At 71.2% G+C, this 55136-nt stretch carries 53 protein-coding genes and 1 tRNA gene (1 of these 54 running past the window's edge); 26 read left to right on the forward strand and 28 right to left on the reverse strand.

Annotation, left to right across the window (positions count from 1 at the left end; translation table 11 throughout):
• Positions 1-4: 4 nt before the first annotated feature.
• Positions 5-1201 carry an exo-alpha-sialidase gene (locus ACZ6CL_RS00300; protein ID WP_468929220.1) on the forward strand — a complete coding sequence of 399 codons (1197 nt, stop codon included), beginning with the start codon at positions 5-7 and terminating at the stop codon, positions 1199-1201.
• Positions 1202-1254: 53 nt separating this feature from the next.
• Here the strand turns inward: ACZ6CL_RS00300 and ACZ6CL_RS00305 are convergent, their stop codons facing one another.
• The 11 genes from ACZ6CL_RS00305 to ACZ6CL_RS00355 all read right to left on the reverse strand — a co-directional run bounded on the left by ACZ6CL_RS00305 (position 1255) and on the right by ACZ6CL_RS00355 (position 11793).
• Complete coding sequence (locus ACZ6CL_RS00305) at positions 1255-3045, reverse strand: IucA/IucC family protein (RefSeq protein WP_468929223.1); 1791 nt, start codon at positions 3043-3045, stop codon at positions 1255-1257.
• A complete protein-coding gene (locus ACZ6CL_RS00310) occupies positions 3042-3638 on the reverse strand; it encodes a GNAT family N-acetyltransferase (RefSeq protein ID WP_468929224.1) in 597 nt (198 codons plus the stop codon). The genes ACZ6CL_RS00305 and ACZ6CL_RS00310 overlap by 4 nt, the downstream gene beginning before the upstream one ends.
• Positions 3635-4939 (reverse strand): lysine N(6)-hydroxylase/L-ornithine N(5)-oxygenase family protein, encoded by a 1305-nt coding sequence (locus tag ACZ6CL_RS00315; RefSeq protein ID WP_468929227.1) that lies wholly within the window; start codon positions 4937-4939, stop codon positions 3635-3637. The genes ACZ6CL_RS00310 and ACZ6CL_RS00315 overlap by 4 nt, the downstream gene beginning before the upstream one ends.
• A 42-nt stretch (positions 4940-4981) precedes the next feature.
• Complete coding sequence (locus tag ACZ6CL_RS00320; protein ID WP_468929230.1) at positions 4982-6556, reverse strand: pyridoxal phosphate-dependent decarboxylase family protein; 1575 nt, start codon at positions 6554-6556, stop codon at positions 4982-4984.
• A gap of 237 nt (positions 6557-6793) precedes the next feature.
• On the reverse strand, positions 6794-7681 hold the full coding sequence (locus ACZ6CL_RS00325; RefSeq protein ID WP_468929232.1) for a siderophore-interacting protein: 888 nt from the start codon (positions 7679-7681) through the stop codon (positions 6794-6796).
• Between the two features lie 58 nt (positions 7682-7739).
• Entirely contained in the window at positions 7740-8765 is a 1026-nt protein-coding gene (locus ACZ6CL_RS00330) for an ABC transporter substrate-binding protein (RefSeq protein WP_468929234.1), read from the reverse strand.
• 173 nt (positions 8766-8938) lie between these two features.
• Positions 8939-9973 carry a PDR/VanB family oxidoreductase gene (locus tag ACZ6CL_RS00335; RefSeq protein ID WP_468929237.1) on the reverse strand — a complete coding sequence of 345 codons (1035 nt, stop codon included), beginning with the start codon at positions 9971-9973 and terminating at the stop codon, positions 8939-8941.
• Positions 9970-10155, reverse strand: coding sequence for a hypothetical protein (locus ACZ6CL_RS00340; RefSeq protein ID WP_468929240.1), 186 nt, complete (start codon positions 10153-10155; stop codon positions 9970-9972). The genes ACZ6CL_RS00335 and ACZ6CL_RS00340 overlap by 4 nt, the downstream gene beginning before the upstream one ends.
• Positions 10152-11264, reverse strand: a complete 1113-nt coding sequence (locus ACZ6CL_RS00345; RefSeq protein ID WP_468929242.1) for a Rieske 2Fe-2S domain-containing protein — start codon at positions 11262-11264, stop codon at positions 10152-10154. Before ACZ6CL_RS00345 ends, ACZ6CL_RS00340 begins: the two co-directional genes overlap by 4 nt.
• A gap of 91 nt (positions 11265-11355) precedes the next feature.
• Positions 11356-11634 carry a DUF4190 domain-containing protein gene (locus tag ACZ6CL_RS00350; protein ID WP_468929244.1) on the reverse strand — a complete coding sequence of 93 codons (279 nt, stop codon included), beginning with the start codon at positions 11632-11634 and terminating at the stop codon, positions 11356-11358.
• 3 nt (positions 11635-11637) lie between these two features.
• Positions 11638-11793: a hypothetical protein gene (locus ACZ6CL_RS00355; protein WP_199830898.1), complete on the reverse strand. Its 156-nt coding sequence runs from the start codon at positions 11791-11793 to the stop codon at positions 11638-11640.
• Positions 11794-11933: 140 nt separating this feature from the next.
• On the opposite strand from ACZ6CL_RS00355, the gene ACZ6CL_RS00360 reads away from it, so the two are divergent.
• A complete protein-coding gene (locus ACZ6CL_RS00360) occupies positions 11934-12560 on the forward strand; it encodes a TetR family transcriptional regulator (protein WP_468929246.1) in 627 nt (208 codons plus the stop codon).
• On the opposite strand, the gene ACZ6CL_RS00365 is transcribed toward ACZ6CL_RS00360, so the two are convergent.
• Complete coding sequence (locus ACZ6CL_RS00365; RefSeq protein ID WP_468929247.1) at positions 12526-13851, reverse strand: M6 family metalloprotease domain-containing protein; 1326 nt, start codon at positions 13849-13851, stop codon at positions 12526-12528. The two genes, ACZ6CL_RS00360 and ACZ6CL_RS00365, sit on opposite strands and share 35 nt — an antisense overlap.
• A 240-nt stretch (positions 13852-14091) precedes the next feature.
• Between ACZ6CL_RS00365 and ACZ6CL_RS00370 the strand changes: the two genes are divergently transcribed.
• Positions 14092-14757 (forward strand): TetR/AcrR family transcriptional regulator, encoded by a 666-nt coding sequence (locus ACZ6CL_RS00370; protein ID WP_468929249.1) that lies wholly within the window; start codon positions 14092-14094, stop codon positions 14755-14757.
• 179 nt (positions 14758-14936) lie between these two features.
• On the forward strand, positions 14937-16457 hold the full coding sequence (locus ACZ6CL_RS00375; RefSeq protein ID WP_468929250.1) for an MFS transporter: 1521 nt from the start codon (positions 14937-14939) through the stop codon (positions 16455-16457).
• 129 nt (positions 16458-16586) lie between these two features.
• Here ACZ6CL_RS00375 and ACZ6CL_RS00380 read toward each other — a convergent pair whose 3' ends face one another.
• Positions 16587-17123, reverse strand: a complete 537-nt coding sequence (locus tag ACZ6CL_RS00380; protein ID WP_468929253.1) for a MarR family winged helix-turn-helix transcriptional regulator — start codon at positions 17121-17123, stop codon at positions 16587-16589.
• 127 nt (positions 17124-17250) lie between these two features.
• On the opposite strand from ACZ6CL_RS00380, the gene ACZ6CL_RS00385 reads away from it, so the two are divergent.
• Positions 17251-18012: a dioxygenase family protein gene (locus ACZ6CL_RS00385; RefSeq protein ID WP_468931188.1), complete on the forward strand. Its 762-nt coding sequence runs from the start codon at positions 17251-17253 to the stop codon at positions 18010-18012.
• Positions 18013-18093: 81 nt separating this feature from the next.
• Here ACZ6CL_RS00385 and ACZ6CL_RS00390 read toward each other — a convergent pair whose 3' ends face one another.
• Positions 18094-18504, reverse strand: a complete 411-nt coding sequence (locus tag ACZ6CL_RS00390; RefSeq protein ID WP_468929256.1) for a hypothetical protein — start codon at positions 18502-18504, stop codon at positions 18094-18096.
• 348 nt (positions 18505-18852) lie between these two features.
• Here ACZ6CL_RS00390 and ACZ6CL_RS00395 point away from each other — a divergent pair, with 348 nt between their 5' ends.
• Positions 18853-19854 carry a sigma-70 family RNA polymerase sigma factor gene (locus ACZ6CL_RS00395; RefSeq protein WP_468929258.1) on the forward strand — a complete coding sequence of 334 codons (1002 nt, stop codon included), beginning with the start codon at positions 18853-18855 and terminating at the stop codon, positions 19852-19854.
• A gap of 140 nt (positions 19855-19994) precedes the next feature.
• Here the strand turns inward: ACZ6CL_RS00395 and ACZ6CL_RS00400 are convergent, their stop codons facing one another.
• Positions 19995-20732, reverse strand: a complete 738-nt coding sequence (locus ACZ6CL_RS00400; RefSeq protein WP_468929261.1) for a 3-oxoacyl-ACP reductase family protein — start codon at positions 20730-20732, stop codon at positions 19995-19997.
• Between the two features lie 322 nt (positions 20733-21054).
• Here ACZ6CL_RS00400 and ACZ6CL_RS00405 point away from each other — a divergent pair, with 322 nt between their 5' ends.
• From ACZ6CL_RS00405 to ACZ6CL_RS00415, 3 genes are all read left to right on the forward strand, one after another.
• On the forward strand, positions 21055-21816 hold the full coding sequence (locus ACZ6CL_RS00405) for a DeoR/GlpR family DNA-binding transcription regulator (protein WP_468929263.1): 762 nt from the start codon (positions 21055-21057) through the stop codon (positions 21814-21816).
• Entirely contained in the window at positions 21813-22757 is a 945-nt protein-coding gene (gene pfkB / locus ACZ6CL_RS00410) for a 1-phosphofructokinase (protein ID WP_468929265.1), read from the forward strand. The genes ACZ6CL_RS00405 and pfkB overlap by 4 nt, the downstream gene beginning before the upstream one ends.
• An 85-nt stretch (positions 22758-22842) precedes the next feature.
• Positions 22843-24969, forward strand: coding sequence for a PTS fructose transporter subunit IIABC (locus ACZ6CL_RS00415; RefSeq protein ID WP_468929268.1), 2127 nt, complete (start codon positions 22843-22845; stop codon positions 24967-24969).
• Positions 24970-24976: 7 nt separating this feature from the next.
• On the opposite strand, the gene ACZ6CL_RS00420 is transcribed toward ACZ6CL_RS00415, so the two are convergent.
• Both ACZ6CL_RS00420 and ACZ6CL_RS00425 read right to left on the reverse strand, forming a co-directional pair.
• A complete protein-coding gene (locus tag ACZ6CL_RS00420) occupies positions 24977-25906 on the reverse strand; it encodes an FAD-dependent oxidoreductase (RefSeq protein ID WP_468929271.1) in 930 nt (309 codons plus the stop codon).
• A 59-nt stretch (positions 25907-25965) separates the two neighbouring features.
• Entirely contained in the window at positions 25966-27114 is a 1149-nt protein-coding gene (locus ACZ6CL_RS00425) for a P1 family peptidase (protein ID WP_468929274.1), read from the reverse strand.
• Positions 27115-27316: 202 nt separating this feature from the next.
• Between ACZ6CL_RS00425 and ACZ6CL_RS00430 the strand changes: the two genes are divergently transcribed.
• Together ACZ6CL_RS00430 and ACZ6CL_RS00435 are read left to right on the forward strand one after the other, a co-directional pair.
• Positions 27317-27859: an AMP-binding protein gene (locus tag ACZ6CL_RS00430; protein ID WP_468929277.1), complete on the forward strand. Its 543-nt coding sequence runs from the start codon at positions 27317-27319 to the stop codon at positions 27857-27859.
• A gap of 3 nt (positions 27860-27862) precedes the next feature.
• Positions 27863-28051 (forward strand): hypothetical protein, encoded by a 189-nt coding sequence (locus ACZ6CL_RS00435; protein ID WP_385444387.1) that lies wholly within the window; start codon positions 27863-27865, stop codon positions 28049-28051.
• A gap of 59 nt (positions 28052-28110) precedes the next feature.
• On the opposite strand, the gene mscL is transcribed toward ACZ6CL_RS00435, so the two are convergent.
• The 5 genes from mscL to ACZ6CL_RS00460 form a co-directional block, all read right to left on the reverse strand.
• Positions 28111-28602, reverse strand: coding sequence for a large conductance mechanosensitive channel protein MscL (mscL, locus tag ACZ6CL_RS00440; RefSeq protein WP_468929280.1), 492 nt, complete (start codon positions 28600-28602; stop codon positions 28111-28113).
• Between the two features lie 93 nt (positions 28603-28695).
• Positions 28696-29409, reverse strand: a complete 714-nt coding sequence (locus tag ACZ6CL_RS00445) for an RcpC/CpaB family pilus assembly protein (protein ID WP_468929282.1) — start codon at positions 29407-29409, stop codon at positions 28696-28698.
• 194 nt (positions 29410-29603) lie between these two features.
• Positions 29604-30452 (reverse strand): S-methyl-5'-thioadenosine phosphorylase, encoded by an 849-nt coding sequence (locus ACZ6CL_RS00450; protein ID WP_468929285.1) that lies wholly within the window; start codon positions 30450-30452, stop codon positions 29604-29606.
• A gap of 97 nt (positions 30453-30549) precedes the next feature.
• Positions 30550-30927, reverse strand: coding sequence for an FmdB family zinc ribbon protein (locus tag ACZ6CL_RS00455; protein ID WP_468929288.1), 378 nt, complete (start codon positions 30925-30927; stop codon positions 30550-30552).
• Between the two features lie 110 nt (positions 30928-31037).
• Positions 31038-32546, reverse strand: coding sequence for a potassium/proton antiporter (locus ACZ6CL_RS00460; RefSeq protein WP_468929291.1), 1509 nt, complete (start codon positions 32544-32546; stop codon positions 31038-31040).
• 336 nt (positions 32547-32882) lie between these two features.
• Here ACZ6CL_RS00460 and ACZ6CL_RS00465 point away from each other — a divergent pair, with 336 nt between their 5' ends.
• Positions 32883-35651, forward strand: coding sequence for a penicillin acylase family protein (locus tag ACZ6CL_RS00465; RefSeq protein WP_468929293.1), 2769 nt, complete (start codon positions 32883-32885; stop codon positions 35649-35651).
• Positions 35652-35823: 172 nt separating this feature from the next.
• Here the strand turns inward: ACZ6CL_RS00465 and ACZ6CL_RS00470 are convergent, their stop codons facing one another.
• Positions 35824-36426, reverse strand: coding sequence for a 5-formyltetrahydrofolate cyclo-ligase (locus tag ACZ6CL_RS00470; RefSeq protein WP_468929296.1), 603 nt, complete (start codon positions 36424-36426; stop codon positions 35824-35826).
• Positions 36427-36499: 73 nt separating this feature from the next.
• Between ACZ6CL_RS00470 and galU the strand changes: the two genes are divergently transcribed.
• From galU to ACZ6CL_RS00505, 7 genes are all read left to right on the forward strand, one after another.
• Positions 36500-37402 (forward strand): UTP--glucose-1-phosphate uridylyltransferase GalU, encoded by a 903-nt coding sequence (gene galU / locus ACZ6CL_RS00475; RefSeq protein WP_468929298.1) that lies wholly within the window; start codon positions 36500-36502, stop codon positions 37400-37402.
• Positions 37403-37406: 4 nt separating this feature from the next.
• Positions 37407-38741: a molybdotransferase-like divisome protein Glp gene (gene glp / locus ACZ6CL_RS00480; protein ID WP_468929300.1), complete on the forward strand. Its 1335-nt coding sequence runs from the start codon at positions 37407-37409 to the stop codon at positions 38739-38741.
• Positions 38742-38803: 62 nt separating this feature from the next.
• Positions 38804-39286, forward strand: coding sequence for a cyclic pyranopterin monophosphate synthase MoaC (gene moaC / locus ACZ6CL_RS00485; RefSeq protein ID WP_468929303.1), 483 nt, complete (start codon positions 38804-38806; stop codon positions 39284-39286).
• The gene (locus ACZ6CL_RS00490; protein WP_468929306.1) at positions 39283-39873 is read left to right on the forward strand and encodes a MogA/MoaB family molybdenum cofactor biosynthesis protein; all 591 of its coding nucleotides are present in this window, start codon (positions 39283-39285) and stop codon (positions 39871-39873) included. Before moaC ends, ACZ6CL_RS00490 begins: the two co-directional genes overlap by 4 nt.
• Positions 39870-40493 (forward strand): GNAT family N-acetyltransferase, encoded by a 624-nt coding sequence (locus tag ACZ6CL_RS00495; protein ID WP_468931189.1) that lies wholly within the window; start codon positions 39870-39872, stop codon positions 40491-40493. Before ACZ6CL_RS00490 ends, ACZ6CL_RS00495 begins: the two co-directional genes overlap by 4 nt.
• Before the next feature lie 142 nt (positions 40494-40635).
• Positions 40636-41817, forward strand: coding sequence for a divisome protein SepX/GlpR (sepX, locus tag ACZ6CL_RS00500; protein ID WP_468929310.1), 1182 nt, complete (start codon positions 40636-40638; stop codon positions 41815-41817).
• Positions 41818-41892: 75 nt separating this feature from the next.
• Positions 41893-41966, forward strand: a tRNA-Ala gene (locus tag ACZ6CL_RS00505).
• Between the two features lie 83 nt (positions 41967-42049).
• Here the strand turns inward: ACZ6CL_RS00505 and ACZ6CL_RS00510 are convergent.
• Positions 42050-42457 carry a tyrosine-type recombinase/integrase gene (locus ACZ6CL_RS00510; protein ID WP_468929313.1) on the reverse strand — a complete coding sequence of 136 codons (408 nt, stop codon included), beginning with the start codon at positions 42455-42457 and terminating at the stop codon, positions 42050-42052.
• A 32-nt stretch (positions 42458-42489) separates the two neighbouring features.
• Positions 42490-43947, reverse strand: a complete 1458-nt coding sequence (locus ACZ6CL_RS00515) for an ice-binding family protein (RefSeq protein WP_468929315.1) — start codon at positions 43945-43947, stop codon at positions 42490-42492.
• Positions 43948-44271: 324 nt separating this feature from the next.
• Between ACZ6CL_RS00515 and ACZ6CL_RS00520 the strand changes: the two genes are divergently transcribed.
• Both ACZ6CL_RS00520 and ACZ6CL_RS00525 read left to right on the forward strand, forming a co-directional pair.
• The gene (locus ACZ6CL_RS00520) at positions 44272-44934 is read left to right on the forward strand and encodes a LysE family translocator (protein ID WP_468929318.1); all 663 of its coding nucleotides are present in this window, start codon (positions 44272-44274) and stop codon (positions 44932-44934) included.
• Between the two features lie 210 nt (positions 44935-45144).
• On the forward strand, positions 45145-46308 hold the full coding sequence (locus ACZ6CL_RS00525; RefSeq protein ID WP_468929319.1) for a trypsin-like serine peptidase: 1164 nt from the start codon (positions 45145-45147) through the stop codon (positions 46306-46308).
• Between the two features lie 59 nt (positions 46309-46367).
• Here the strand turns inward: ACZ6CL_RS00525 and ACZ6CL_RS00530 are convergent, their stop codons facing one another.
• Positions 46368-46916: a GNAT family N-acetyltransferase gene (locus ACZ6CL_RS00530; protein ID WP_468929322.1), complete on the reverse strand. Its 549-nt coding sequence runs from the start codon at positions 46914-46916 to the stop codon at positions 46368-46370.
• A 64-nt stretch (positions 46917-46980) separates the two neighbouring features.
• On the opposite strand from ACZ6CL_RS00530, the gene ACZ6CL_RS00535 reads away from it, so the two are divergent.
• Positions 46981-47784: an exodeoxyribonuclease III gene (locus ACZ6CL_RS00535; RefSeq protein WP_385444414.1), complete on the forward strand. Its 804-nt coding sequence runs from the start codon at positions 46981-46983 to the stop codon at positions 47782-47784.
• On the opposite strand, the gene ACZ6CL_RS00540 is transcribed toward ACZ6CL_RS00535, so the two are convergent.
• Complete coding sequence (locus ACZ6CL_RS00540; protein ID WP_468931192.1) at positions 47778-48530, reverse strand: MerR family transcriptional regulator; 753 nt, start codon at positions 48528-48530, stop codon at positions 47778-47780. The two genes, ACZ6CL_RS00535 and ACZ6CL_RS00540, sit on opposite strands and share 7 nt — an antisense overlap.
• Positions 48531-48698: 168 nt before the next feature.
• On the opposite strand from ACZ6CL_RS00540, the gene ACZ6CL_RS00545 reads away from it, so the two are divergent.
• From ACZ6CL_RS00545 to ACZ6CL_RS00560, 4 genes are all read left to right on the forward strand, one after another.
• A complete protein-coding gene (locus ACZ6CL_RS00545) occupies positions 48699-50225 on the forward strand; it encodes a flavin-containing monooxygenase (protein ID WP_468929325.1) in 1527 nt (508 codons plus the stop codon).
• On the forward strand, positions 50222-51193 hold the full coding sequence (locus tag ACZ6CL_RS00550; RefSeq protein WP_468929327.1) for an alpha/beta fold hydrolase: 972 nt from the start codon (positions 50222-50224) through the stop codon (positions 51191-51193). The genes ACZ6CL_RS00545 and ACZ6CL_RS00550 overlap by 4 nt, the downstream gene beginning before the upstream one ends.
• Positions 51190-52095: an SDR family oxidoreductase gene (locus ACZ6CL_RS00555; protein WP_468929330.1), complete on the forward strand. Its 906-nt coding sequence runs from the start codon at positions 51190-51192 to the stop codon at positions 52093-52095. Before ACZ6CL_RS00550 ends, ACZ6CL_RS00555 begins: the two co-directional genes overlap by 4 nt.
• Before the next feature lie 122 nt (positions 52096-52217).
• Positions 52218-52502 (forward strand): hypothetical protein, encoded by a 285-nt coding sequence (locus ACZ6CL_RS00560; protein WP_468929333.1) that lies wholly within the window; start codon positions 52218-52220, stop codon positions 52500-52502.
• A 233-nt stretch (positions 52503-52735) separates the two neighbouring features.
• Here the strand turns inward: ACZ6CL_RS00560 and ACZ6CL_RS00565 are convergent, their stop codons facing one another.
• Positions 52736-55136 carry the 3' portion of a S41 family peptidase gene (locus ACZ6CL_RS00565; protein WP_468929336.1) on the reverse strand. The gene runs 998 nt beyond the window's last position, so only the last 2401 of its 3399 coding nucleotides appear in the window; the start codon falls outside the window, past its right edge — the gene reads right to left on this strand; its stop codon occupies positions 52736-52738.

Raw genomic sequence — 55136 nt, forward strand, 5'->3', positions numbered from 1 at the left:
GCTCATGGCGGCCTTCTCCGCTGTTTTCCTCACGTCGTGCAGCGGCGACCCGCAGCAGGAGAGTGAGTCCGGGAAGGGCGCGGTGAGCAACAACGCTGCGCCCGGGCAGGCGCCCGGGAAGATGGCGGGGCGCGCCGCGCTGGGGGAGGGCGGGGCGCTCTATCCGCGGGCGATCCGGCTGCAGCACAGCGGGAGCGCGAACGGGCGGGTGCTGGCGTCGTCCGTCGTCCACAAGGGTGGAGACGGCGTCGGGGACATCCACGAGAGCACCGACGGCGGCAAGAGCTTCCGCCAGGTGGGCACCGTCGCCGATCCGAAGGCCGCGGACGGCAAGGGGCTGTGCTGCGCGACCCTCTACGAGCTGCCGAAGCAGGTCGGGGACATGCCCGCCGGGACGCTGCTGTGGGCGGCCTCGTTCGGGCAGGACGAGAAGCCCGACCGGCGGATGTCGATCCGGGTGTTCAAGAGCACCGACCACGGGCGGAACTGGAGCTATCTGTCCACGGTCGCCACCCCGCCGGACGCCAAGGGGCTGTGGGAGCCGGAGTTCTCCATCGACGCGCAGGGGAACCTGGTCTGCCACTACTCCGACGAGACCGACCCGCGCCACAGCCAGAAGCTCGTCGCCGTACGGTCGAAGGACGGCGTCTCGTGGAGCGGGCCCCGCGACACCGTCACCAGCAAGCTGGAGTCCGACCGGCCCGGGATGCCGGTCGTGCGGAAGCTGCCGAACGGGATGTACGTCATGTCGTACGAGATCTGCGCGGCCGGAGGCAAGTACGCGTGCGTGGCGCATCTGCGGACGTCTCGCGACGGGTGGGACTGGGGCGACCCGGCTGACCTGGGCACCCGGGCGGAGACGGCGGACGGCAAGTACTTCCTGCACGCGCCGAACCTGGCCTGGGCGCCGGAGGAGGGCAATCCGCAGGGCAAGCTGCTGCTGATCGGTCAGGCGATGTACAACAAGGACGGCAGCCGGGCCGAGGGCAGCGGGCGCACGATCTGGACCAACAGCAAGGGCGGGGAAGGAACGTGGCGCGAGATTCCGGCCCCCGTCGCCGTGAAGTCCGACAAGCTCGACTCCTGCCCCAACTACAGCTCCAGCCTGCTGCCGTCGGAGGACGGCCGCGAGGTGCTGGAGATCGCCACCGACTATGACGGCGGGGTCTGCCGTCCGTACGTCGCCACCGCGGGGTCGTAGAACACGTCGGGCACCGCCGCATGGCGCGGCGGTGCCCGGACCATGTGCGCCGCTCAGGCCTCCGCAGGGCGGAACCGCGCGATCGGGTTCCGCAGGGTGCCGATCAGCTGGAGCGCGCCCGCCGGGTCCTGCAGGTCGACCATCTCGCGGTTGTTGCGCAGCTGGAGCCGGTTGAGGCAGGACAGCGCGAAGTCCTCGGCGAACATGTCGTACTGCTTGAACTTGTCCGCCAGGTGCGGCATCGCGTCCTGGTAGCCCCGCACGCTGTCGGCGACCGTCTGCCAGAAGGTGTCCTCCTCGACGATCCCGTCGGCAACGAGGATGCCATTGAGGAACCGCAGGAAGCAGTCGAAGACGTCGGTGAAGATGGACAGCAGTTTCATGTCCTCGGGGACGTCCGCGCGGATGCGCTCGACGGCCGGGGGCAGGACCGCGTCCGGGTCCATGACGGCGATCTCCTCGGCGATGTCCTTGAAGATCACCCGCTGGACGGCGCCGCCCTCGATGACCAGGATGACGTTCTCGCCGTGCGGCATGAACACCAGGTCGTACGCGTAGAAGCTGTGCAGCACCGGGGTGAGGTAGGCGTCCAGGTAGCCGCGGAGCCAGGCCGCCGGGGTGAGGCCGGACTCCTCGATGAGGGCGCCGGCGAGGGAGCCGCCGTCGGCGTCGGTGTGGAGGAGGGAGGCCATGGTGGCGAGGCGCTGGCCGGGTTCCAGCGACGCGACCGGGCTCTCGCGCCACAGGGCGGCGAGCATCTTCCGGTACGGGGAGTACCGGTTGGTGGCGGCCTCGTACTGGCGGTGGTGGTAGCCGATGGCGGCCCGCTCGCGGATGATCGAGAAGCGGGCGGCCTGGAAGACGTCGTCGGAGGCGATGACGCCCGCCAGCCAGTCGTTGATGGCCGGGGTGGCCTCCATGTAGGCGGCCGAGAGGCCCCGCATGAAGCCCATGTTGAGGACCGACAGGGCGGTCTTCACATAGTGCTTGGACGGGTGGCTGGTGTTGAAGAAGGTACGGATCGACTGCTGCGCGAGGTACTCGTCCTCGCCGGTGCCGAGCCAGACCAGCCGCTGCTGGGCGACCTCGGCGGCGAAGCTGACGGACAGCTTGTTCCACCACTGCCAGGGGTGCACCGGCAGCAGGTGGTAGTCGGCGATGTCGAGGCCCTGGCCGCTGAGGATCTCAGCGAAGCGGGCCCGGGTCTCCTCGCTCAGCTCGTCGCGCACCAGCGCGTCGTAGTCGAGGTCGGAGGAGGCGGTGAAGGTGGAGTGGTCGCGGTGCGCGGCCAGCCAGACCAGCTGGACGGGGCTCGCGGTCTCCGGCGCGTACGAGAGGTACTCGTGGATGCCGAAGCCGAGCCGCCCGTTGTTGGCGACGAAGCACGGGTGACCCTCGGTCATCCCCGTCTCGATCTCCTGGAAGCCGGACTTGGCGAGCTGCGCCGCGCCCACCGGCTCGGCGGCCAGTTTGTAGGCCGTGCCGGAGAGGGTGGAGCTGATCTCCTCCAGGTAGACGGGGAGGATGTCGTCGCTGAGGCCGAGGGCGCCGCGCAGCTCGATGAAGAAGTCGAGGGCGTCCAGCGGGCGCTCGGCGCCGTCCCCGTCGTGGCGGGTGATGCTGTCCGCGTCGACCACCCAGTGGTCCAGGGTGAGGACGCGGGCGGCGAAGCGGTACGTCACCGAGCCGTCGTCGCTGGTGACGGCGTAGCGGCCGTCGCCGTCCAGTTCGGGCTTCAGCAGCCGCTCGTGGGTGAACTCGGCGAGGGCCTTGCGTATGAGGAGGCGGCCCGCCCGCTCCCACAGGTCGGGGGTCAGGTGGGCGACGGCATCGCGGGGGCTCATCGGGATACTCCTTGGGCGGCGCGCGCGGCGACGAAGCGCTCGCGCGTGCAGGTACTGAGGTAGGCGTCCTTCTCCGGTTTGACGATCTTCTCGACGACGTCGAAGCCGACCGCCGCGTTCAGCGCGTGCACCGCGTCGTTGCGGACGTCGGGCTCGACGACGACGCGCCGGGTGGCGGGGTCGTCGAAGCAGAACTCCATGACGGTGGTGATCACGGCGAGGGTGAAGCCGTGCACCGGGGTGTCGGTCGGCGCGCACAGGAAGTGCATGCCGACGTCGCCCTCGCGGGGCTCGTACAGCCCCACCAGCTCGACGTGGGCCGGGTCGTAGCGCTCGGCGAGGAAGGCGGGTTCGCCGTCGTGCAGGCCGATGTAGGCCTCGTGGTGCGGGTGGTCGGCGATCCTGCGGTACTCGGCCTCGGTGTCGGCGGGGCTCGCGTCCTGCATCATCCAGTAGGACGCCTTGGGGTGGGTCACCCAGCCGTGCAGCAGCGCGGCGTCGGCCTCCGGGTCGAGGGTGCGCAGGGCGAAGCTGCCGAGGCGGGCGTCGTCCCGCTGGAACAGGGTCGTGTGAGCGGTCGGGTGAGCGGTCATGTGAGCGGTCCCTCCGGCGCGCCGAACTCCTGGAAGGCGATGGACTTCTCGACCGGGTACAGCTCGCGGCCCAGCAGCTCGCGGATGATCCAGGAGTTGCGGTACGGCCCCATGCCCAGGTCGGGCGAGGTGAGACTGTGCGCCTGGGTGGCACCGTTCTGGAGGAAGATGGAGCGGCCGGTGGTGTCGATGCTGTAGTTGCGGGCGACGTCGAAACGGCCGTGGCCGTCCCAGCGGATGCGGTCGCGCACCGGCTCCAGGAAGGCGGGCACCTGGTAGCGGTAGCCGGTGGCCAGGACGAGGCCCTGGGTGGTGAGGGAGAAGTCGCGCCCCTGCTCCTCGTGGCGCAGCCCGAGGGTGTACGTACCGGTGGACTCGTCGTACGAGGCGCCCGTGAGCGCGGTGTTGGTGAGCAGCCGGGTGGGCACCGGGCCCTCCAGGCTCTGCTGGTAGAGCAGATCGTAGATCGAGTTGATCAGGTCCGCGTCGATGCCCTTGAACAGGCCCTTCTGCTCGGACTCCAGCCGGTAGCGGGTGTCCTCGGGGAGGGCGTGGAAGTAGTCCACGTACTCCGGCGAGGTCATCTCCAGCGTCAGCTTGGTGTATTCGAGCGGGAAGAAGCGCGGGGAGCGGGTCACCCAGTTGAGGCGGTAGCCGTGGCTGCCGATGTCGGCCAGCAGGTCCTGGTAGATCTCGGCGGCGCTCTGCCCGCTGCCGACGATCGTGATGGACTCCTTGGCCTGCAGCGCCTCCTTGTGCTCCAGGTAGCGCCCGTTGTGCAGCAGGTCGCCGCCCAGCCCCTGGCAGGTCTCGGGGATGAAGGGCGGGGTGCCGGTGCCGAGGACCAGATGGCGGGCGCGGTGCTCGGTGGTCTCGCCGGTGGGGCGCTGGGAGCGCACGGTGTAGAGGCCGTCGGTGTCGTCGTACGTGACGCTGGTGACGTCGTGGCCGAAGCGGACGCACTCAAGCTTCCCGGCCGCCCAGCGGCAGTACTTGTTGTACTCGGCGCGCAGCGGATAGAAGATCTCGCGGATGTAGAACGAGTACAGCCGCCCGGATTCCTTCAGGTAGTTGAGGAAGGAGTACGGGGAGGTCGGGTCGGCCAGGGTGACGAGGTCGGCCATGAACGGGGTCTGGAGGGTGACGCCGTCCAGCAGCATGCCCGGGTGCCAGTCGAAGTCGGGCTTGCTCTCCAGGAAGAGGCCGTCGAGTTCGTCGATCGGTTCGGTGAGGCAGGCCAGGCCCAGGTTATAGGGGCCGAGGCCGACGCCGATGAAGTCGTATACGTGCGGGGATGACACGGTGGTTCTCCGGGGTGTTGCGGCGGTCAGTGGCTCAGCGACTCAGCTGGCGCGGGAGTGGCTGAGTTCGGGCTCGATGTGCAGGGCCAGGTACTGACCGGCGTGCTCGGCGAGGAGGTCGAGGACGAACGCGATGTCGCGCACCGACGTCTCCGGGTTGAGCAGGGTGAACTTCAGGTAGTGGCGGCCGTCGACGACCGTACCGGCCACCACCGCCTCGCCCGAGGCGGCCAGGGCCTCGCGGGCGTGCAGATTGGCGCGGTCGACCAGGTCCGGGTCGGAGTCGTCGCCGGGTACGTAGCGGAAGACGAGCGTGGACAGCTGCGGCTCGGTGACGACCTCGAACCGCGGGTCGGCGTCCAGCAGGCTCCAGCCCTCGGCGGCCCGGTCCACGACCTCGTCGAAGAGCGCCCCGAGCGCGTCCGCGCCCATGACGCGCAGGGTCAGCCACAGCTTGAGGGCGTCGAAGCGGCGGGTGGTCTGGATGGACTTGTCGACCTGGTTGGGGATCAGGTTCTCGGCGCTGCGCTCGGGGTTGAGGTAGTCCGCGTGGTACGTGGCGTGGCTGAGCGTGGCGCGGTCGCGGACCAGGACGGCGCTGGAGCTGACCGGCTGGAAGAACGACTTGTGGTAGTCCACGGTGACCGAGTCGGCGCGCTCGATGCCGTCGAGCAGATGGCGGCGGGTGGGGGAGGCCAGCAGCCCGCAGCCGTACGCGGCGTCCACGTGCATCCAGGAGCCGTGCCGCGAGCACAGCTCGGCGATCTCGGGTAGCGGGTCGATGGAGCCGAAGTCGGTGGTCCCGGCGGTCGCGACGACGGCCATGACCACCTGGTTCTCCTGGCGGCAGCGGTCGAGTTCGCGGGCCAGGGCGACGGTGCGCATGCGCCGGTCCTGGTCGCAGGGGACCGAGATGACGGCCTCGTAGCCGAGCCCCAGGATGGCGGCGGACTTCTTCACGGAGAAGTGGCTGGCCTGGGAGGTGAGGATGCGCAGCCGCGGCAGGATCTCGGATTTCGGGGGGACGGGCTCCCCGGCCGTGGCGGCTTCCTTCTCGACCAGCTTGCAGGCCTCGTCGCGGGCCAGCAGCAGCGCGTGGAGGTTGGACTGGCTGCCGCCGCTGGTGAAGACGCCGTCGGCGGCCTCGCCGAGACCGATGCGCTCGGCGGTCCAGTCGATCAGCCGCCGCTCGATGAGGGTGCCGCCCGCGCTCTGGTCCCAGGTGTCGAGGGAGGAGTTGACGGCGGACAGGACCGCCTCGCCCAGCAGCGCCGGGATGACCACCGGGCAGTTGAGGTGGGCGAGGTAGCGCGGGTGGTGGAAGTAGACGGCGTCCTTGAGGTAGACGCGCTCGAGTTCCTTCAGCGCGGCGCTCGGGTCGCCCAGCGGTTGTTCCAGGTCGATGCCGGAGATCTCGGGAGCCAGCTCACCCGGGGTCACGCCGGTGAACGGGCGCTTGGTGCGGGCGACGGTGGAGGCCACCAGGCCGACGCCGTCCATCACGGAGCGCCGGTAGCTCTCCGCCGTACGGCCGTTGAAGAGGTGGGCCCTGCCATCCGCCGCCCCGGGTATCGACTCCGGCGACGGGTCCTCAGCGGTCTGCGCGAGGAAACTCACGGTCTGTCCTTCCTGGAGCGTGCGGGCGCACGGGTGTGTGCGCGCCCGCGGGCGTGCCTGTGGGGTGGGGGTGCCTGTGGGGCTGTGGGGTGATCGCGGGCATGCGGGTGTCCCGGCCGGGGCGCCGGGGCGCGCGGTGGCGCGCCGCGGCGATCGGGATCCGTCGGCCAGTCGCTGGACTATAAGTGGGGGACGAGTGGGGGAAAGTTCAGTCAGCCGTGATCAGCGTCAGCCGGGTCAGTCGTCGGACTTCGGGCCGCTGCCGCTCACGGCCTCCTCGACGAGCTGTTCCTCACAGGCGCCGAGCCGCCAGTAGCCGGTGAAGGTCACCGCCTTGCGCTCGAAGCCGCGTTCGCGCACCAGGTGGCGGCGCATCTCCTTGACGGTTCCGGCCTCGCCCGCGATCCAGGCGTACGGGGTGCCGGAGGGCAGCGCGGTGGCGCGTACGTCGTCCAGCAGCAGGGCGGAGCGCGGGGAGCCGGGGGTGGCGCCGTCCCGGACCAGCCAGGTGATCTCGGCGTCGGCCTCGGTGTGCAGCGTCTGGATGTCCTCGGCGTGCTGGACCTCGATCCACACCTTCGCCGGGGTGCCCGCGGGCAGCCAGTCGAGGATCCCGGCGACGGCGGGCAGCGCGGTCTCGTCGCCGGAGATCAGCACCCAGTCGGTGCCGGACGGCGGCCGGAAGTCGACCCCGCCGTTGTCCTCGACGACCGGGCCCAGCAGGGTGACGCGGTCGCCGCGCTCGGCGCGCGCGGCCCAGCTGGCGGCGGGGCCGCCGTCGTGGTGGAGCGCGAAGTCGACGTCGATCTCGTCGGGTTCGCGGCGCTGTTCGCGCACGGTGTACGAGCGCATGATGCCGCGTACGGCCGGGTCCATCGTCCGCCAAGTGGCGAACCAGCCCTCGCCGTCCTCCACCGGCACGACGGGGGCGGGCTGGCCGGGGTGCGGCAGGAACAGTTTGAAGCGCTGGTCGCGGCCGCCGGTGGTGAAGTCCCCGAGACCGGTGCCGCTGAAGGTGATCCGGGACATGGACGGTCCGAGGGCCCGGGTCCGCACGACGTGCGCGTCGAAGAAGCGGAACGGTACGGCGGTGGCGGGGCGGGTGGTGGTGGCTGCGGTCGTCATGGGAGCGACGTCTTCCCTTCGCTTGCCGGGGGTCGGCGCTGGTGCCGGTCAGCCCGCGTCAGCTGACCTTCTTCGCGTCCTGGATGGCCTTGGTGAGGGACTCGATGAGCGGGGCGGCACCGGCGTAGGAGAAGCGCGGCTCGCTGCTCCAGGGCGTGATCTGACCGGCCTTGACGGCGGGCATCTTCGACCAGGTCGGCTTGGACTTCAGGGCGCTGGGCTGGAGGGTCGCGGTGCGGTTGTCCAGGAACAGCACGTCCGCGTCGTACTTGTCGGCGTTCTCCCAGCTCAGGCTCTCGAAGTAGCCGCCCTTGTCGGGCTTTCGCGGCTGCACGATGTCGACGCCCAGCTCCTGGAAGTACAGCAGGTCGGCGTTGATCTCCGGGTTGGAGACATAGAAGAGATCGGCGCTGGCGGAGCAGGCCATGACCCGGATCTTGTGCGACTTGGCGGTCTTGCGCAGCTCTTCGGACGCCTTCTCGAAGCGGGCCTTGGCGTCGGTGACCTTCTTGGCCTTGAGATCGGCGCCGAGGGCCTCGGCCAGCGCGGCGTAGCGCTTGATGGGCTCCAGCATGGAGACCCGGCCGGTGGTGATGGCGCAGCTGGGGGCCAGCTGGAGGATCTTCTTCTTGCTGTCGTCCGGGATGTAGAAGAGCGCGCCCGGGTCGAACATGTTGGTGATCAGCAGATCGGGGCTGAGCGAGGCGTACTTCTCGACGTTGAACTGGCCCCAGGTCTGGCCGAGGCTGGTCAGCCGGTCGACGTCGATGTCCCCGGCCTGCGGGTCCGGCTTGCCGTTCTTGAGCTTGGTCGGGCCGAAGACGCCGGTGATCTGCTTGTCGATGCCGAAGTCGTACAGCGCGGCCGCCGCGGCGACGTAGGCGACGATGTGCTGGGGAGGGCCATCGTTGGTGATCTTCTTCTTGCGGTCGTCGGTGAACGACCAGGAGCCGCCGCCCTTTCCGTCGCCGGAGTCCGAACCGCCCTTGCCACCGCAGGCGGTGACCAGGGCTCCGAGTCCGGTGGCCCCGCCCGCGGCGAGGAGGCCGCGACGGGAGAGCGGAAGTTCTCTGGCGTGGCGCATGGACCGCATGGAGCTTGCCTTCTCATCAGACGTACGGGGACAGTGCCCAGGGACGGCATCCCGAAGGCGTACTTAGGTTAGCCTAACCAACCCGTTTGTCCAGTGGGCGGGGTCACCCCGGCCCCATCCTTTGAGAGGCTGCAGCGCTCGTTCAGCGTCGTTTCACAGGTCGTTCACAGGTCCAGTACCAGCTTGGGGCCCCGGCAGCGTGAGACGCAGATCATCATCGTCTCGCCCGACGCCCGTTCCTCGTCGGTGAGTACGGAGTCGCGGTGGTCCACCTCGCCCTCGATGACATCCGTCTCGCACGTACCACACGTGCCCTCTTCGCAGGAGTACAAAACTGGCACCCCGGCCTCTTCGAGGGTACGCAGCACGCTATGTCCGGGTTCGACGGTGAGGGAGCGTCCGGATCGGTCGAGAATCACTTCGAAACCGCCGGAGTCCGCGTGCTCCGCCCCGCCGTTCGCGCCGTTCTCGTCGATCTCGCTCGGCGGACGCGGCTGGAATCGCTCGGTGCGCAGCGCGCCCGTCGGCCAGGCCTGGCACCGCTCCTCCGCGACCCGCAGCAGCGGCTCCGGGCCGCAGCAGTAGACCAGGGTGCCGGGGCCGGGCTCGGCGAGATACGTCACAAGGTCCAGCAGCCCCGCCTCGTCCTGCGGCACCAGCCGCACCTTCTCGCCGTAGCGGTGGGTGAGTTGGTCCGCGAAGGCCATGGAGGCGCGGGTGCGCCCGCCGTACAGCAGCGTCCAGTCGGCGCCCGCGGCCTCGGCGGCGGCCGTCATCGGGAGGATCGGAGTGATGCCGATGCCGCCCGCGATGAAGAGGTAACGGGCGGCCGGGCGCAGCGCGAAGTGGTTGCGCGGCCCGCGCACCCGCACCGCCGCGCCCTCGGTGAGCGCGTCGTGGACCCGGGCGGAACCGCCGCGTCCATCGGGCGCGCGCAGCACCGCGATCCGCCAGGCCGTACGGTCCGCCGGGTCCCCGCACAGCGAGTACTGGCGGATCAGCCCGTCCCCGAGGACGAGGTCGACATGGGCGCCGGGCTCCCAGCCGGGCAGCTCGCGCCCCGCCGGATGACGGAGCGTGAGCGTCACCACGTCGGTGGCCGCGTCGGCCCGGGCGGCCACCAGCAGCGTGTCGTCGTACTCCTGGTTGCCGGCGCGCTCGTGGCCTTCGGTGTCGGGACCTTCGGTGGCGCTGCTCACGCGGCGGTGCCTTTCTGCTCGGGGTCGAGGGTGTGTCCGTCGGGGTGCGCGAGCATCCACTGCCACAGCTCGACCGGGTCCTCGGCGGAGCGCTCGGCGCCGCAGTGGCAGACGCCGTGGAGCACATCGGTGCCGGGCAGCCAGTCGACGCGGTAGACCTCGGCGGTGGGCGCGCCGCTCATGGCGTAGTCACCGCGGGGGGCGTGGCGGTTCGCTCGCCCTCGGCGGCGAGGCGGGCGAGGATGCGGCGCGCGGCCAGGCCGCCGGTGTCGATGTTGATGCTCAGCTCCTGATAGCCCTCGCGCTCGGTGTCCAGCGCCTTCTGGAGCAGGTTCAGCGCGTCCACGTCCTGCATCACCACGGTGCGGTTGAAGTCGTGGAGGAAGGTGGTGACTTCGTCGTCGTCCTGGGCGAAGTCCCGGGATACGGCCCAGAAGTCATAGACGTGCCGGTCCGTGGAGGGCGTGATGGCGTACGTGATCTCCACATGGAAGGCGTTCGGATCGGAACCGTCCGCTTCCGGCAGCACCCCGGCCGGGGCGATGCGGCTGTGCAGCAGATACAGACAGGGCGCGTGGTACTCGATGTCCTGCCAGCGGGTGATGCGGCCCTCGATGCCGGTGGAGCGTGCGTAGAAGGGAGGACAGGCGGCGTCGTCCATGTGGCGGCTGACCCGCACGATGCCCGCGCCCTCGTCGACCTCGGTGGTGATGGGGGTCTCGGCGACCTCGGGGGTGCCGATGTAGCCGCCGTGCAGATACGTCTCGTGGGAGAGGTCCATCAGGTTGTCCACGAGCAGCCCGTAGCCCGCGTCGATCGGCTCCATGCCGCCGACCGTCGTCCAGCGCGGATCGGCGAGCCAGGGGGCGCGCGGGATCGCGGCCGGATCGGCGAGCGCCGGATCGCCGATCCACACCCAGACCAGCGAGTCCTGCTCGACGACGGGGTACGAGGCGACCCGGGCGGTGCGCGGGACGCGCTTCTGGCCGGGCACGAACACACAGGTGCCGGAGGTGTCGTAGGTGAAGCCGTGGTAGCCGCAGACGACCTTGTCGCCGTCGAGGCGGCTGGCCGAGAGCGGGTAGCGGCGGTGCACACAGCGGTCGGCGAGCGCGACGACGGTGCCCTTCGACGCTGTGCCGTTCGACGCTGTGCCGTCGGACCCGGTGCCGTCCGGCTCGGTGCGGTAGAAGGCGATGGGCTCGTTCAGGATGGTGCGTCCCAGCAGCTCGCGGCCGATTTCCCGGCCGTAGGCGGCGACGTACCACTGGTTCCGTGCGAATGCGGTCATGCACAGCAGCGTGGTGACGGGGGTCACGCACGGGCAACGGCCCTTCCACTGAGTGGAAGGGCCGCCGGGGTCGCTGGGAGGGGGCGGGTGATCAGCCGCCGAACTGCCAGAAGACCGAGTGGTCCAGCGTCATCAGGACGACCAGCAGGATCACGTCCGCGACGCCGAGCGCGATGCCGAGCAGCGCCCGGCCCCGCCGCTTCGTCTCGCGGGCGATCGCGAGCGTTCCGAGGGCGATGGCGCAGGGCCCGAAGACCGCGTTGAAGAGGAGGGTGCCGATGAGACCGAGCACGAAGGAGGCGACGGCCATGCCGTCGGCGTCCTGGCGCGCGCGGATCGGCGAGGTGCGGGTGGGCGCGGTGAGTGCCATGGGTCAGCTCCCCTTGTGTCCGGTGCGTTCACGGATGAAGAAGATGAGCAGCCATGCGCCGATGACGCCGGAAGCGGCGAGGAAGACCGGGAGCGGGGTATGTGCCGCCGCGCCCAGCAGAACCCCCATCAGGGCGAGAGCCGCGACGATGAAGAGCATGTGAGCCTCTCTCATGGTGGTGGATCCGGGATGCGGATGCTCATTTAGTGAACAATTGGATTCACAACTGTTCACTGACATCTAGGCTACCCCCGCGTACGGCTGGCCAAGGTCGGCGAACACCTGTTTACTGGAATGATATGAGTCACACATGCGGGATCCGCGAGGCACGGAAGCAGAAATCGCGCCGCGCGCTGCTCGACGCGGCACTGGGGCTGCTGGAGGACCAGAGCCTCAGCAGCCTGGGTCTGCGGGAGCTGACCCGGGTGGTGGGCATGGCCCCGGCCGCCTTCTACCGGCACTTCCGGGACATGGCCGATCTGGGTGTGGCGCTGGTCGAGGAGTCCCTGGGCAGCCTGCAGGGCATGATCCGCGCGATCCTCAGCGAGCGGGACGGGGACGAGGAGCGGATCGACGCCGTGGTGGAGGCGGTCGCCGAGCATGTGCGCCGCCACCCCACCCACATCCGCTTCATCGCGCGCGAACGGCACGGCGGGGTGCGGCCGGTGCGGGAGGCGATCGCCGCCGAACTGGGCCGGTTGACCGATGAGGTCGCCGCGGCCTTCGCGCCCCGGCTCACCCCGGCGGGCTGGCCGCCGGAGGACGTCCGGATGCTGGCCGAGCTGTACGTCGACCGGATGGTGACGACGGCGACCGCGTTCATGGAGGCGCAAGGAGACGAGGGGGAGTGCGAGCGGATCGCCGACACCGCCCGTAAGCAGCTGCTGCTGGTCAGCCTCGGGCGCCGGTACTGGCGCGGCGCGTGACCTCGACGCGGTAGGAGCCGTCCGCGTCCCGGCCGGTGACGCGGACGCGGACGCGCACGCCGTCCGCGTCCCCTTCGTACGTCTCGCCGGGGCCGAAGGCCGCGTCGCTGAGCCCGGGGTGGACGTTGCGTTCCTGGGTGCAGCCGTGGCCGCCGGGGGAGCTGTCCATGACGGTGACCGGGCCGCCGCCCGAGTCGATACGGGTGTCCACCCAGGTCACCAGGACGCCGGGCTTGCACACCGCCTCGTCGTTGCCACCACCGGCGCGCGCCTCCAGGGCGTATCCGCTGGAGTCCGAGACCGGGACGAAGACGAGCTTGGTGCCCTCCGGCCGGTGCAGCGGGGACAGCGCGTGCACCGTGGTGCCGGGGCGGGCGGCGCAGTCGACCTGGCGGACGCCGAGCCAGCCGAGCTTCCACTTGTGCCAGGCCAGCAGGTCGTTCCCGGCGCCCCAGTCCTCGGACATCACGTCCCAGTGGCCGACGTTGTCGCCGCCGCCGCGGGTGTAGAGGTCGGGCAGGCCGAAGACATGGCCGTTCTCGTGCGGAAGGACCCGGAAGCCGGTCTTCCGGAGCGAACCGGAACCGTCGTCCTGGCGGCTGTAGACAAAGGAGACATTGGCCAGCGGAACGCCGTCCGCGGTCGGGGCGCGCTGGTTGTCGGCGTACGTCACGGAGAGCACCGCGTGCGCGGCGGGCGGTCCGGCGTTGGGTGTGACCAGGACGTTCACCAGGTCGTAGCGGCGGAAGTCCACCTTGGGGTCGGCCGTTCTCGCTATGTCCGCGACCAGCTTGCGGTAGCCGGGCTCGAAGGGGCTGCCGCGCTTTATGCCGTACGAGCGGAACGAGTGCGGCATGCGCAGCCAGTGGCCGACCGGCATCGCGGGCCGGTAGTCGAGCCGTCCGTAGGAACTGCGGGCGAACCACCGCGAGGTCTGCGGGAAGAACTCCTCGAAGCGCTCGCGGGCCGTGCCCTTGCCGCGCACATCCGGGAAGTCGATCATCAGGTTGAGGGCGTTGACCGTCCCCGTACTGCGGCTGTAGCCGTGGCTGGTGGGGATGCCCTCGGACATCTGCAGCCCGGGCCCGGGGGCGAGGGCGCACGGTTCCAGCGACCCGGCCCGCGCCGTGGTCACGGGAGCCGGGGCCCGCTTGGCGGCGGCCGGTTTCCCCGCGCCTGGCATCGCCGCCGGGGCGACCACCGCGACCGTGAGCACGGCGACGGTGGCGAACGCGCTGCCTCGGCGGAGCCTGCGTATTCGAGGGCGGGGGGCCTCGGGGGTCTGCTTCATTGCCGTTCACGGTGTGCCGGTGCGCGCGGGGGCGCCCGTGGGGTGCGTCCGTTCCGGCGAAACGGTTGCGCCGGGCGGGCGAAAGGGGCGCGGATCGAGTGTGAGGCAGGTCACTCGTGGACCGGGAAATTCCGGGGAGTGGTTCCCCGTTTAAACCATTGATCGCACAAACGGGGACTGACTCCCCGGAAGCGTTGAACCTCGGACCAGGACGATCGGACCCAGAAGGGGGAAGCTGTCATGGCCGGAGCCACCGCCGCACGCGCCGCGGATCGCGCACGGCACGCACCACCCCGGCTGCGCGCCGACGCCCTGCGCAATCGGGAACGGATCGTCGGGGCCGCGCGCGAAGTGCTCGTCGAGTACGGGGCCGAGGTCCCGCTCGACGAAGTCGCCCGGCGGGCGGGGGTCGGCAACGCCACCCTCTACCGCCACTTCGCGGACCGCCGTGAACTGATCCACCACGTGACCCTGTCGGTGATGTCCCGCGTCGCCGAACAAGCCGAATCGGCCCTGGCCGAGGAGCCCGACGCCTTCCTGGCGCTGCGGCGCTTCGTCCACGCGGCGGCGGATGAGCGGATCGGCGCGCTGTGCCCGCTGTTCTCCGACGGCATCGACAAGGAACACCCTGACCACATCGCCGCCCACGACCGTCTGGACGCCGGTATCGACGCCCTGATGGTGGCCGCCCGGGCGTCCGGCCAGCTGCGCGCCGACATCGACGTCGGCGATCTGATGGTCGCCCTCACCCAGCTCACCCGGCCGCTGCCCGGCAGCGGCTGCGTGGACTTCGACGCCTTCGTGCACCGGCACCTACAGCTCTTCCTGGACGGGCTGTCGGCTCCGGCGCGCTCCGAACTTCCCGGCTCCGCCGTCACCTTGGAGGATCTGCAGCACCGGCCGTGACGTAGCTCCCACCCGGCCGCTCACCGCACACCGCTTATTTCTCGCGCGTCCACCAGTCTTCATCTTCGTGTGACGTCGCGCGGCGCCAGCTTCCACTCCATTCCATGACTCCGCCCGGTGCGAACCGGGTGCCAACTCGTCCCATTTCTCACTCTCCGCACCGCTAGGTAGGCCCACCCATGCCTGAAACAGCCGCACATAAGACGCCATATGCCGACCCGCGGCGATGGAACGCGCTGATATTCATCGCCCTCGCCCAGCTGATGGTCGTCCTCGACGCGACCATCGTGAACATCGCCCTGCCCTCGGCCCAGGCCGACCTGAACATCTCCGACGGCAACAAGCAGTGGGTCATCACCGCGTACGCCCTCGCCTTCGGCGGCCTGCTGCTGTTCGGCGGCCGGGTCGCGGACCTGTGGGGCCGTAAGCAGACGTTCATCGTCGGGCTGGTCGGCTTCGCCGCGGCCTCGGCGCTCGGCGGCGCCGCGGTGAGCAGCGGCATGCTGCTCGGCGCCCGCGCCCTGCAGGGCGTCTTCGGCGCACTGCTCGCGCCCTCCGCGCTCTCGCTGCTCGCCGTGATGTTCACCGACGCCAAGGAGCGGGCCAAGGCGTTCGGCATCTTCGGCGCCATCGCGGGCGGCGGCGGTGCCGTGGGCCTGATCCTCGGCGGCGTCCTCACCGAATACCTGGACTGGCGCTGGACGTTCTTCGTCAACATCCCGTTCGCCGCCGTCGCCGCGGTGGGCGCGATCGCGGTGATCCGCGAGCCCAGCGAGAGCCGTAACCCCTCCAAGCTGGACATCCCCGGTGTACTGCTGGCCACTTCGGGCCTGGTCGCGCTGGTCTACGCCTTCACCCGCGCCGAGTCGGACGGCTGGAGCGCCGGGCCGACCGTCGCCCTGTACGTCGCGGCCGCCGTGCTGCTGACCGCCTTCGTGATCGTCGAGTCCCGGGTGAAGGCGCCGCTGCTGCCGCTGCGCGTCATCACCGACCGCAACCGCGGCGGGGTCTACGCCTCGCTCGGCCTCGCCGTCATCGGCATGTTCGGGCTGTTCCTCTTCCTCACCTACTACATGCAGATCGTCAAGGGGTACAGCCCGGTCGAGACCGGGCTCGCCTTCCTGCCGATGGTCGCGGGCATGATCACCGGCTCGACGCAGATCGGCGCCCGGCTGATGACCAGGGTGCCGCCGCGGCTGCTGATGGGCCCGGGCTTCCTGGTCGCCGCCTCCGGCATGCTGCTGCTGACCCAGATCGACATGGACACCTCCTACCCGGCGCTGATCCTGCCCGCGATCCTGCTGCTCGGCCTCGGCATGGGTACGGCCTTCATGCCCGCGATGAGCCTGGCCACCCATGGTGTCGAGCCGCGTGACGCGGGCGTCGCCTCCGCGATGGTCAACACCTCGCAGCAGGTGGGCGGCGCGATCGGCACCGCGCTGCTCAACACGATCGCCGCCAGCGCCACCACGGCCTACGCCACGGGCCACGCGGCCACGGCCTCTTCGCCGAAGCTGCTGCAGCTGCAGTCGATGGTGCACGGCTACACCGCGGCCATCGCCTGGGCGGTGGGCATCCTGCTGCTGGCGGCGGCGATCGCCACCACGCTGATCAGCGCTGGCAGGCAGGACGGCGGCGGCGCGGTCGCCGGTTCGGGTGACGAGGTGGTGGAGGACGCCGTTCCCGTCATGGCGCACTGACGGCCGTACGGATGACGGCCGTACGGATGACGGCCGTACGGATGACGGCCCGTACGGATGAGAGGGCCCCGCTCCCTGGCGTTCACCCGGTGGAGCGGGCTTCTCCGTTTTCTGGCTCGGCTTGTCGGCTCAGCGCAGCCAGGGGAGATCGGCGCCCTCGGGCTGGAGGCCGTCGGCGATGATCCGGCAGACGTCGCCGAACTGGTCGATCTGCTCGGAAGTGAGCCGGTCGAAGATCGCCGAGCGGACGGCTTCGACATGGCCGGGCGCGGTCTCCTTGAGGACGCCGAACCCCTTCTCGGTGAGGACCGCGTTCTGCCCGCGCTTGTCGGAGGGGCAGTCCTCGCGCCGTACCCAGCCGTCCTTCTCCATGCGGGTGATGGCGTGGGAGAGCCGGGAACGGGTGATCTTGGCGGCCTCGGCCAGTTCGGTCATCCGCATCCGGTGGCGGGGTGCCCAGGAGAGCTTCACCAGCAGGCTGTAGTAGACGTGCGGCATGCCCGCGTCGCGCTGCAGCTGACGGTCGAGATGGTCTTCCAGCAACATCCTGGCCTGGATGTAGGCCAGCCAGGTGCGCTGCTCGCCTTCGTTCAGCCAGCGCGGCTCGTCGGCGTCCTTGCCTGCGTCTGCGTCTGCGGGGGAGTTCATGGCGTCCACATCGTTCATAGTAAGTCTACTTCTTGAATTTTAAACAAGTGTGCGATACCGTCATCTCAGCTACTGCTTGAGACTTCAAGCTTTACTGCGTCCGTCTGGTCATTCGTCTGGTCGAGGAGCCGCCGCCGTGTCGCGCATGCCCGCCCTCTATCTCAGCCATGGTGCTCCGCCGCTCGCCGATGACCCGGTCTGGCCCGGACAGCTCGCCGCCTGGGCGGCGGAACTCTCCCGTCCCACCGCCATTCTGATGATCTCCGCGCACTGGGAGGAAGCCCCCCTCGCCATCGGGGCCACCGCGACGGTTCCGCTGGTCTACGACTTCTGGGGCTTCCCCGAGCACTACTACCGGGTGCGCTACGCCGCGCCCGGCGCCCCCGAACTGGCCGAGCGCGTCCGCAAGACGCTGCGCACCGCGGGCACGCCGGTCCAGGACATCCCCGACCGGGGGCTCGACCACGGCGCCTACGTCCCGCTGGTCGAGATGTATCCGGACGCCGACATTCCCGTCCTTCAGGTCTCGATGCCGACCCTGGACCCGCGGAAGCTGATGGACATCGGCCGCAAGCTCGCGCCGCTGCGCGACGAGGGCGTACTGATCGTCGGCAGCGGCTTCTTCACCCACAACCTGGCGGCGCTGCGCCACACCGGGCCGACGCCGCCCGGCTGGTCGACCGAGTTCGACGACTGGGGACGGGGCGCGCTCGCCGGGCAGGACGTCGACGCCCTGCTCGACTTCGAGCACGCCTCGCCGAGCGGCTCCCTCGCCCACCCGCGCACTGAGCACTTCGCCCCGCTGTTCGTCACGCTGGGCGCGGCGGAGTCGGAGCTGGGCAGCCAGCGGAGTGTGATCGACGGCTTCTGGATGGGGCTGGCGAAGCGGTCGGTGCAGTTCGGCTGAGGCCTGGTCCTGGCCGCTGTTCAGGCTGGAGGCGTGGCTGCTTCAGCCCGACTGTTCAGCCCGACTGTTCAGTCCGACTGTTCAGTCCGACCGGGCGTGGATGACGTAGAACGAGACCGCCCCCATCGCCAGCGCCACCCCCAGGCCAACGCCGGACGCCCGCCCCACCGCCGCCCCGCTCAGGCAGTACAGGAAGCCGATCACGCAGCCGAGGAGCGTTCCGTACAGCCCCGCCCGGACCTCCGGCAGCAGCCGCCCCTGGATCCGCCCGGCCCCATAGCAGGCCGCGCCGACGACGACCGCCGCCACCAGGCCGAGGAGCGCGGCGGCGGGCAGGGTCGCGCCCTGGTTGTGGTCGATGAACATCGCGTAGCCGCCGGTGAGGACGCCCAGCACGACGGGGACCACCCAGGAGGCGGAGGCGTGGAGCGGGGCGGTGGCGAGGCGCGGACGGTGGCGCCTGCGCGCCGGGGCTGAGACGGAACCGTTCATGGCAGGACCTCCTCCCCTCCAGCGCACACCCGCCCCGGGTCTCCGGCAAGCCCGGACCGGGCAACCAGAAGGCCGTGGGATCCGTCTTGTGGAGTGAGAGGTGAGGCGGGAAGGCGGGGGGAAGGTGGCGGTCCCGGCCGTAAGGGGCGCCCCTGACCTGCGCTTTCGCGACGCTGCGGCGTCACGCTGAACCCCCTGTGGCGGCACAGGGTACTGCATGATCGTAAAAAGGTGGGCGCGGCTTGGGAATTCTGTCCGGATTCCAGTCGTTGTTTCCACTGGACGGGGCACCCGCCCAGGGAAGGTCCGTTCATAGTCCGCGCCCGATCCATCTGTAAGGGAGCACGCATGGCAACCCGTGCCGTCGCCCGTAATCAGGCCGCCACAGGTGGCGCTGATGGGGCCAACAGTGTTCGCGCCACAGGCGGGGAGATCGCCGATCGCGACCTGGTCGGCATGTATCTCGACGAGATCGCTCGCACCCCGTTGCTGGACGCGGCGAAGGAGGTCGAGCTGTCCCAGGCTGTCGAGGCGGGTGTGTATGCCCAGCAGATCTTGGACGGAGAGGCCGAGGACACCGGAGCCGCGGGTGCGAGCCGAGAGGAGCTCGAGGCCATAGCCGCCGAGGGCGCCCGCGCCAAGGATGTCTTCATCCGCTCCAACCTGCGCCTGGTCGTGGCCGTGGCGCGCCGTTATCCGCGCAGTGGCCTGCCCTTGCTCGACCTGATCCAGGAGGGCAACGCGGGCCTGGTGCGCGCCGTGGAGAAGTTCGACTACACCAAGGGCTTCAAGTTTTCCACGTATGCCACGTGGTGGATCCGCCAGGCCATCACGCGCTCGATCGCCGACCAGTCCCGCACGATCCGGCTGCCCGTCCACCTGGTCGAGGAGCTGGGCCGGATCCGCCGGGTGCAGCGTGAGTTCAACCGTGAGCACGGCCGCGAGCCGGAGCACGCGGAGATCGCCGAGGAGCTGGGCTCCACACCGGAGCGGGTGTCCGACGTGCTCGACTGGGCGCGCGACCCGGTGAGCCTCAACATGTCGGTGGACGACGAGGGCGAGACCCAGTTCGGCGACCTGCTGGAGGACACGTCGGCCGTCTCGCCCGAGCAGTCGGTGATGACGCTGCTGCGCAGTGAGGAGCTGGAAGACCTCATCGGCCGTCTCGACGACCGGACCGCCTCCATCATCAAGGCGCGGTACGGCATCGATGACGGGCGGGAGCGCACGCTCACCGAGGTCGGCAAGCAGCACGGTCTCACGCGTGAGCGCATCCGCCAGATCGAGAAGCACGCCCTGCTGGAGCTGAAGAAGATGGCCCGCCAGACCGGCTTCGACGCCGCGGCCTGAGCCGCCGCGCCACCGTATGGACCGGCTGTCCCGCCGCAGACCCCATAGACCGAGCCCCGGCGCACTCCCCCGAGCGCCGGGGCTCTTCCCTGGTCATTTGGGCCACTCTTCTATGAGGCCACTCCTGATCAGGCCCCTGGCTAGGCGGCGAAGCCGCCGTCCACGGCGATCGACGCCCCGGTGATGTAGCGGCCGCTGTCGCCCGCGAGGTGGGCGACGGTCGCGGCCACCTCGGACGGCAGTCCGTAGCGGCCGAGCGCGGTGAAGCCGCTCTGCATGGGGGCGCTTTCGCCGTCGGCGGGGTTCATGTCGGTGTCGATCGGGCCGGGGTGGATCAGGTTGACGGTGATCCCGCGCGGGCCCAGCTCACGGGCGAGCGCCTTGGTCAGGCCGGTCAGCGCGGTCTTGCTGGTCGCGTAGAGGCTGCCGCCGGGGAAGGCGACGCGCTCGGCCATGCAGCTGCCGATGTTGATGATCCGCCCACCGTCGGCCAGCCGCTCGACCGCCGCCTGGGCGGTCAGGAACGGCGCCCGGACGTTGACGTCCAGGACGCGGTCGACGTCCTCCAGCGACAGCTCGGTCACCGGGCCGAGGGCTCCCGCGCCCGCGTTGTTGACGACGATGTCCAGGCGCCCGAACTCCGCGGCGGCCCCGGCCACGGCCGCCCGCACCGCCTCCGCGTCCGCGCTGTCGGCCCGTATCGCCAGGGCCCGGCGGCCCAGTGCCTTGATCCTCTCGACGATGTCCGCCGCGCGATCGGCCTGGTGATGGTAGGTCAGGGCGACATCGGCGCCGTCCTCGGCGAGCCGGAGGGCGATGGCCTCGCCAATGCCCCGGCTGCCGCCGGTGACCAGGGCCGCCTTGCCGTCGAGTGTCATGAGTGCTCCCAGATGCGAGGTATGCGAAGAATACGAAGAGAGCGAGGGAGATCCAGATGTGCTGTGATTCCCTCGGGCATGACTGATCCTGCCGGGGCGGGGCGGGGGTGTCTGGCGGCATTCGGACCTCGCATTGAGGGCGAGCCGGGCCGGGCGCGGCTGTGCGGCTGGACTTTCGAAGATGGCCCGAGTTTGTCGTGAAGATGACCAGGGCATGCCCGGTCAAGTTTGTTTTGCGCCCGAGTCTGTTTACTTTCCGGAAGTGGCGACGTAATCTGGCCGCGAAATCACAGGTTCGGGCATGGAAGGGACGTAAACCCACATGTACGCACCGGAGCGTCAGCAGGAGATCCTCCGGCTCGCCCGCGACAGCGGACGGGTGGACGTCCTGTCCCTCGCCGAGGAGTTCCAGGTCACCGCCGAGACCGTACGGCGCGATCTGCGGGCCCTCGACCGGGCGGGTCTGGTGCGCCGCGTGCACGGGGGCGCGATCCCTGCCGGACGTCTCGACTTCGAGCCCGACCTCGCCGAGCGCGAGGGCACCGCCGCCGATGAGAAGGACCGCATCGCGCGCGCCGCCCTCGCCGAACTCCCCGCCGACGGCAGCGTGATCATCGACGCCGGGTCCACGGCGGCCCGGTTCGCCGCCGCCATCCCCCTGGAAGCCGGGCTCACCGTGGTCACCCACGCGCTGCCGATCGCCGCTCGCCTCGCCGACCACCCCGGCATCGCCCTGCACCTGGTCGGCGGCCGGGTCCGCCACCGGACCCGGGCCGCCGTCGACGCCTGGGCGCTGCGCGGCTACGGCGAGGTCAGGGCCGATGTCGTCTTCCTCGCCACCAACGGCTTCTCGCCGGAGAGCGGACTGACCACCCCCGACCTCGCGGAGGCCGCCGTCAAGCGCGCCATGATCAGCGCCGCCCGCCGGGTCGTGCTGCTCGCCGACTCCGGCAAGTTCGGCCAGGAGCACTTCGCCCGCTTCGGCGGCCTCGACCACGTCGACCTGCTCATCACGGACACCGGCCTCAGCCCACAGGACGCCCTCGCCATCGAAAAGCAGGGCACGGAAGTAGCACGCGCATGATCCTCACCGTCACCCCCAATCCCAGCCTGGACCGTACGTACGAGATTCCGGCGCTGGAGCGCGGCGCCGTGCTGCGGGCCACCACCGACCGGGTCGACCCCGGCGGCAAGGGCGTCAACGTCTCGCGCGCCGTGGCCGCCGCCGGGCACCGCACCGTGGCGGCGCTGCCGCTCGGCGGCCCCGAGGGCGCGCTGCTGGCGCGGCTGCTCGAAGAGCTGGGCATCGAGGCGGCGGGCGTGCCGGTGCGCGGCTCGACCCGGGTCAACATCTCCGTCGCCGAGCCGGACGGCACCCTCACTAAGCTCAACGCGAGCGGGCCCGAGCTGAGCGACACCGAGGCCGAGGCCCTGCTGGAGGCGGTGCGCAGCCGGGTCGCCGACGCCGACTGGATCGCCTGCTGCGGCAGCCTCCCGCGCGGGCTCGCCCCCGAGTGGTACGCCGAGCTGGTCGCCCGGGCCCACCGCGCGGGGGCCAGGATCGCCCTGGACACCTCCGGCCCCTCCCTGACCGCGGCCCTGCGCGAGCGCCCCGATGTGGTGAAGCCCAACGCCGAGGAACTGGCCCAGGCCGTCGGCCGCCCGATCGCCACCGTGGGCGAGGCGGTCAAGGCCGCCGAGGAGCTGCGCGAGCTGGGTGCCCGCGCGGTCCTGGCCAGCCTCGGCGCCGACGGCCAGCTGCTGGTCGACGGGACCGGCACGTACTTCGGCACGGCCACGGTCGCGGCCGTCCGCAGTAATGTCGGTGCGGGCGATGCCTCGCTCGCCGGATTCCTCGCCGCGGGCGGCACCGGAGCCGCGGCGCTCGCCTCGGCCGTGGCCCACGGCGCGGCCGCCGTACAACTGCCGGGCAGCGTGATGCCGACCCCGGCCGACCTGAACCCGTCCGCCGTCACCACGACCTCGGACGTCCCGCTGGATCGCGTGCTCAAGGAGCCCGCGTGACCGGCCCGACCCACTCCCACCCCCCAGTCCCCACCCCCTCCGCCCGCCTGCCACAGGGCGGGATCGCACCCAAGGGAGCCGCGAGATGAGTGAGCTGATCACCGCGGATCTGGTCGACCTTGACCTGTCCGCCGACACCAAGGAAGCCGCCGCCCGGTCGCTCGCCGAGCGCATGGTCGCGGCGGGCCGGGTCACCGACCTCGACGGCTTCCTCGCCGACGTGGCGGCCCGCGAGGAGCAGATGCCGACCGGCCTGGACGGCGGCATCGGCATACCCCACTGCCGCAGCGAGCACGTCACCGAGCCGACGCTGGCCTTCGGGCGGAGCGCGGCCCGGATCGACTTCGGCGCGCCGGACGGACCGGCCGACCTGATCTTCCTGATCGCGGCCCCCGCGGGCGCGGACAGCGATCACCTGACGATCCTGTCCAGCCTCGCCCGGTCTCTGATGAACGCCGAGTTCACCGGCGCCCTGCGGGCCGCCGACGACCCGGCCCGGGCGGCCGCCCTGATCCGCGGTGACGAGGAGCCGTCCGCCGCGGCGGACAGCGCCCCGGACAGCGCCGCGGAGGAGCCCGCGGCCCAGGAGCCGAAGGACACGGCGAGTGCCCCGGCGGAGCCGACGGCGCCGACAGGGGCCCCCGCGCCCGCAGGAGCCTCCGAGCCCACCGGGCCCGCGCCCACACCGGCGCCCTTCCGGATCGTCGCCGTCACCTCGTGTCCCACCGGCATCGCGCACACCTACATGGCTGCCGAGTCGCTGGAGAACGCGGCCCGTGAGGCGGGTGTCGAGCTGGTGGTGGAGACCCAGGGCTCGGCCGGGTTCGAGAAGCTCCCCGCCGCCACCATCGCGGCCGCCGACGCGGTGATCTTCGCGCATGACGTGGAGGTCAGGGACAAGGAGCGGTTCGCCGGGAAGCCGACGGTGGACGTTGGGGTCAAGGCGGGCATCAACCGCCCGGCCGAGCTGGTGGCCGAGGCACGCGACAAGGCGGCGCGCGGCGAGACCAGCGCGCCGGTGGGCACGGCCGATGACGCCTCGGAGGGCTCCGCCCCGATGGACGCGGGCGGCGACGGCTTCGGCACCCGGCTGCGCAAGTGGCTCATGACGGGCGTCAGTTACATGGTCCCGTTCGTCGCCGCGGGCGGTCTGCTCATCGCGCTCGCCTTCGCGATCGGCGGCTACGAGATCGCCAGCGCCAAGTCGGTAGCGGACCACTTCACGTGGACCGAGAGCGCCAGCTGGGCGGCGCTGCTCTTCCAGATCGGCAGCGCGGCCTTCACCTTCCTGGTGCCGGTCCTGGCCGGGTACATCGCCTACGGCATGGCCGACCGGCCCGGGCTCGTGCCCGGCTTCGTCGGCGGTTTCATCGCGACCACGATCAAGGCGGGCTTCCTCGGCGGTCTGGCCGCCGGCCTGATCGCGGGCGCGGTCGTCATGGGCATCCAGCGGTTCAAGGTCCCGGCGGCACTGCGCGGCATCATGCCGGTCGTGGTGATCCCGCTGATCTCCTCGGCGATCGTCGGCTTCCTGATGTTCGTGGTGATCGGCAAGCCCATCGCCTCCGCCCAGGAGGCCATGACCGACTGGCTCAACGGGCTCTCCGGAGCCAACGCCATCGGCCTCGGCGTGATCCTCGGCCTGATGATGTGCTTCGACCTCGGCGGCCCGGTCAACAAGGTCGCGTACGCGTTCGCGACCGGCGGCATCGCGGTGTCCAACCCGAGCGACGGCAGCCTCAAGATCATGGCCGCGGTGATGGCGGCCGGTATGGTCCCGCCGCTGGCGATGGCGCTGGCCACCACCGTGCGCGGGAAGCTGTTCACCAAGACCGAGCGGGAGAACGGCAAGGCCGCCTGGGTGCTGGGTGCCTCCTTCATCAGTGAGGGCGCCATTCCGTTCGCGGCGGCGGACCCGCTGCGGGTGATCCCCTCCTCGATGGTGGGCGGCGCGATCACGGGCGCGATGTCGATGGCCTTCGGCTGCACGCTGCGCGCCCCGCACGGCGGCATCTTCGTGGTCCCGCTGATCGGGCAGCCGTTCCTCTACCTGCTGTCCATCGTGGCGGGCACGGTGGTGTCGGCCGGACTGGTGGTCTTCCTCAAGGGGCTGCGGAAGAAGACGGAGGCCGGTGCCACGGCCCCGGCCGGTGGTGACGCCTCCGCGAAGGGCGCCGCCGGGGACGAGGAGAAGGTGGCGGTCGCGGTCTGACCCCATCTCAACCACCCCCCAACTCATCCGTGGCGAGGCCGCGCGCAGCGTAGTAGGCGCTGAGCGCGGCCTCGCTGCCTGAGCCCATCGCGGTCGCGATGCGCTGGAAGCGGGCGGAGCGCAGATCACCGGCGGTACGGATCCTCGGGTGCTGGCGCCCGGGCGGGCAGTAACCGGACCCGTCGGAGACGACGGACCCGCCGGGCGGCGCCGGGGCGCTGCCCAGATTCAGGAACACCAGGTCGGCCGTGAGGGCACGCAGCTCGCCCGCGACGGTCAGCGTCTCGGCCCGCGGCGGCGCCGACGGCTGCCCCAACTCCAGCCGCCGCACGGCCACCAGCTCCACCCGGGCGTCCTGCTCGATCTCCTCGGTCTTGTAGGTGTCCTCGGGCGGATGGGCGACCAGGAACCGGGTCCGCAGCCCCGGGTGGGCGCGGACGAGAGTGCCCAGTGGACGGTCCGCGCCCAGGACCAGCACCGTGCGGCCGGTGATCGCCGCGACGTCCGCCTCCCACAGGGGGCGCAGCTCACGGCCCTCCGCCCCCGCGAGCCACCCGGCGGCCGCGGGCGCCAGCGGGCCGACTCCGGTGGCGACAACGGCAAAGGGCGCCGTCAGCCGCGCACCGGCCGCCACAGGACCCTCCGGACCCTCGACCGTCACCTCCACGCGGTCCTCGAACGCGTCGATCCGCGTGGCTCGCCGCCCGAGTTCGACCCGGCAGGCGCCACACCGCTCCACATCGGCCTCGATCGCCGCCGCCAGCCCGGGGCCGGTGGTGGAGCCCAGCACGTTTGCCACCACCGGGATGCGCCGCAGCGCGCCGCACAGCACGTCGCCCGACTCGACGAGGACGGACCGCATCCCGAGGCTCGCCGCCATCACGGCGGCCGCGCAGCCCGCCGGACCGCCGCCGACAACCAGCAGATCGGCATCCATGGCGCATCCCCTCCCTCTCAGCCCTCTGAGCCCTCTCGGCCCCGCTCGGAGCCGTCCGCTCAGGACGGTCCGCCGTACAGATCCCGGTACGCGGGGAAGACCCCGCCCGGGCCCTCCACGCTCTCCGCCGCCAGCACCGCCTTGACCACGGCCCGGGTCAGCGCGTCCGCCCCCGCTGCCAGCACCTCGTTCAGCGCCCCGCTCTCCCGGTGCACCCCGAACGCCGGATCTTCCGCATCGCCCCCGCTCTCCTCCGGCACCAGCGGGCGATCGCCGGTGGCCAGGGCGAAGACCGTGTCGCCGTCGGACATCAGATGCACCGGCCGGATCGCCCGGGCCAGGCCGTCGTGCGCCGTGCCCGCGAGCTTGTGCGCCTGGGCCCGGGTGAGCGCGGCGTCGGTGGCGACCACGGCCAGGGTGGTGTTCAGCGGAGGCCGCACCGACGCGGCCTGGCGCCGCTCCGACTCGGCCCGCGCGGTCGCCAGGCGGCGCACCGCCTCCGCGTGCTCCTCTTCGCCGGGGCGGTAGGGCCCGCCGTCCCCGGACGGTTCATACGCCTGCCCGTACAGCCCGCCGGTCCGCGGGTCGACCACCGACCCGGCCGCGTTGACCGCCACCAGCGCGGCCACCGTGATGCCGGACGGCAGCACCAGCGACGCCGATCCCATGCCGCCCTTGATCCCACCGGCCACCGCGCCCGCACCCGCGCCCACGTTGCCCTGCCCGACCGGCGCGCCGGGCTCCGTGGCGGCCGCCGCCTCGGCGGCCTCCCGGCCCAGGGCCGCGCCCGGCCGGGCTCGCCAGTCACCGCCCCGGCCGAGGTCGAAGAGCGCGGCCGTCGGGACGACCGGGACGACCTGCGCCGGATCGGGACCGACCCGGAAGCCGCGGCCGTGATCCTCCAGCCAGGCCGCCACCCCCGAGGCGCTGTCCAGGCCGAACGCGCTGCCGCCGGTCAGCACGACGGCCTCCACACGCTGGACGAGATTCCGCGGATCGAGGGCATCGGTCTCCCGGGTGCCCGGCCCACCGCCGCGCACATCGACGGCGGCGACCGCGCCGCCGTCGGGGGCCAGCACGACGGTCGTTCCGGTCAGCCATCCGTCTCCGGTGCGCTGCGCATGGCCGACACGCAGCCCGGGTACGTCTGTCAGGGCGTCGGCCCGGCCGGTGTGCGGGGAGTCGTGGGTGGTTCGCTCGGCATCCATGAACGCTATGCGTAGCACGGCGACTCGTGTCATGGTCGTACAACGAGGCGTGCCCGGCCCCGGAGCAAGGGCCCTCGCGAGCACCTCCGGACGGCGCGCGCCGGACCATCGTCGCCTCATATAGCGGGCGTTCATCAGACGTTGATGACCTGACAGCAGGCTGTGCGTTATGCCGTTCGTCCCCGCCTCAATGAAGACCGCCGTGCTCCGAACCTCCCGGACGGAGGAGCTTCCGACGCTGGCTGCCGCCACCCGGCAGACCGCCCCCGTGGCCCTCCGGTGGATCAGCGAGCCCGACTGCACCGAGGAGCTGACCCACGCCGAACTGCTCGACCAGGCCGCCAGGGCCGCCGCCGCCCTCACCCGGCTCGGGGTCCGGGCCGGTGACCGAGTGGCGGTGCATCTGCCGCTGGTGCCCGAATCCGTGATCGCCACGCTCGCCTGCGGCCGCCTCGATGTCGTACGTGGCAGCCTGCCGGTGGGACTGCGTCCGCATGAACTGCGCGACCGGATCAGGGAGATGGACGCCAAGATCGTCATCACCGCGGACGGGGAACAGCGCTGCGGGGAGCAGTACCCGCTCAAGCAGGTCATCGACCGGGCGCTCACCGGCTGCCCCGGTGTCCGGAATGTGCTGGTCGTGCACCGCCTCTCCCGCCCGGTGTCCTGGAAGCCCGGCCGGGACCTGTGGTGGCACGACGAACTCGGCCGGTACACCGAACCGCTGCCGCGGTCGTACGCTTGAGCCATGAGCACCGCCCCCGCCCCTGAACCGCGCGATCCGGCCGCCGCGCTGATCTTCGACGATCCTCTGGCGCAGCCGTCCTCGGACGATACGGACCGCGGCTGGGGCGAGCGGGCTTCCGGCGGCCACGGCGCCGACAGCGCCGCGGATCTGGCCCGGTTCCTCGACGAGAAGCCGCCCCACCACCTCTGACAGCGAGAGGCCCCACGCCGGAAGCCCCTGACGGCGCACGATGCCGATCAGGCGCTCGGCTAGGCGCTGGGGCCGCCTTCGCGCCGGGCCACCAGCTCGTCCCGGATCTCGCGGAGCAGCGTGAGCTCCTCGGCCTCCGTCTCGGCCAGCTCCTCCTCGGTCTGCTGCTCCTTGGCGGCCTTGCGCGCCAGATAGCGCGACATCGGCAGCACCATCAGGAAGTACACGACCGCCGCGGTGATGAGGAAGGTCAGCACGGCCGACAGCATGCTGCCCCACATGATCGGGATGCCGTGCACCACCTCGCCCGCCGCGTTCGTCTCGCAGGGCGCCTCGAGGCAGGAGCGGTACTTCTCCAGGTCCTTCGTGCCGAAGGCGCCAACTATGGGGTTGATCAGTCCCTTCACCACGGAGTTCACGACAGAGGTGAAGGCGGCTCCGATGACGACCGCGACCGCGAGGTCGATCACATTGCCGCGCATCAGGAAGGCTTTGAAGCCCTCCCAGACGCTCTCCTTCTGCTGCGTCTCGGTCTTCGTCTCTTCGCTCAACCCTCTGCCTTTCTCTCGCCGCGACGGTGCTGGTGCGGACGGTTCCGCAACCTACACCGGCGCCGAGCAGGCCCAAGAGGTGAGGCATGTGTGTCAGGAGCGGCACAGTGTCACCGCCAGACGTGAGGTGGCCTCGGCTCCCGCGAGCGCGGCGGCGGCCGCGCGCGGCACTCTGAGGACCACCAGCGCCCCGCCGTCCGCCGGGCCGCCGCCGTCGAGCGCCCCGGAGCCCGGCTCGCCCGCCTCCGGGGAGCCTCCGGCTCCCGGCGGTCCGCCGCCCCTGAGACCGGGGACGGAGGCCACCCGGACCCCGCGGGCGACCATCCGCGCCGGGGCATCGGACCCGCGGCGCCGGACGGCGTCGGGCGCGGGCGTGGCCAGCACGTCCACCCGGTCGCCGGGACTCAGCAGCCGCACCGCCGCCGCGTCGGAGATCCGGACCGGGGCGGACACCATGGCGGGGCGCGGCGGCTCGTACCGGCCCCCGGCCGGGGCGGCGGAAGCAGGCTCCGGGCGCGCCGATCCCTGACCGGACGGTGCCGCGGCCGCGAGCGCGGCGGCCGTCAGCGCCAGCCCGGCCGCCATCGAGCGCCGCCGTCGCCGCGCGGACCGCCGCAGCCGGTATCTGCCGTCGCGAGCCACCCGCACCGGACCGAAGCGCGGCACCGCCCGGGCCGGGGGAGTGGCACGGGTCAGCGGAGCAGAGCCGGGGGAGAGGGGAGCGGGAAACGGGGACGCGGGGGACGGGGGCGCGGGAAACGCGGACGCGGACGCGGAGGCCGGGGACGCGGGGAACGGATGGGACATGGCACAACACCGCCTGCCGTGAGGAGCCAGGAGCTTCTGGGCCCCTTCACCATGCCCGGCCCCACCGGATCGCGCTGGGGCCTGTGGACGGCCGCCGCCTTGTGGACAACTCGGTCCCCCACACGAGCGCGCCCCGCGCTGGTACGCCCCCTGTCAGTGCGCTCCGTACCAGCGCGGCCCCGCCAGCCCAGCCGCTACGGCAGGTCGATCCCCAGGTCCCAGCCGTCGTGCCCGTGCGTGCACAGGCAGTCCCGCTCGGCGTTGTCCGGAAGGCCGCTCACCGCGTCGAAGAGCACCTCGCGCAGCCGCCCGACGTTCTCGCCGAACACCTTCATCACCTCGGCGTGCGAGACGCCCTCACCTGTCTCCACTCCCGCGTCCAGATCGGTGACCAGCGTCAACGACGTGTAGCACAGCTCCAGTTCACGGGCGAGGACCGCTTCCGGATGTCCGGTCATCCCGACCACCGACCAGCCCTGCGCGGCATGCCAGCGCGATTCCGCGCGAGTGGAGAAGCGCGGCCCTTCGACCACGCACATCGTCCCGCCGTTCACCGGCTCCCAGCCGCGTCCGCGCGCCGCCGTCACCGCGACCTGCCGCCCCACCGGGCAGTACGGATCGGCGAAGGTCGTGTGCACCACGTTCGGAACCCGCCCGTCCGGCAGCGGCTCACCGTCGAAGTAGGACTGCGTACGTCCCTTGGTGCGGTCCACGAGCTGGTCCGGCACCAGCAGCGTCCCCGGCCCGTACTCCGGCCGCAGCCCGCCCACCGCGCACGGTCCGAACACCTGCCGCGCCCCGACCGCGCGCAGGGCCCACAGGTTGGCGCGGTAGTTGATCCGGTGCGGCGGCAGATGGTGCTTGCGGCCGTGGCGGGGCAGGAAGGCGACCCGCCGTCCCGCGATGTCTCCGAGGAAGAGTGAATCGCTCGGAGCCCCATAGGGAGTCTCTACGGTGATCTCGGTCACATCATCGAGGAAGGCGTAGAACCCCGACCCTCCGATGACCCCTATGTCTGCTTGTGTGCTGCTCGTCTCAGCCATGCGATCACCCTAGCCAGCCGGCGCTGACCGCGTCCGCACGCACCGCGCCCCCGCGGCTTCCCGGGAGGGAGCGGCGGGGGCGCGGTGACGTGTGCCGTCAGGCGGCCGAGCTGGTGCTGCTCGACGATGACGTGGTCGACGAAGAAGATGTCGACGAGGAAGACGAGGAGGACGAAGACGACGACCCCGAGGAGCTGTCCGAGGAGGAGGACGAGGACGACGAGCTCTTGTCCGATGACGAGTCGCTGTCACTCTTCGCCGCGGGCTTCGCCGAGCTCCCGCTCGAGCCGCTGGACGAGGACCGGCTGTCATTCCGGTAGAAGCCGGAGCCCTTGAAGACGATGCCGACCGCGGAGAACACCTTCTTCAGGCGCCCCTGGCACTCGGGGCATTCGGTGAGCGCGTCGTCGGTGAACTTTTGCACCGCTTCGAGGCCCTCGCCGCACTCGGTGCACTGGTACTGGTAGGTCGGCACGTACTTCCTCCTGGCACTCTCACTCATTGAGTGCTAACGACGCTCCATAGTGCAGCATTCCGGCCCGCCAGTCCACTGCGGTACGGCGGACGGTGACCTACGCCACGCCATCAGCCGCCACCGGTACCCAGCCAGCCCGCCAGCTTGCCGCCCCGGCCGACCGCCCGCAGTCGCTGTTCGGCCGCGTCCCGCACCGGGTCGGTGGCTACCACCAGGAGTTCGTCGCCGCGCCGCAGCACGGTCGACGGGAGCGGTACGAAGCTGGCGCCGTCCCGGACGACGAGGGTGACCGCGGCCCCGGGCGGCAGCCGCAGCTCGGCGACCTCCACGCCGTGCATCCGGGACTCCCTGGGGATCGACACCGACAGCAGATGCCCGCGCAGCCGCTCCAGCGGCGCCGATTCGATGCCGAGGTCCGCGGTGCCCTCCGTCTCCTCCAACCGCAGCCGGGTGGCGAACCAGGGCAGTGTCGGCCCCTGGATCAGGGTGTAGATGATCACCAGGACGAAGACGATGTTGAAGATCCGGCGGCTGTCGGGCACCTCGCCGACCATGGGGATGGTCGCGAGCACAATGGGCACCGCGCCGCGCAGCCCGGCCCAGGACAGCAGGGCCTTCTCCCGCCAGGCGACACGGAACGGCGCCGTGCTCACCAGCACCGACACGGGCCTGGCGACCACGGTCAGCACCAGACCGACGACGACGCCCGGCCAGATGTCGTCGGCTAGTTCGTGCGGCGTCACCAGCAGTCCGAGCAGGACGAACATGCCGATCTGGGCGAGCCAGCCGAGCCCCTCGGCGAAACCCCGGGTAGCCGGCCAGTGCGGCAGCTTCGCGTTGCCCATGACGAGCGAGGCGAGGTAGACGGCGAGGAAGCCGGAGCCGTGTGCCAGCGCGCCGCCCGCGTACGCGACGACCGCGATGGCCATCACCGCGATCGGGTACAGACCCGAGGCGGGCAGGGCCACGCGGCGCAGACCGTACGAGCCCAGCCAGCCGATCGCGAGACCGATCGCCGCGCCGATCGCCAGCTCCAGCGCGATCAGGCCGATCATTTGGTACCAGGGGTCGATCGGGCCCTGGCTGGAGAAGGCGACCACCAGGATCACCACCGGGGCGTCATTGAAGCCCGATTCGGCCTCCAGGACACCGGTCAGCCGCTTGGGCAGCGGCACCTTGCGCAGCACGGAGAAGACCGCCGCCGCGTCCGTGGACGACACCACCGCGCCGATGATCAGCGCCTGCCGCCAGTCCAGCCCCACCACATAGTGCGCCGCCGCCGCGGTGACCCCCACGCTCACCGCGACGCCCAGCGTCGACAGCGCGGCGGCCGTCGGCAGCGCGGGTTCGATTTCTCGCCACTTGGTGCCCAGGCCGCCCTCGGCCAGGATCACCACCAGCGCGGCGTAGCCGATGACCTGCGTCAGTTCGGCGTTGTCGAAGGTGACGCCGAGCCCGTCCGTGCCCAGGGCGACGCCCATCCCGAGGTAAAGCAGCAGGGTGGGAAGCCCGCTGCGGGAGGAGAGCCGTACGGCCGCCACCGCGACGAGCAGGACGAGAGAGCAGACCAGCAGCAGTTCATTGAGGTGGTGGACAGTCAGGGGCCGAACCTTTCTCACGTGAGCGGCGGGACCTTCGGGGACGAGATGAACGGTTCCCGGCCGACCGGAACTTCATTGCCTTACCTAACATTTTACGGGTTCTTGACGCGGGCCTTCCACGCGGGCCGCCCGCGGAGGTGCGGGAGGCCCGGTCCGGAGTCCGGTGGCGCGGTCCGGTGAGGCGGTCCGGTGACCCGGCCCGGGTGGCCGGTGGCGCGGTCCGGGGAGCGCCGGTGGCCGGGTCGGGGTGGCCGGTGGACGGCGTCAGTCATGACTCCGCGTAGGGGCGGCGACAGCCCTGCGCCTATGGTTGCTCCAGCACTCCAGGATCACCCTGCCCCTCGAAGGACAGCGATGCCCGCCAACACAACCGGCTCTTCTCCTAAGAAGAAGAGCCGACGTCTCCGCCTGATCGTGATCGCAGTCGTGCTGCTGCTCCTGGGGGGTACCGGTTTCGGCACGTACTGGAGTATCAGTACCGTGCGGGCCTCTTTCCCGGAGACCACGGGGTCGCTGCAGGTCAAGGGTCTCGCCGACCCCGTCCAGGTCAAGCGCGACGGCAATGGCATACCCCAGATCTACGGCAATTCACCTGAAGACCTCTTCCGCGCCCAGGGCTTCGTCCAGGCGCAGGACCGCTTCTGGGAGATGGACGTCCGCCGTCATATGACGTCCGGTCGGCTCTCGGAGATGTTCGGTTCCAGCCAGGTGGAGACCGACGCGTTCCTGCGCACCATGGGCTGGCGCCGGGTGGCGCAGCAGGAGTACGACACCAAGCTGTCGCCCGCCACCAAGAAGTATCTGCGGGCCTACTCCGACGGCGTCAACGCCTACCTCAAGGACCATGAGGGCAAGGCGCTGTCGGTCGAGTACGCGGCGCTGGGCTTCCAGAACGACGGCTACAAGCCCGAGAAGTGGACCCCGGTCGACTCGGTCGCCTGGCTCAAGGCCATGGCGTGGGACCTGCGCGGCAACATGCAGGACGAGGTGGACCGCGCGCTGGCGTCGAGCCGGCTGAGCGCCAAGCAGATCGAAGAGCTGTACCCGTCGTACCCGTACAGCCGGAACAAGCCGATCGTCCAGGGCGGCGCGCTCAACGAGGCCACCGACGAGTTCGACCCCAAGGCGACGTCGACGGGCACCACGGGCAACGCGGGGTCCGCCGGCACGGTGAACGGGGGCGGGGCCACCGGAGCGGCCCAGGGTCTGCAGAGCCAGCTCACGTCCATGTCCAAGACCCTGGAGAAGGTCCCGGCGCTGCTCGGCCCCAGCGGAAGCGGCATCGGCTCCAACTCGTGGGTCGTCTCCGGCCGGTACACCACCACCGGCAAGCCGCTGCTCGCCAACGACCCGCATCTGGCGCCCCAGCTGCCGTCCGTCTGGTACCAGATGGGCCTGCACTGCAATCAGGTCAGCAGCAAGTGCCCGTTCGACACGGCGGGATACACCTTCTCCGGAATGCCCGGCGTGGTCATAGGTCACAACCAGGACATCAGCTGGGGGATGACCAACCTGGGTGCCGACGTCAGCGACCTCTACCTGGAGAAGGTCAACGCGACGCACTACCTCTACGACGGCAAGCAGGTCCCGTTCCGCAGCCGTGAGGAGACCATCAAGGTCGCGGGCGGCAAGAGCCGCACGATCACGGTACGCAGCACCAACAACGGGCCGATCGTCTCCGACCGGGACGACGAGCTGACGAACGTCGGCAAGAACGCGCCGGTCGGCAGCGGGGCCGACGACGTGGCCCCCGACCGCGGCGACGGTTACGCTGTCTCCCTGAAGTGGACCGCGCTGTCGCCGTCCAACAGCATGGACGCGGTCTTCGGACTGAACAAGGCCCGGAACTTCGACGACTTCCGCGAGGCGGCCCGGGATTTCGCGGTCCCCTCCCAGAACCTCATCTACGCCGACACCAAGGGCAACATCGGCTACCAGGCGCCGGGCCGGATCCCGGTGCGCTCCAAGGGCGACGGCCGCTACCCGGCGCCCGGCTGGGACTCGCGCTACCGCTGGTCGAAGTCCATCCCGCAGTCGGCGCTGCCCTGGGAGTACAACCCGGACCGCGGCTTCATCGTCACCGCCAACCAGGCCGTCATAGACAAGAAGAAGTACCCGTACCTGCTGACCGACGACTGGGGATACGGCGCGCGGAGCCAGCGCATCACCGACCTGATCGAGTCCAAGATCAAGGACGGCGGGAAGATCTCCACGGACGACATGCAGACCCTGCAGACGGACAACAGCAGTGAGATCGCCAAGGTGCTGACGCCCTATCTGCTGAAGATCAACATCAAGGACCCGTTCGTCCGCGAGGCCCAGAAGCTCCTGGAGGGCTGGGACTACACCCAGGACGCCGACTCGGCGGCCGCCGCGTACTTCAACTCCGTCTGGCGCAACACCCTGATGCTCGCCTTCGGCGAGAAGATGCCCAAGGAGCTGCGGGTCAAGGGGCAGTGCCTGCGGGTGCGCCCGGCCGGGGACTCCGGTCCGATCGAGGACCTGGACGGCAACACCCGGCTGGTCCGCGAGTGCGGGACGCGCGACGCCGACCAGGCCCAGCCGGACGGCGGCGACCGCTGGTACGAGGTCGTACGGAAGATCCTCAAGGAGCCGGGCAGCGACTGGTGGAAGACCGCGGGCACCCGCAACCAGCGAGGCGCGACCAACCGTGACGAATTGCTCGCCGAGGCAATGAAGGACGCGCGCTCCGAGCTGACCGCCAAGCTGGGCAAGAACATCAACACCTGGAGCTGGGGCCGGCTGCACCGGCTGACGCTGAAGAACCAGACGCTGGGCACCGCGGGCCCGGGGGTCGTCCAGTGGATGCTCAACCGCGGCCCGTGGGACCTCGCGGGCGGTGAGGCGGCGGTCAACGCGACCGGCTGGAACGCGGCGGGCGGCTACGACGTCACCTGGGTGCCGTCGATGCGGATGGTCGTCAACCTCGACAACTTCGACAAGTCGCGGTGGATCAACCTCACCGGTGCCTCCGGCCACGCCTACAACGAGCACTACACGGACCAGACCGAGAAGTGGGCGAAGGGCGAGTTGCTGCCCTGGGCGTTCAGCAAGACCGCGGTGGACAAGTCGACGGACGATCAGCTGGCCCTCACCCCCTGAGGCCGCAGACGGCCCGCTACGGGCCGCTCCCGCCCCCGGCCCGGGGCGGGGGCCCGCGAACCTCCCGGCCCCGCCACAGCGCCTTCGGGCGCCCGTGGCGGGGCCGTCGCGTTGCCGGGCAGGGCTGCTGCCGGGAGCGCGTTGACGTGCGGGGCTGTCCGCCGGTGGGGGCTCAGTGGGTGAAGCGGTGCGCTCCCGACGGCGTCACCGCCGCGTGCACCGGCCGGTCGTGGGGTTCCTCCGGGACCGCGTCCAGCAGCTCGCCGTCGTACAGCAGCACCACCAGCGCGGGGTCGGCCCCGGCCCGTGCCAGCCGGGCCAGCACCCGGTCGTACGAACCGCCGCCGCGCCCCAGTCGCATACCGCGCCGGTCCACCGCGAGCCCCGGCAGCAGGACCGCGTCCGCCCGGGTGACCGCCTCCGGGCCCAGCCGCGGCCCGCCGGGCTCCAGCAGCCCCCGTCCGGCGTGCACCAGTCCGTCCGGGCCCTCGTCCGCGCCCCAGTCGAGATCGTTGTCCGGCAGCAGGACGGGGAGCAGCACCCGTACGCCCCGCGCGCGCAGCCCGTCCCGCAGCGCGCGCGTACCGGGCTCGCGCCCCACTGAGACATAGGCTGCCACGGTGTCCGCCCGGGCCAGTTCCGGCAGCTCCAGCGCGCGACACGCCAGGGAGGCCCCGGCCGCCTCGATGTCATCCGCAGTCAACCCGGACCTCACCGTCAGGAGACGTCTCCGCAACGTGGGCTTACTAGCGTCAGGGGTGCTCACTGAGTGCACATACTTCCTGTCTCATGTCATATTCACCGTATCCTCATCAATTGCCTAAAAGGCACCGGATAAGGTTCGGGACATGACTCAATCGCGTACTCGGATCAGCAAGGCTGTCATCCCTGCCGCGGGCCTCGGAACCCGCTTCCTCCCGGCCACCAAGGCCACCCCGAAGGAGATGCTGCCGGTCGTCGACAAGCCGGCGATCCAGTACGTCGTCGAGGAAGCCGTCACCGCCGGCCTGTCTGACGTTCTTATGATCACCGGTCGCAACAAGCGGCCCCTGGAAGACCACTTCGACCGCAACTACGAGCTCGAAGAGGCCCTGACCCGCAAGGGCGACGAGACCCGCCTCGCCCGCGTCCAGGAGTCCAGCGACCTGGCGACCATGCACTACGTCCGGCAGGGCGACCCCCGGGGCCTCGGTCACGCCGTGCTGTGCGCCGCCCCGCACGTGGGTGACCAGCCCTTTGCCGTCCTCCTCGGCGACGACCTCATTGATGCCCGCGACCCGCTTCTGGCCCGGATGGTCGAGGTACAGGAGCAGCACGGCGGCAGCGTCATCGCCCTGATGGAGGTGGATCCCGCGCAGATCCACCTCTATGGCTGCGCCGCTGTGAAGCCCACCCTGGACGAGGGCGTCGTCCAGGTCACCGGACTGGTCGAGAAGCCCGACCGGGCCGACGCGCCCAGCGCGTACGCGGTCATCGGCCGCTATGTGCTGGACCCGGCCATCTTCGACGTGCTGCGCCGCACCGAGCCCGGCCGCGGCGGCGAGATCCAGCTGACGGACGGGCTCCAGGCACTCGCCTCGGATCCGGACCTCGGAGGCCCGGTGCACGGCGTCGTCTTCAATGGCCGGCGGTACGACACAGGCGACCGTGGCGACTATCTGCGTGCCATTGTCAGACTCGCGTGCGAACGTGAGGACCTGGGCCCGGACTTCCGGGAATGGCTTCGCAGTTACGTCACCGAGGAGATGTAGCACTTTGAGCAGCACCGCGGCACGGGCCGCCGATCAGGGCACGAGCGAGGGCCGGGAGCGTCACCGGGTCTGGTCGGTGGCCGAGCATCTCGACGACATCCTCGGGCACATCCACCCGCTGGACCCCATCGAGCTGCAGCTGCTGGACGCCCTGGGCTGCGTCCTGGTCGAGGACGTCACCGTGCCTGCCGCCCTCCCGCCCTTCGACAACAGCTCGATGGACGGCTATGCCGTCCGCACGGCCGACGTCGGGGCGGCGACGGGGGAGCACCCCGCGGTGCTGACCGTCGTCGGGGACATCGCGGCGGGCAGCGGTGAGCTGCCCGCCGTCGGCCCCGGCGAGGCTGCCCGGATCATGACCGGCGCCCCGCTGCCGCCCGGCGGCCAGGCCGTCGTCCCGGTCGAGTGGACCGACGGCGGACTGGACGACGGACCGGTCAGCGGCATGCCCGCCCGCAGCTCGGACCCGCGCGGCGGCAGCGGCCTGGTGCGGGTCTTCCGGCCGGTCCGGGACGGGCAGCATGTGCGCACCCGGGGCAGTGACGCGGGTGCGGGAGAGCTGGCGCTGAGCGCCGGTACGGTCCTCGGGGCGGCACAGATCGGGCTGCTGGCTGCCATCGGCCGGGCCACGGTCAGGGTCCGCCCGCGGCCCCGCGTCGTGGTGCTGTCCACCGGCAGCGAGCTGGTCCAGCCCGGTGAGGAGACCGGGCCCGGCCGCATCTACGACTCCAACAGCTACCAGCTCACCTCCGCCGCCCAGGAGGCCGGGGCGATCGCCTACCGGGTGGGCGCGGTCGCAGACGACGCCGGGACGCTGCGCTCCACCGTCGAGGACCAGCTGAGCCGCGCCGACATCGTCGTCACCAGCGGCGGAGTCAGCGTCGGCGCGTACGACGTGGTCAAGGAGGCGATGCACGAGGTCGAGTTCCGGACCGTGGCCATGCAGCCCGGCAAGCCCCAGGGCTTCGGGCGGGTCGGCTCCGACCGGACTCCGCTGCTCGCCCTCCCCGGCAATCCGGTCAGTTCGTACGTCTCCTTCGAGCTGTTCGTACGACCGGTGATCCGCACCATGCTGGGCGCGGGCCTGGTCCACCGCACCACCGTGCGGGCCGACTGCCCGGACGGCATCGCGTCCTCGCCGGAGGGCCGGCGCCAGTTCCTGCGGGGCTGGTACGAGCCGTCGGCGACGGCGGGCGAGCCGGGCACGGTCGCCCCGGTGGGCGGCGCCGGATCGCATCTGATCAAGGCCCTCGCCCGGGCCAACGCACTGATCGTGATCCCCGAAGACGTGGCCGAGGTCGCCCCCGGGACCGAGGTGGACGTCGTCCTTCTCGCCTAGCCGGGGGCTACGGCGGGTACGGTGTCGTCGCACAGAGCCACCTGGCCCGGACCGGGAGAACGATGAGCAGCGCCCAGGACCACCTCACCCATATCGACCCGGCGGGCGCGGCGCGCATGGTCGACGTCTCGGCCAAGGACGTCACCGCGCGCACCGCCCGCGCGAGCGGCCGTGTGCTCGTGGCGCCGCGCGTCGTCGAACTGCTCCGGGGCGAGGGCGTCCCCAAGGGGGACGCCCTCGCGACCGCCCGGATCGCGGGCATCATGGGCGCCAAACGCACCCCGGATCTGATCCCGCTGTGCCATCCGCTCGCCGTGTCGGGCGTGAAGGTCGACCTCACGGTCGCCGATGACGCGGTCGAGATCATCGCCACCGTGAAGACCACCGACCGTACGGGCGTCGAGATGGAGGCCCTGACAGCGGTCTCGGTCGCCGCCCTGACGGTGATCGACATGGTCAAGGCCGTCGACAAGGGCGCGGTCATCACCGACGTACGGGTGGAGGAGAAGACGGGCGGCAAGTCCGGCGACTGGAGTCGGGAATGAGCGCCCCCACCGCCCCTGCCGGTCCTGGCACCCCTGACGAGGCGTCGCGGTACCGCGCCCTGGTCGTCACGGCCTCCAACCGCGCCGCCGCCGGGGTCTACCCGGACAAGGGCGGCCCGCTGATCGCCGAAGGGCTGACCGCGCTCGGCTTCGCGGTCGACGGCCCGCGCGTGGTGCCCGACGGCGACCCGGTGGAGGCCACGCTGCGGGAGGCGGTGGTCGCCTCGTACGACGTCGTCGTGTCCACCGGCGGCACCGGACTCACCCCGATGGACCGCACCCCCGAGGCCACCCGCCGGGTGCTGGACTACGAGATCCCCGGCATCGCGGAGGCCATCCGCGCCGAAGGGCTCGCCAAGGTGCCCACCGCCGCGCTCTCCCGGGGGCTGGCCGGGGTCGCGGGGACGACCCTGATCGTCAACCTGCCCGGCTCGACCGGAGGCGTCCGCGACGGCCTCGCGGTGCTCGGGCGGCTCCTCGTGCACGCGGTCGACCAGATCCACGGCGGCGACCACCCCCGACCCGCCGGACCCGCAGACGCAGCCGATGCAGCCGATGCCGCCGGTCCCGCCGGGAGCGCGAGCTGAACGCGCCCTGGCCGGTCGTGCTGGCGGATGGTGACACGGTCCTGCGCCCCATAAAGCTGCGCGACCAGCGCGTCTGGCGTGAGGTCAACCAGCGCAACCGGGAGTGGCTGCGGCCCTGGGAGGCGACCATCCCGCCGCCCGCCCCCGGCGGCCCCGTCACCCAGCGGCCCACCTACCGGCAGATGGTGCGCCATCTGCGCGCCGAGGCGCATGCCGGGCGGATGCTGCCGTTCGTCATCGAGCACCAGGGGCGGCTGGCCGGGCAGTTGACGGTCGCCGGGATCACCTGGGGATCGATGTGCTCGGGCCATGTCGGCTACTGGGTCGACCAGGCGGTGGCCGGGCGCGGCGTCATGCCGACCGCGGTCGCGCTCGCCGCCGACCACTGCTTCCGCACCGTCGGACTCCACCGCATCGAGGTGTGCATCCGGCCGGAGAACCTGCCGAGCCGCCGGGTGGTGGAGAAACTGGGATTCCGCGAGGAGGGACTGCGGCCGCGCTATCTGCACATCGACGGCGCGTGGCGCGACCATCTGGTCTTCGCACTCACCGTGGAGGAGCTGTCGGAGGGAGTGCTCGCCCGGTGGCACCGGACCCGACCAGGGGCATCGCAGAAATAAAAACTCTGTTCGATTACATTGGGCCCATTCCCAGCCTGGTCATCCCAACAATCACAAAAAACTTTCGAGATATCAGCCAGATCGTGCGACACACCGCGCCAATTGGCAGATGGCCTCATGCGGACCCCTCTACCGTGTGAGCGTGAGTAGTAGTGGCCTCATCTACGCAGTCATCGTCGGGGCCTGGGCCGCCTATTTGGTGCCGATGTGGCTCCGTAGGCAGGACGAGCTCAATGAGGCCCGTCCGACGGAACGCTTCAGCACCGCCATCCGGCTGCTGTCCGGACGGGCGGGCATGGAGCGCCGTTACGCCAAGGGGCTGGAGGACCGAGAGCGCCCGGGTACCCCGGATGACCTGGCGGTACGTACCGCCCAGGAGACGGACGCCCCCGATGCCGGGGGTCGCTCCGCCGACCCGGAACGCCACTCCGTCGACCCGGAAGCCGTCACCGACGCGGTCGACGTCCGGGCCTTCGCCGAGCCCGTGACCTTGCTCGCGCCCGCTCCCGACGGTCCGGACGCGCCGCAGGCGGACGGCGGGGCCGCGGCCCCGGCTGCCCCGGCCGCCTCCACCGCCTCCACCGTGGCCAGCGCGCTGGAGCGCGGGCGGCGCGCGCGGGTGCTTGCGCGCCGTCGCCGCACCACCGTGATCCTCTTCGTCGCCTTCACTGTCGGCGCGGTCGTCGCGGCGGTCGGCGGTCTCGCCTTCCTGTGGGCCCCGGCCATTCCGGCCATACTGCTCAGCGCGTACATCGCCTACCTGCGAGCCCAGGAGCGCCGCCGCTTCACGTTCACCATGGACCAGCGCCGTGCCGAGCAGGCCGCGCAGCGGCTCCGGGAGCGCCGCCCGCGCAGCCATCCGCCCGCCGACGGTCCCTCCGCCGACGACCGCCCCGCAGAGCCGCCCGCCCCGGCCGAGGCCGAGCCCGCCGGTGCCCCGTCTGCCTCCTCGCACGCGGCCGGGCGCCGCGCCCTGGTCGAACAGACCGACCACGCGGAGTGGGTGGATCAGGAGCGCGAGCGCGAGCGCGGCCCGGCCGCCGGGGAGGGCTGGGATCCGGTGCCGGTCCCGCTGCCGACGTACGTCACGGCGCCCGTCGCCCCCCGCGCGACCGGCAGCGTCGACCTCGCGGCCCCTGACGCCTGGAGCTCCGCCCGCTCCAGCACCGTCGACCCCGTCCCCGTCCCGGACCCGGCGCCGCACGCCGAGCCCGACCCCGGCCAGGGCTCCACGGCCCCGTCCCGCACGCCCCGGGAGCGCGGTCGCACCCCCCTCTTCGACCAGTACGCGGACGAGGACCGGCCCCGCGCCGCCAACGAGTGACGCGCACTCCATTGACCAGCGGGGAACGGATTTCCAAGCACCCCGCGGGGGATGCTAGAGTTTCACTCGTTGCAAGGGCCTGTGGCGCAGACTGGTAGCGCACCTCGTTCGCATCGAGGGGGTCAGGGGTTCAAATCCCCTCAGGTCCACAGCAGCTCAAAGCCCCCGCCGGGGAAACCTGGCGGGGGCTTTTTGGTGCCGTACAGCAGCGAAGGACAGCAACTGCTTCCGACTACTTCCGATCGTGTTTGCCCAGGTGCTTGCCGAGCCGCCGCAGCGCCTTGCGGGTGGCTTCGGACGGGACGTGCGTGTAGATCTCCATGGTCACCGCGATCTTGCTGTGCCGGAGGATCTGCATCGCGATGCGCGGGTGCACGTCGAGTGCCGCGAGCAGCGACCCACAGGTGTGACGCGTGTCATGCAGCCGGATCCGGCGGATGCCCGCCTTGGCGGACCGGTCGGCGAACGAGCGGTTGAAGTTGCGCGGCTCGATCGGGGTTCCGTAGCGGGTGGCATCGCTGGGCCCCCGGATGGTGTGTCCGGGGGCCCAGGCGGTCGAACGGCGGACAGGAACGGTGCACCGGGCGGTGACCTCTGCGATGGTCTTAATGCCGTCGCCTCTCCGCTCCTTGCTCTTCACTCCCTACGAAGAGGGGACCGGGATTCTCAGGATTAGCACGTCCGATGAGCCCGTACTGCCGCGCTCCTGAAGAGGGCGCAATCGTCGTCGTGGCTTTCGTACAGCGGCGGCGGCCCATCGCAGTCGCTGCCGTGGCCGTGGCCGTGGCCGTGGCCGTGGTCGTGGCCCTTGTCGTGGCCGTGGCCGTGGCCGTCGTGGTCACCCGGAGTGCAGGGATTCCCAGGACCACCCGGTCCCGGAGGTCCGGGAGGCCCGGCAGGCCCGGCAGGTCCGGCAGGTCCGGCGGGTCCAGCAGGTCCGGCAGGTCCAGCAGGTCCAGCAGGCCCGGCCGGTCCGGCCGGTCCGGCCGGGCCCGTGGGCCCGGCTTGGCCTGTTGGTCCAGGGGCTCCTGTCGGGCCAGCGGCTCCTGTCGGGCCAGCGGCTCCTGTCGGTCCTGCGGCTCCTGTCGGTCCTGCGGGTCCCGCTGCTCCATTGGGTCCAGGGGCTCCAGGCAGGCCGGGGATGCCGGGGGCGCCGGGGGCGCCGGGGGTGCCGGGGGTGCCGGGGGCGCCGGGGGCTCCAGGTGCTCCGGGTGCTCCAGGTGCTCCGGGAGTGCCGGGGGTGCCGGGCGGACCGGGCGGACCAGGCGGACCAACGGCGCAGGCTGCCCTCGTAATGAAGTTGTTGTCCAGCGTGACCGCGCCATTACGCGCGAGGGCCCGGCCTTCGATCACTGCGCCGGTCTGCACCGTGATGGACGTCAGGGCCAGGATGTTGCCCTTGAAGAAGGAATTGGTTCCGAGCGTGGCGGAGCTGCCCACCTGCCAGAACACGTTGCATGCCTGGGCTCCGTTGACGAGCAGCACGTTGCTTGCTGATGCTGTGGTCAGAGTCGAGGCCATCTGGATGATGAAGACGGCGTTGGGGTCGCCCTGGGCGTCGAGTGTGACTGTCCCGGTGAGTCCCAGAGACGATGTGGATTTGTAGACGCCGGGCGTCAGTGTTGATCCGCCGAGATCGCCTGAGACCGAGGCCCCGGGGCCCCGGCTGGCCGCGTCGTTGTAGGCGATAACGAGGTCGGACTTCGCCTGGGCGGCGGCGGCGTCGGCTGCGTGAATCGACCCGTTGACGATTCCGGGCGGAAAGCCGGTCACCGCGGAGCCCGGGCTCACCCCGAGGTCGCCGTTGACGACGGTGGGGGTGATCGTATTGGTGACTGTTGAACCGGCGAGGACCGCGTAGCTGGTGGCGGTGCCCAGTTGCACGGGGGCTTGCGCGGCGCTTGCGGGGCTTGAGTGCATGGTGACCGCTGCCAGCAATGCCACTCCGGGGAGCAGGGCAAGGGCTCGCTTGATGCGAATGCGTTTACGTCCTCTGCCTGGTGGGGCGGACTGCATGGTGTCCACTGCCATGGCATGACCCTCCTTGTCGTGGTTGAGCTCAGCCCCCGGCAGGGGACCCCGAGCGCGCTCGTGAGTACTGGTCAGGCGAGAGCCGCCCCCTGCGCGCATCGACGTCTGTGGGCGCCGCCCAAGCAGGGGGCCTCAGTTCGGCTGCTCACGGCAGGTGGTGACGAACCGTTACTCACTTAAGCGCACCAATAGCATCATAGGAATGAAAAAGCACCAAAGAACTGAAAGGGTGAATTAAGTGGGTGATAAGAGAAATTCATCCGTTCGCTCTGGTGTGTCGCCGGGCAGGCCTCAGCAACCACCCCGCCTGTAGTTCGCATCGAGGGGGCAGGGGTTCAAATCCCCTCAGGTCCACCGCAGCTCAAAGCCCCCGCCGGGGAAATCCGGCGGGGGGCTTCGCTTGTGAGGGGTTAATCTCCGGGCATGCTCACATCAGCTCTGGCCTTCGCGGGTGTTGCCGCGCTCATCAATGTGACTCCGGGGCTCGACACCCTGCTCGTGCTGCGCACGTCGGTGGCCCATGGGCGGAACGCCGGGCTGGCCGCGTCGCTCGGGATCCTCGCCGGTTGTCTGGTGTGGGGGTTCGCGACGGCGGTCGGGCTTACGGCGCTGCTCACAGCTTCGCGTGTGGCGTACGACACGCTGCGGGTCGCCGGGGCGGCGTATCTGGTGTGGCTGGGGGCGTCGGCGCTGTGGCGGTCGCGCCGGGCGGCGGCGTCGGAGGTGGAGCCGGAGCAGGCCGGTCCGGAGTCGTTGGGCGGGTCGGAGCCGCGCGGGCGGTGGGCGGCGTTCCGTGCGGGGGTGGGGACCAATCTGCTCAATCCCAAGGCGGGGGTCTTCTATATGAGCCTGATTCCCCAGTTCACCCCGGACGGTGCCTCGGTGTTCACCTCGACCCTGGTGTTCACCGCGATCGACATCGTCGAGCTGGCGCTCTGGTACTGGGTGGTCTCCGGTGCCGCGTCCGCGCTGAGCGACCGGATCCGGCGGCCCGCGTTCCGGCGCCGGATGGAGCAGGTGAGCGGGGTGGCGTTCTTCGGGTTCGCGGCGAACCTCCTTGTGGAGGGTGGGCGCAAGACGGCGTGACGCGGCCGTCGCGGGGGCGTCCTGACGGGGCGTCCGATGTCAGGGAATCGTGCTGACACCGTTCTTGTTGTGTGCGGGCCGTGAGACGGGTGATGGCCCTGGCGAGAGGCACCGGCATAGTGGGGACGTCCTGGAATGGATATGGCGCGAAAGCGCCGCCGCATGAACTCCGCACAGCAGAACAACAGCACCACAGGGGGATAAGGCGCCATGCCACTCATACGCCGTTCCACGGCGGCGGCCGCCGCCGTGGCCGCACTGCTCATGGTCACCGCCTCGGCCTGCGGGTCGAGTGAGGACGAGGGCGGTTCCGAGTCGGGTGCGACGGCCGCGGCCGGTCAGCAGGGCGACAACGGGATCAAGCTGCCGGAGGGCGTTCCGACGAGTCTGGACGACCTGAAGGAGTGGAAGGAGGGCGGGTGGAAGAACTGGGACAAGTGGGCGCGTGACGCGTCAGATTTCGCCAATCCCGTCATCAAGAACTTCTGGCAGCCGTCCCGGATGTCCAAGGCGAAGGACTCGCCCAACACGCTCTCCACGCAGAGCGCGGGCGAGGGCCAGGCCGCGACCGATCCGGAGCCGCCCGCCGTACCGGCCAAGCAGGTCTCGCGGCCGTACCACCAGAACATGGCGCCGGTCGGGAAGGTGTTCTTCGACAGCCCCGAGGGGCCGATGGTCTGCTCGGGGACGGTCGTCGAGGACCCGGCTCACCCTGGCAAGTCGAACCTGGTGTGGACCGCGGGCCACTGTGTGCACTCCGGCAAGAAGGGTGGCTGGATGCGCAACATCGTGTTCGTGCCGTCGTACAACGACGACGGGCTGCCCGCCGCCAAGGCGGAGACCGCGGCCCAGCGTGAGGTCACCCCGTACGGCGTGTGGTGGGCCGACTGGTCGCAGACCTCGTCGCAGTGGATCGACACGGGCGGCAAGACCGGCAACACGGGCTCCACGTACGACTTCGCGGTGCTGCACGTGAAGCCGGAGAACAGCGGCGGCAAGTCGCTGCAGGAGACGGTCGGGGCCGCCGTGCCGGTGTGGTTCGGGGCGCCGTCGGCGGACAAGGTCAGCTCGATCGGGGCGTACGGCTACCCGGCCGCGCCGCCCTACGACGGGGCGAAGATGTTCAACTGCACCAGCAGGCCGGGCCGGTTGTCGTTCACGCCGACCACGCCGACCATGTACCGCATCGGCTGCTCGATGACCGGCGGCACCTCCGGTGGCGGCTGGTTCCTCAACCGTGGAGGGAAGACGGTGCTGGTGTCGAACAGCTCGATCAGTTCGAACGAGCACACCTGGCTCGCCGGTCCGCATCTGGGGGCCGAGGCGAAGGGCGTGTTCGGCGCCATGAGCAAGAAGTTCGCCGCCAAGGGCTGAGCCCTGGTCGGCGTGTGGCGGAACCCGCTCCGGGGGCGGAGCGGGTTCCGCCCTTCCGTTCATCCGCGCGGTGAAGGCGCGTCACATGCGCCCGGCCGGTCCTTCTGGTGAACGGCGGTGTCCTCCGGGAGCGCCAGCGGCTTGCCGAAGCAGCGGCTCAGCTCGTCGAAGCGGTACAGCCCGAACTTCTTCACCAGCTCATAGCCCGATGAGGTGTACAGCGCGATCGCCTCGGGCTGTTTGACGCCGGTCTCCAGCACCATGCGCGTGCGCCCCGCCGCCCGGGCGCTGTCCTCCAGCGCCGCGAGGATCAGGCGGGCCAGGCCGCGTCCGCGCGCCTCGTGAATGACGAACATCCGCTTCAGCTCGGCGTCCCCGTCCTCGTACCCCTCGTCGTTCCGATCCTGGCTGCGCCAGCCGCCGGTGGCCACGGGTCGGCCGGTCTCGTCGTAGACGATGAGGTAGAGGCCGTGGGGCGGGTCGAACTGGGTCACGTCCAGGGGGGTCATGTCCCCCTCGTCGTCGTAGCGCTCGGCGTACTCCGCCTGCACCTCGTCATTGAGCCGCACCGCGTCGGGGTGATCAAAGCGAACCGCTCGGATATTCATGCGCTGGATCGTACTTCTATGCGACTGGGGCGGCATCGGAATTTCCATGTCGTATCGTGCCGTAGTGCTCTCCGTGACGACCGTGAATGTGAACGGGCTGCGTGCCGCCGCCAAGAAGGGCTTCGTGTCCTGGCTGGACGGTACCGCGGCCGATGTGGTGTGCCTCCAGGAGGTGCGCGCCGAGCCGCGCGAACTGCCCGAGGCCGTGCGCGAGCCGGACGGCTGGCACGTGGTGCACGCCCCGGCGGCGGCCAAGGGCCGGGCGGGGGTGTCGGTGTACGCGCGGCGCGAGCTGGAGGGCGTACGGGTCGGCTTCGGCTCCTCCGAGTTCGACGGCAGCGGCCGCTACGTTGAGGTCGATCTGCCGGGTGTGACGGTCGGCAGCCTGTATCTGCCCTCCGGCGAGGTCGGAACCGAGCGGCAGGACGAGAAGGAACGCTTCATGGCGGAGTTCCTTCCGTACCTCAAGGAGCTGCGCGAGCGGGCGGCGGCCGATGGGCGCGAGGCGCTGGTGTGCGGCGACTGGAACATCGCCCACCGGGAGGCCGACCTGAAGAACTGGAAGGCCAACCGGAAGAAGTCCGGGTTCCTGCCGGAGGAGCGCGCGTGGCTGTCGCGCGTCTTCGAGGAGGCGGGGTACGTGGACGTGGTGCGCGCGCTGCACCCGGACGTCGACGGCCCGTACTCCTGGTGGTCGTACCGGGGCAGGGCCTTCGACAATGACGCGGGCTGGCGCATCGACTACGAGGTGGCCACCCCCGGCCTCGCCGGGCGGGCGCTGAAGGCGGTCGTGGAGCGGGCCCCGGCATACGACCAGCGGTGGAGCGACCACGCCCCGGTGACGGTCACCTACGGCGCCGCTCACTGATCCGGCGGCGGGCGCCCGGCGTCGTCCGCGCGCTCGCCCGCCCGTTCCTCCAGGCCGGACCGCAGCCGGCGGTCCATGGCCATCGACAGCTCGGCGTCCACGACGCTCTTCGCGAGCGGCCTCAGCCGCTCCAGGGTCTCGCCGATCTCCTCGCCGCGCTTCCGGGCGTCCGCCAGCACATGGCTGATCAGCAGTGTGGCGAAGGTCTCGGCGATGGCGTCCACATGCTCCCGGACCTCGCGCCCGGCAGCGAGGACGGCCGACAGCGGGATGCCCTGGTCGACCAGGGCGCGCGAGGTGTCCAGCAGGCGGCGGCTGATGTGCACGATGTCGTCGCCATCGACCGCGAGATAGCCGATGTCGAGGGAGACGGTGAGGTTCTCCGCCGTGGCCTCGCTGTCGAAGTAGTCGGCGAGCGCTTGCGGGGTGAGCCGGACCGGTGTCTCCTCGGACCAGGACGGAAGGCCGCCGTCCAGCCCCAGCAGTTCGCCGACGTCCCGCCGCCCGCTCTCGAACGCGGCGATCAACTCGGCGATCCCGCCCAGGGTGTGGCCGCGCTCCAGCAGGGCGGTGATGGTCCGCAGCCGGGCCAGGTGGTGGTCGTTGTACCAGGCGATACGGCCTTCCCGGCGGGGCGGCGGGATCAGTCTGCGCTCGCGGTAGAAGCGCAGGGTGCGCACGGTGATCCCGGCCTTCTCGGCCAGTTCCGTCACCCGGTACTCGCGTACCTGGTCCGCTTCACTCATCGCCACAGCAGCAGCCTATGTCGAGGGCGGTGGGGTGTGACCGCCGGTAACTGAGTTATCCACAGCCCCTACCGCTCACCGGGTCCCTGTCTTACGCTCCCATCGTGCCAGTGAACGCTGGCACGGTTTCGAGGAGTTCGAGCAGTTCGAGCGGCGGGAGGCGGCGGCATGGCGGCTGGGCTGACGCGTGAGCATGTGCGGGTGGCGGTGATCGGGTCCGGATTCGGGGGGCTGGGCGCTGCGGTGAGACTGCGCCGCGCGGGCATCACCGACTTCGTGGTCCTGGAGCGGGCCGGTGCGGTCGGCGGGACCTGGCGGGACAACAGCTACCCGGGCTGTGCCTGCGATGTCCCGTCCCATCTCTACTCCTTCTCCTTCGCCCCCAACCCCGACTGGCCACGCGCCTTCTCCGGGCGGCGGCACATCCACGCCTACCTGGAGCGGGTCGCCGACACTTTCGGGCTGCGACCACACGTGCGCTTCGACGCCGAGGTGCTCGCCCTGCGCTGGGACGGCGCGGCGCTGCACTGGGAGATCGAGACCGCGCGCGGGCCGCTGACCGCCGATGTCGTGGTGAGCGCGACCGGCCCGCTCTCCGATCCGAAGATCCCGGACATCCCGGGGCTCGACGGTTTCCCCGGCAAGGTCTTCCACTCCGCGCGCTGGGACCACGGCTATGACCTGCGCGGCAAGCGGGTCGCGATGGTCGGCACCGGCGCCTCGGCCATCCAGATCGTGCCCGAGATCCAGAAGGAGGTCCGAAGGCTCACCCTCTTCCAGCGCACCCCGCCCTGGGTGCTGCCGCGCATGGACCGCCGGATCACCGGTGCCGAGCGCTGGCTGCACAGCAGGCTGCCGGTATCCGGGGCGCTGCGGCGCGGGCTGCTGTGGGGGATCCGGGAGTTGCAGGTCGGAGCGTTCACCAAGCGGCCGTCCGAGCTGGGATTCGTGGAGCGGCTGGCCGGGGCGCATATGCGGCGGGCCATCAAGGACCCGGTGCTGCGGGCCAGGCTGACCCCGCGCTACCGCATCGGCTGCAAGCGCATCCTGCTGTCGAACGACTACTACCCGGCGCTCGCCCAGCCGCATGTGGAGGTGGTCGGCGGGCTCAAGGAGATCCGCGGCACCACGCTGGTCGGCTCCGACGGCACCGAGACCGAGGCCGACGCGATCATCTTCGGCACCGGCTTCCACGTCACCGACATGCCCATCGCCCAGCGCGTCACCGGGGCCAGGGGCACCACGCTCGCGGAGGAGTGGAAGGGCGGCATGGAGGCGCTGCGCGGTGCCAGCGTGGCGGGCTTCCCCAACTTCCTGACGATCATCGGTCCCAACACCGGGCTCGGTAACAGTTCGATGATCCTCGTGATCGAAGCTCAGCTCACCTATCTGACCGACTATCTGCGGCAGTTGGACGGCCTCGGCGGCAAGGCCGCCCTGGACGCCCGGCCGTCGGCGGTCCGTGCCTACAACGACAGGATTCAGGAGAGGATGAAGCGCACCGTGTGGAACTCGGGTGGCTGTGACAGCTGGTATCTGGACGACAACGGCCGTAACACGACCCTGTGGCCGGGCTCCACCGGCGAGTTCACCAGGGCCACCCGGCATGTGCGGCTCGCGGAGTACGACGTGCTGCGGCAGCGGCCCGGAGCCGGTCAGGGCGCCGAGTCGGCCGCGGGGAGGGGATCGCGGTGAGGCGCACCCCCTACGTCACCTCCGGGCCGTATGCCCCGCCCGGCGGCGCGCACGAGCTGACCGTCACCTCGGCGGACGGCGCCCGGCTGCACGCGGAGCTGTACGGGCCCGACGATCCCCTCGCCCCCGCTGTCGTCCTGGTGCACGGCTGGACCTGCTCGACCGCCTTCTGGGCGCCGGTCCTGCGCGAACTGGCCGCCGATCACCGGGTGATCGTGTACGACCAGCGCGGCCATGGCCGCAGCACCGCCCCCGGCCCCGGCGGCTACCGCACGGACACGCTCGCCGACGACTTGGAGGCGGTGCTGGAGCAGACCTTGGAACCGGGCCGCCGGGCCGTGGTCGTGGGTCACTCGATGGGCGGGATGACGGTGATGGCCGCCGCCGGGCGCCCGGCACTGCGCGAGCGCGCCGCCGCTGTGGTCCTGTGCAGCACCGGCGCCTCCCGGCTGGTCGAGCGGGCGCGCGTGGTGCCGCTGCGCTCCGAGCGGGCACGGGCGCGGATCCATCGCGCGATCCTCGGCGCGCGCGTTCCCATGGGGCCGGTCACACCCGTCGCCAAGCGCCTGCTGCGGTACGGGACGATGGGCCCGGGCGCCGCGCCCGCCATGGTGGAGGCGTGCGCGCGCATCGTGCACGCGTGTCCCCGCCTCGTGCGCGCCGGGTGGGCGCATGTCATGGGCGACCTCGACTTGGACGCCCGCGTCGGCCTGCTGACCATGCCCGCCGCCGTCATCGTCGGCACCGCCGACCGGCTGACCCCGCCCGAGCACGCCCACGCCATAGCGGCCGCGCTGCCGCGGTGCACCGGCCTCACCGAGCTGCCGGGGCTCGGCCACATGACCCCGGTGGAGGACGCCGGGGCGGTGAGCGGCGTGATCCGCCGCCTCGCCGCGGAACACGGGGCGGCTTCACAGGACTCCGTCGCCGACCGCGCCCCCCACGCAGTCGAGGGGCGGACGCCATGAGCGCGCGCAGGAGTCTGGAGGGCCGGGTCGCGGTGGTGACCGGCGCGGCACGGGGAGTCGGCGAGCTGCTGGCCCGCACCCTGTCCGCGCGCGGCGCCAGGGTGGCGCTGGTGGGTCTGGAACCGGAGGAGCTGAAGCGGGTGTCGGGGCGGCTGCCCACCGATTCCGATCACTGGCACACCGATGTGACCGACTCGGAGGCGATGACCCGGGTCGCGGAGGAAGTGGTGGCGCGCTTCGGCACGGTGGACATCGTCTGCGCCAACGCCGGGGTGGCCACCGGCGGTCCGTTCCTCGATACCGACGAGACGGCCTGGCGGCGGGTTGTGGAGGTCAATCTGCTGGGCAGCGTCACCACGGCCCGCGCCTTTCTGCCCGCGCTGATCGCCAGCCGTGGCCATCTGCTGCAGATCGCCTCGCTCGCCGCGCTCGCGCCCGCGCCGATGATGACCGCGTACTGCGCGTCCAAGGCGGGGGTCGAGGCGTTCGCGCACTGTCTGCGAGCCGAGGTGGGCCACCGGGGGGTCACGGTCGGCGTCGGTTATCTCAGCTGGACCGACACCGACATGGTGCGCGGCGCCGACCGGGACGAGGTGATGCGGGAGTTGCGGTCGCGGATGCCGTGGCCCGCGGGGCGCACGTATCCGCTGGGCCCGGCCGTGGAGCGGCTCGTCGCGGGGATAGAGCGCCGCTCGGCCCATGTGTACGCGCAGTGGTGGCTGCGCGGGATGCAGCCCATACGCGGCTATCTGCCCGCGCTGATCGGGGCGGTGGGGCGGCGTGAGATGCGCCGGGTCGAACCCCGGCTGGCGGCCACCCGCGGGCAGCGCGGCCATCTCGTGGGCGAGGGCGGCGCGGCGGACGAGCGGGCGCGCACCGCCCGTACGCAGCGTCACCGGTAACCCTCTGTCAACCATGCTGACCTGGGAATTCGATAGATGTGGTCGATCGAAAATGCGGAGTATGTCCCTGCGTGTAACTCTGGTCGGGCCCGATCCCTTTCACCCAATGAGGAGTGACGCAGATGGGGAAGGACGAATTCAGCGAGAAGGCCCAGCAGGCCAAGCGCAAGGCGCAGGGCCAGCAGAGCCAGCAGAGCCAGCAGAGCCAGCAGACCCAGCGTGGTCAGCAGGGGCAGCGGGGCCAGCAGGCACAGCAGGAGCAGCGAGGCCAGCGGGCGCAGCAGGAGCCGCGCCGCGACCAGGACCGGCCCGAAAGCCGAGAGCAGGCCGAACGCATGGGCCGGGAGCGCCGTCAGCAGGGCATGGGCGACGAGAGGCGGGACCAGGAGCCGTTCGAGGAGATGTAAGTCGTCTCGTCGGCAGGTTCCTTGGCGGGCTCGTCGGCGGGTCTCTCGCCGAAGGGCTCGCGGAGAGTGTGCGCGAGGGGGCGCATCCGTCAGGGGATGCGCCCCCGGCACGCACGCGGGCCGTGCTCAACGTCCCGGCTCAGCTCAACCTCCCGGCTCAAGGGCCCGGCAGGGTCCGGCGGCTCGGCTCGTCGCTCGGCTCGTTACTCAGCTCAGTCGCTCGGCGGATCCGCTCAACCGTCTCCCCGCGGAGGGAGTTTCGGGCGCCGCCGGTCCGGGACCTGTCCGTAGCCCGGCGAGGCCGCGGCCGGATGCCGCTCCAGCAGTTCCAGTGCCGTACGCACGGCGACCCCCAGCTGCGGGTAGCGGCCCTCCGCCCAGTCCAGCGGGGATCGGGGCGCCGGAATGTCCGGCTCCACGCCATGGTTCTCGACCCCCCATCCGTAGGCGTCGAACCAGGCGGCGTTCATCGGCACCGTGATCGCCGTACCGTCGCCGAGCGGATGGCGGCCGGTCATGCCGACCACGCCGCCCCAGGTCCGCAGTCCCACCACCGGGCCGATGCCCTGGATCTTGAAGGCCGCGGTGATCATGTCGCCGTCGGAGGAGGTCGCCTCGTCCGCGACCGCGACGATCGGCCCGCGCGGCGCGTTGCTGGTGTACGACACCGGCTGGGCGTTGCGCGTGAGGTCCCAGCCCATCACGGTGCGGGTCAGCTTCTCGACCACCAGCTCGCTGATGTTGCCGCCCGCGTTCCCCCGGACGTCCACGATCAGCGCGGGGAACGACACCTCCCGGCGCAGATCCCGGTTGAACTGCGCCCAGCCGGAGCCGCCCATGTCCGGGATGTGCAGATAGCCGCACCGCCCGTCGCTCAACTCCCGTACCACCGCCCGACGCCTGGCCACCCAGTCCTGGTAGCGCAGCGGCCGTTCGTCGATCAGCGGGACGACCGCGGCCCGGCGCGGCGGGCCCTCGCCGTCCGGGGAGGCGAAGGTCAGCTCGACCGTGGTGCCGCCCGCCGCGGTCAGCAGCGGATAGGGGCCGGCCACCGGGTCCACCGGACGGCCGTCGACATGGGTGAGCCGGGCGCCTTCGCGGATGCCGGAGCCCGCCAGCGGCGAGCGCGCCCGGGAGTCGGAGGACTCGCCGGGCAGGATGCGGGAGACCTGCCACGTCCCGTCCTCGGCGCGCGTGAGGTCGGCGCCGAGCAGCCCGATGGGGCGCTGGTAGTGGGCTGGGCCCTCGTTGCGGCGCGCGGCGCTCACATACGCGTGCGAGGTGCCCAGTTCGCCCAGGACCTCGCGCAGCAGATCGGCGAACTCGTCGGGGGAGGCGACGCGTTCGACCAGCGGCCGGTACTGGTCGAGCACCCCGTCCCAGTCGACGCCGCACATGCCCGGCTCCCAGAAATAGGCGCGGGTGATGCGGCCCGCCTCCGCGTACGCCTGCCGCCACTCGGCCGCCGGGTCCACGGTGTGCTGGATGCGCCGCATGTCGATCTGGACCGTGGAGTCGCTGTCGCCCGACTCGGTGGCGGGCACCGCCCGCAGCTCGTCGTCATCGACGACCACGAGCCGGGAGCCGTCGCCGCTGACCCGGAACCAGTCCAGCTCACTGGTGAGTTCGGTGCGCTTGGCCTTGGCCAGGTCGAAGTGTTCGAGGGTGGGGCGGTCGGAGGTGTCGGCGGGGTTGGCGAACGTCTCGCCGAGCGCACCCGAGATCGGCCAGCGCAGCCACACCAGGCCGCCGCCGCTGACCGGCCACAGAGAGGAGTACTTGGAGGCGGCCACCGGGAAGACGGTGACCCGGCTGGACAGCCCCTCCACCTCGACGGTCACCGTGCCGTCGCCCTCCCCGCCCCCGGCGCCGTCGTCCGGGTCGAGTCCGCCCGCCGCCGGGCGGCCCTCGGGGGAGAGCGCGAAGGGCGAGGGCGTGGCGGAGGACAGCGGTACGAGATACGGGCGGCAGCCGAGCGGGAAGGAGAGGTCACCGGTGTGCACGTCGTAGACGGGGTCGAAGCCGCGCCAGGAAAGGAAGGCGAGATAGCGGCCGTCGCTGGTGAAGACCGGTTCCTCGTCCTCGAACCGCCCGCTGGTCACGTCCACTATGGTCCGGTCCGCCAACCGCGCGATCTTGATGGAGCGCAGGGTGCGCCCGATGCCCGGGTGGGACCAGGCGAGCCAGGCCGAGTCGGGTGAGAAGGCGAGGTCGGCGACCGGGCCGTTGAGCGACCGGACCAGCTCGGTGACCTCGCCGTCCCCGTCCGCGGAGGTGTCCACGAGCAGCAGTCGGCCGTCGTTGGCGGCGACGGCGAGCTGGTCGCCGTCGGGCGAGGGCTCCATCTCGTGCACCCGGCCCAGCCCGCCCGCGGCCAGCCGCCGCGGCTCGCCGGTCTCGCTCGCCCGCGGCAGGTAGGCGATCTCGATCGCGTCCTCGCCCTCCGCGTCCGTCACGTAGGCGACCCGTCCGCTGGAGCCCAGGATCTCGGGCATCCGCACCCGGACGCCCGGGGCGTCGGCGAGGGTGCGGGCGGGGCCGTCGCGGTGGGTGAGCCAGTACAGGCTGCCGCGGACGCACACCGCGCTGGCCCGGCCGGTGGTGTCCACGGCCAGCGAGTCGACATGGGAGGCG

This window comes from Streptomyces sp. NPDC041200, assembly GCF_055591805.1.

What these genes read in the sequence shown, in the direction of transcription:
- ACZ6CL_RS00385 (WP_468931188.1), top strand. Translation starts at nt 17,251, where the DNA reads ATGCCCGCCCTCTATCTCAGCCATGGTGCTCCGCCGCTCGCCGATGAC.
- ACZ6CL_RS00465 (WP_468929293.1), top strand. Translation starts at nt 32,883, where the DNA reads ATGCCCGCCAACACAACCGGCTCTTCTCCTAAGAAGAAGAGCCGACGT.
- pfkB (WP_468929265.1), top strand. Translation starts at nt 21,813, where the DNA reads ATGATCCTCACCGTCACCCCCAATCCCAGCCTGGACCGTACGTACGAG.
- ACZ6CL_RS00370 (WP_468929249.1), top strand. Translation starts at nt 14,092, where the DNA reads ATGGCCGGAGCCACCGCCGCACGCGCCGCGGATCGCGCACGGCACGCA.
- ACZ6CL_RS00380 (WP_468929253.1), bottom strand. Translation starts at nt 17,123, where the DNA reads ATGAACGATGTGGACGCCATGAACTCCCCCGCAGACGCAGACGCAGGC.
- ACZ6CL_RS00390 (WP_468929256.1), bottom strand. Translation starts at nt 18,504, where the DNA reads ATGAACGGTTCCGTCTCAGCCCCGGCGCGCAGGCGCCACCGTCCGCGC.
- moaC (WP_468929303.1), top strand. Translation starts at nt 38,804, where the DNA reads ATGAGCAGCGCCCAGGACCACCTCACCCATATCGACCCGGCGGGCGCG.
- ACZ6CL_RS00425 (WP_468929274.1), bottom strand. Translation starts at nt 27,114, where the DNA reads ATGGATGCCGAGCGAACCACCCACGACTCCCCGCACACCGGCCGGGCC.
- ACZ6CL_RS00305 (WP_468929223.1), bottom strand. Translation starts at nt 3,045, where the DNA reads ATGAGCCCCCGCGATGCCGTCGCCCACCTGACCCCCGACCTGTGGGAG.
- ACZ6CL_RS00415 (WP_468929268.1), top strand. Translation starts at nt 22,843, where the DNA reads ATGAGTGAGCTGATCACCGCGGATCTGGTCGACCTTGACCTGTCCGCC.
- ACZ6CL_RS00515 (WP_468929315.1), bottom strand. Translation starts at nt 43,947, where the DNA reads ATGCGCGCAGGGGGCGGCTCTCGCCTGACCAGTACTCACGAGCGCGCT.
- ACZ6CL_RS00350 (WP_468929244.1), bottom strand. Translation starts at nt 11,634, where the DNA reads ATGGCACTCACCGCGCCCACCCGCACCTCGCCGATCCGCGCGCGCCAG.
- ACZ6CL_RS00300 (WP_468929220.1), top strand. Translation starts at nt 5, where the DNA reads ATGGCGGCCTTCTCCGCTGTTTTCCTCACGTCGTGCAGCGGCGACCCG.
- ACZ6CL_RS00520 (WP_468929318.1), top strand. Translation starts at nt 44,272, where the DNA reads ATGCTCACATCAGCTCTGGCCTTCGCGGGTGTTGCCGCGCTCATCAAT.
- ACZ6CL_RS00325 (WP_468929232.1), bottom strand. Translation starts at nt 7,681, where the DNA reads ATGACGACCGCAGCCACCACCACCCGCCCCGCCACCGCCGTACCGTTC.
- ACZ6CL_RS00365 (WP_468929247.1), bottom strand. Translation starts at nt 13,851, where the DNA reads ATGAAGCAGACCCCCGAGGCCCCCCGCCCTCGAATACGCAGGCTCCGC.
- ACZ6CL_RS00340 (WP_468929240.1), bottom strand. Translation starts at nt 10,155, where the DNA reads ATGAGCGGCGCGCCCACCGCCGAGGTCTACCGCGTCGACTGGCTGCCC.
- ACZ6CL_RS00375 (WP_468929250.1), top strand. Translation starts at nt 14,937, where the DNA reads ATGCCTGAAACAGCCGCACATAAGACGCCATATGCCGACCCGCGGCGA.
- galU (WP_468929298.1), top strand. Translation starts at nt 36,500, where the DNA reads ATGACTCAATCGCGTACTCGGATCAGCAAGGCTGTCATCCCTGCCGCG.
- ACZ6CL_RS00405 (WP_468929263.1), top strand. Translation starts at nt 21,055, where the DNA reads ATGTACGCACCGGAGCGTCAGCAGGAGATCCTCCGGCTCGCCCGCGAC.
- ACZ6CL_RS00490 (WP_468929306.1), top strand. Translation starts at nt 39,283, where the DNA reads ATGAGCGCCCCCACCGCCCCTGCCGGTCCTGGCACCCCTGACGAGGCG.
- ACZ6CL_RS00450 (WP_468929285.1), bottom strand. Translation starts at nt 30,452, where the DNA reads ATGGCTGAGACGAGCAGCACACAAGCAGACATAGGGGTCATCGGAGGG.
- ACZ6CL_RS00445 (WP_468929282.1), bottom strand. Translation starts at nt 29,409, where the DNA reads ATGTCCCATCCGTTCCCCGCGTCCCCGGCCTCCGCGTCCGCGTCCGCG.
- ACZ6CL_RS00525 (WP_468929319.1), top strand. Translation starts at nt 45,145, where the DNA reads ATGCCACTCATACGCCGTTCCACGGCGGCGGCCGCCGCCGTGGCCGCA.
- ACZ6CL_RS00400 (WP_468929261.1), bottom strand. Translation starts at nt 20,732, where the DNA reads ATGACACTCGACGGCAAGGCGGCCCTGGTCACCGGCGGCAGCCGGGGC.
- ACZ6CL_RS00560 (WP_468929333.1), top strand. Translation starts at nt 52,218, where the DNA reads ATGGGGAAGGACGAATTCAGCGAGAAGGCCCAGCAGGCCAAGCGCAAG.
- ACZ6CL_RS00540 (WP_468931192.1), bottom strand. Translation starts at nt 48,530, where the DNA reads ATGAGTGAAGCGGACCAGGTACGCGAGTACCGGGTGACGGAACTGGCC.
- ACZ6CL_RS00530 (WP_468929322.1), bottom strand. Translation starts at nt 46,916, where the DNA reads ATGAATATCCGAGCGGTTCGCTTTGATCACCCCGACGCGGTGCGGCTC.
- ACZ6CL_RS00420 (WP_468929271.1), bottom strand. Translation starts at nt 25,906, where the DNA reads ATGGATGCCGATCTGCTGGTTGTCGGCGGCGGTCCGGCGGGCTGCGCG.
- ACZ6CL_RS00360 (WP_468929246.1), top strand. Translation starts at nt 11,934, where the DNA reads ATGAGTCACACATGCGGGATCCGCGAGGCACGGAAGCAGAAATCGCGC.
- ACZ6CL_RS00355 (WP_199830898.1), bottom strand. Translation starts at nt 11,793, where the DNA reads ATGCTCTTCATCGTCGCGGCTCTCGCCCTGATGGGGGTTCTGCTGGGC.
- ACZ6CL_RS00545 (WP_468929325.1), top strand. Translation starts at nt 48,699, where the DNA reads ATGGCGGCTGGGCTGACGCGTGAGCATGTGCGGGTGGCGGTGATCGGG.
- ACZ6CL_RS00345 (WP_468929242.1), bottom strand. Translation starts at nt 11,264, where the DNA reads ATGACCGCATTCGCACGGAACCAGTGGTACGTCGCCGCCTACGGCCGG.
- ACZ6CL_RS00330 (WP_468929234.1), bottom strand. Translation starts at nt 8,765, where the DNA reads ATGCGCCACGCCAGAGAACTTCCGCTCTCCCGTCGCGGCCTCCTCGCC.
- ACZ6CL_RS00395 (WP_468929258.1), top strand. Translation starts at nt 18,853, where the DNA reads ATGGCAACCCGTGCCGTCGCCCGTAATCAGGCCGCCACAGGTGGCGCT.
- ACZ6CL_RS00435 (WP_385444387.1), top strand. Translation starts at nt 27,863, where the DNA reads ATGAGCACCGCCCCCGCCCCTGAACCGCGCGATCCGGCCGCCGCGCTG.
- ACZ6CL_RS00310 (WP_468929224.1), bottom strand. Translation starts at nt 3,638, where the DNA reads ATGACCGCTCACCCGACCGCTCACACGACCCTGTTCCAGCGGGACGAC.
- ACZ6CL_RS00555 (WP_468929330.1), top strand. Translation starts at nt 51,190, where the DNA reads ATGAGCGCGCGCAGGAGTCTGGAGGGCCGGGTCGCGGTGGTGACCGGC.